Source organism: Streptomyces sp. RB17, from assembly GCF_009604455.1.
Classification (GTDB): Bacteria; Actinomycetota; Actinomycetes; order Streptomycetales; family Streptomycetaceae; genus Streptomyces.
In genome coordinates this window covers 1-57,113 of sequence record NZ_WEGL01000007.1, presented here as the reverse complement: position 1 = coordinate 57,113, position 57,113 = coordinate 1, and the positions used below count along the sequence as shown (strand labels likewise).

Annotated in this window: 49 protein-coding genes; 31 read left to right on the top strand and 18 right to left on the bottom strand. The window is 71.5% G+C overall.

Annotated elements, in window-relative coordinates; genetic code table 11:
* Positions 1-217: 217 nt before the first annotated feature.
* The 6 genes from SRB17_RS28755 to SRB17_RS28730 all read left to right on the top strand — a co-directional run bounded on the left by SRB17_RS28755 (position 218) and on the right by SRB17_RS28730 (position 5,956).
* Positions 218-595, top strand: coding sequence for an STAS domain-containing protein (locus tag SRB17_RS28755; RefSeq protein ID WP_153543094.1), 378 nt, complete (start codon positions 218-220; stop codon positions 593-595).
* Between the two features lie 332 nt (positions 596-927).
* Positions 928-1,497 (top strand): ATP-binding protein, encoded by a 570-nt coding sequence (locus SRB17_RS28750; protein ID WP_153543093.1) that lies wholly within the window; start codon positions 928-930, stop codon positions 1,495-1,497.
* 216 nt (positions 1,498-1,713) lie between these two features.
* Positions 1,714-2,391: an LPXTG cell wall anchor domain-containing protein gene (locus SRB17_RS28745; RefSeq protein WP_323376371.1), complete on the top strand. Its 678-nt coding sequence runs from the start codon at positions 1,714-1,716 to the stop codon at positions 2,389-2,391.
* A gap of 177 nt (positions 2,392-2,568) precedes the next feature.
* Positions 2,569-3,570, top strand: a complete 1,002-nt coding sequence (locus SRB17_RS28740) for a hypothetical protein (RefSeq protein WP_228396348.1) — start codon at positions 2,569-2,571, stop codon at positions 3,568-3,570.
* Positions 3,567-4,670 carry a hypothetical protein gene (locus tag SRB17_RS28735; RefSeq protein WP_323376370.1) on the top strand — a complete coding sequence of 368 codons (1,104 nt, stop codon included), beginning with the start codon at positions 3,567-3,569 and terminating at the stop codon, positions 4,668-4,670. Before SRB17_RS28740 ends, SRB17_RS28735 begins: the two co-directional genes overlap by 4 nt.
* Positions 4,667-5,956 (top strand): hypothetical protein, encoded by a 1,290-nt coding sequence (locus SRB17_RS28730; protein ID WP_323376369.1) that lies wholly within the window; start codon positions 4,667-4,669, stop codon positions 5,954-5,956. The genes SRB17_RS28735 and SRB17_RS28730 overlap by 4 nt, the downstream gene beginning before the upstream one ends.
* A gap of 84 nt (positions 5,957-6,040) precedes the next feature.
* Here SRB17_RS28730 and SRB17_RS28725 read toward each other — a convergent pair whose 3' ends face one another.
* Entirely contained in the window at positions 6,041-7,546 is a 1,506-nt protein-coding gene (locus SRB17_RS28725; protein ID WP_153543092.1) for an oligopeptide:H+ symporter, read from the bottom strand.
* Between the two features lie 509 nt (positions 7,547-8,055).
* Here SRB17_RS28725 and SRB17_RS28720 point away from each other — a divergent pair.
* A complete protein-coding gene (locus SRB17_RS28720; RefSeq protein ID WP_020940464.1) occupies positions 8,056-8,733 on the top strand; it encodes a response regulator transcription factor in 678 nt (225 codons plus the stop codon).
* A gap of 53 nt (positions 8,734-8,786) precedes the next feature.
* Complete coding sequence (locus tag SRB17_RS28715; protein WP_153543091.1) at positions 8,787-10,058, top strand: ATP-binding protein; 1,272 nt, start codon at positions 8,787-8,789, stop codon at positions 10,056-10,058.
* 42 nt (positions 10,059-10,100) lie between these two features.
* Here the strand turns inward: SRB17_RS28715 and SRB17_RS28710 are convergent, their stop codons facing one another.
* Entirely contained in the window at positions 10,101-10,601 is a 501-nt protein-coding gene (locus SRB17_RS28710) for a GtrA family protein (RefSeq protein WP_153543090.1), read from the bottom strand.
* 182 nt (positions 10,602-10,783) lie between these two features.
* Between SRB17_RS28710 and SRB17_RS28705 the strand changes: the two genes are divergently transcribed.
* The 4 genes from SRB17_RS28705 (at position 10,784) to SRB17_RS28690 (ending at position 14,932) form a co-directional block, all read left to right on the top strand.
* Positions 10,784-11,923 carry a 5-(carboxyamino)imidazole ribonucleotide synthase gene (locus SRB17_RS28705; protein ID WP_323376368.1) on the top strand — a complete coding sequence of 380 codons (1,140 nt, stop codon included), beginning with the start codon at positions 10,784-10,786 and terminating at the stop codon, positions 11,921-11,923.
* Positions 11,920-12,441 carry a 5-(carboxyamino)imidazole ribonucleotide mutase gene (gene purE, locus SRB17_RS28700; RefSeq protein ID WP_153543088.1) on the top strand — a complete coding sequence of 174 codons (522 nt, stop codon included), beginning with the start codon at positions 11,920-11,922 and terminating at the stop codon, positions 12,439-12,441. Before SRB17_RS28705 ends, purE begins: the two co-directional genes overlap by 4 nt.
* A 6-nt stretch (positions 12,442-12,447) precedes the next feature.
* Entirely contained in the window at positions 12,448-13,635 is a 1,188-nt protein-coding gene (locus SRB17_RS28695) for a dipeptidase (protein ID WP_153543087.1), read from the top strand.
* A 202-nt stretch (positions 13,636-13,837) separates the two neighbouring features.
* The gene (locus tag SRB17_RS28690; RefSeq protein WP_153543086.1) at positions 13,838-14,932 is read left to right on the top strand and encodes a dipeptidase; all 1,095 of its coding nucleotides are present in this window, start codon (positions 13,838-13,840) and stop codon (positions 14,930-14,932) included.
* 10 nt (positions 14,933-14,942) lie between these two features.
* Here the strand turns inward: SRB17_RS28690 and SRB17_RS28685 are convergent, their stop codons facing one another.
* A complete protein-coding gene (locus SRB17_RS28685) occupies positions 14,943-15,335 on the bottom strand; it encodes a VOC family protein (RefSeq protein ID WP_153543085.1) in 393 nt (130 codons plus the stop codon).
* Between the two features lie 20 nt (positions 15,336-15,355).
* Entirely contained in the window at positions 15,356-15,727 is a 372-nt protein-coding gene (locus SRB17_RS28680; protein ID WP_153543084.1) for a VOC family protein, read from the bottom strand.
* Positions 15,728-15,822: 95 nt separating this feature from the next.
* On the opposite strand from SRB17_RS28680, the gene SRB17_RS28675 reads away from it, so the two are divergent.
* A complete protein-coding gene (locus SRB17_RS28675; RefSeq protein WP_153543083.1) occupies positions 15,823-16,329 on the top strand; it encodes a CGNR zinc finger domain-containing protein in 507 nt (168 codons plus the stop codon).
* Positions 16,330-16,435: 106 nt separating this feature from the next.
* Here SRB17_RS28675 and SRB17_RS28670 read toward each other — a convergent pair whose 3' ends face one another.
* On the bottom strand, positions 16,436-17,779 hold the full coding sequence (locus SRB17_RS28670) for a UDP-glucose dehydrogenase family protein (protein ID WP_153543082.1): 1,344 nt from the start codon (positions 17,777-17,779) through the stop codon (positions 16,436-16,438).
* A 181-nt stretch (positions 17,780-17,960) separates the two neighbouring features.
* Between SRB17_RS28670 and SRB17_RS28665 the strand changes: the two genes are divergently transcribed.
* The gene (locus SRB17_RS28665; RefSeq protein ID WP_323376367.1) at positions 17,961-19,118 is read left to right on the top strand and encodes an acyl-CoA dehydrogenase family protein; all 1,158 of its coding nucleotides are present in this window, start codon (positions 17,961-17,963) and stop codon (positions 19,116-19,118) included.
* A 159-nt stretch (positions 19,119-19,277) separates the two neighbouring features.
* Positions 19,278-19,640, top strand: a complete 363-nt coding sequence (locus tag SRB17_RS28660) for a four-helix bundle copper-binding protein (protein ID WP_153543081.1) — start codon at positions 19,278-19,280, stop codon at positions 19,638-19,640.
* Between the two features lie 62 nt (positions 19,641-19,702).
* Here SRB17_RS28660 and SRB17_RS28655 read toward each other — a convergent pair whose 3' ends face one another.
* A complete protein-coding gene (locus SRB17_RS28655; RefSeq protein WP_153543080.1) occupies positions 19,703-21,025 on the bottom strand; it encodes an LCP family protein in 1,323 nt (440 codons plus the stop codon).
* 119 nt (positions 21,026-21,144) lie between these two features.
* On the opposite strand from SRB17_RS28655, the gene SRB17_RS28650 reads away from it, so the two are divergent.
* Positions 21,145-21,705 (top strand): acyl-CoA thioesterase, encoded by a 561-nt coding sequence (locus SRB17_RS28650; RefSeq protein ID WP_153543079.1) that lies wholly within the window; start codon positions 21,145-21,147, stop codon positions 21,703-21,705.
* Positions 21,706-21,709: 4 nt separating this feature from the next.
* Here SRB17_RS28650 and SRB17_RS28645 read toward each other — a convergent pair whose 3' ends face one another.
* Entirely contained in the window at positions 21,710-23,092 is a 1,383-nt protein-coding gene (locus SRB17_RS28645; RefSeq protein ID WP_153543078.1) for an LCP family protein, read from the bottom strand.
* Between the two features lie 251 nt (positions 23,093-23,343).
* On the opposite strand from SRB17_RS28645, the gene SRB17_RS28640 reads away from it, so the two are divergent.
* Entirely contained in the window at positions 23,344-24,378 is a 1,035-nt protein-coding gene (locus SRB17_RS28640) for a glycosyltransferase family 2 protein (protein ID WP_153543077.1), read from the top strand.
* A gap of 57 nt (positions 24,379-24,435) precedes the next feature.
* Here the strand turns inward: SRB17_RS28640 and SRB17_RS28635 are convergent, their stop codons facing one another.
* From SRB17_RS28635 to SRB17_RS28620, 4 genes are all read right to left on the bottom strand, one after another.
* The gene (locus SRB17_RS28635) at positions 24,436-26,031 is read right to left on the bottom strand and encodes an LCP family protein (protein ID WP_153543488.1); all 1,596 of its coding nucleotides are present in this window, start codon (positions 26,029-26,031) and stop codon (positions 24,436-24,438) included.
* A 132-nt stretch (positions 26,032-26,163) separates the two neighbouring features.
* A complete protein-coding gene (locus SRB17_RS28630) occupies positions 26,164-27,924 on the bottom strand; it encodes an LCP family protein (RefSeq protein ID WP_323376366.1) in 1,761 nt (586 codons plus the stop codon).
* 230 nt (positions 27,925-28,154) lie between these two features.
* On the bottom strand, positions 28,155-29,336 hold the full coding sequence (locus SRB17_RS28625) for an LCP family protein (protein ID WP_323376365.1): 1,182 nt from the start codon (positions 29,334-29,336) through the stop codon (positions 28,155-28,157).
* 115 nt (positions 29,337-29,451) lie between these two features.
* A complete protein-coding gene (locus SRB17_RS28620) occupies positions 29,452-30,207 on the bottom strand; it encodes a TIGR03089 family protein (protein WP_323376364.1) in 756 nt (251 codons plus the stop codon).
* A gap of 140 nt (positions 30,208-30,347) precedes the next feature.
* Here SRB17_RS28620 and SRB17_RS28615 point away from each other — a divergent pair, with 140 nt between their 5' ends.
* Positions 30,348-31,886, top strand: coding sequence for a peptidoglycan recognition protein (locus SRB17_RS28615; RefSeq protein ID WP_416237102.1), 1,539 nt, complete (start codon positions 30,348-30,350; stop codon positions 31,884-31,886).
* Between the two features lie 185 nt (positions 31,887-32,071).
* A complete protein-coding gene (locus tag SRB17_RS28610; RefSeq protein WP_323376363.1) occupies positions 32,072-33,154 on the top strand; it encodes an NDP-sugar synthase in 1,083 nt (360 codons plus the stop codon).
* 358 nt (positions 33,155-33,512) lie between these two features.
* On the opposite strand, the gene SRB17_RS28605 is transcribed toward SRB17_RS28610, so the two are convergent.
* The 4 genes from SRB17_RS28605 to SRB17_RS28590 all read right to left on the bottom strand — a co-directional run bounded on the left by SRB17_RS28605 (position 33,513) and on the right by SRB17_RS28590 (position 37,424).
* Positions 33,513-34,535 carry a DNA-3-methyladenine glycosylase 2 family protein gene (locus tag SRB17_RS28605; RefSeq protein WP_323376362.1) on the bottom strand — a complete coding sequence of 341 codons (1,023 nt, stop codon included), beginning with the start codon at positions 34,533-34,535 and terminating at the stop codon, positions 33,513-33,515.
* Between the two features lie 87 nt (positions 34,536-34,622).
* Positions 34,623-35,939: a coenzyme F420-0:L-glutamate ligase gene (locus SRB17_RS28600; RefSeq protein WP_323376361.1), complete on the bottom strand. Its 1,317-nt coding sequence runs from the start codon at positions 35,937-35,939 to the stop codon at positions 34,623-34,625.
* On the bottom strand, positions 35,936-36,895 hold the full coding sequence (gene cofD, locus SRB17_RS28595; protein ID WP_153543074.1) for a 2-phospho-L-lactate transferase: 960 nt from the start codon (positions 36,893-36,895) through the stop codon (positions 35,936-35,938). Before cofD ends, SRB17_RS28600 begins: the two co-directional genes overlap by 4 nt.
* A gap of 34 nt (positions 36,896-36,929) precedes the next feature.
* Complete coding sequence (locus SRB17_RS28590) at positions 36,930-37,424, bottom strand: cysteine dioxygenase (RefSeq protein ID WP_153543073.1); 495 nt, start codon at positions 37,422-37,424, stop codon at positions 36,930-36,932.
* 632 nt (positions 37,425-38,056) lie between these two features.
* Between SRB17_RS28590 and SRB17_RS28580 the strand changes: the two genes are divergently transcribed.
* From SRB17_RS28580 to SRB17_RS28570, 3 genes are all read left to right on the top strand, one after another.
* Positions 38,057-38,320, top strand: a complete 264-nt coding sequence (locus SRB17_RS28580; RefSeq protein ID WP_003975777.1) for a WhiB family transcriptional regulator — start codon at positions 38,057-38,059, stop codon at positions 38,318-38,320.
* A gap of 191 nt (positions 38,321-38,511) precedes the next feature.
* Complete coding sequence (locus SRB17_RS28575; RefSeq protein WP_153543072.1) at positions 38,512-42,204, top strand: glycosyltransferase family 2 protein; 3,693 nt, start codon at positions 38,512-38,514, stop codon at positions 42,202-42,204.
* Complete coding sequence (locus tag SRB17_RS28570; RefSeq protein ID WP_323376360.1) at positions 42,201-43,745, top strand: DUF5719 family protein; 1,545 nt, start codon at positions 42,201-42,203, stop codon at positions 43,743-43,745. The genes SRB17_RS28575 and SRB17_RS28570 overlap by 4 nt, the downstream gene beginning before the upstream one ends.
* A 179-nt stretch (positions 43,746-43,924) precedes the next feature.
* Here the strand turns inward: SRB17_RS28570 and SRB17_RS28565 are convergent, their stop codons facing one another.
* Complete coding sequence (locus tag SRB17_RS28565; RefSeq protein WP_153543071.1) at positions 43,925-44,377, bottom strand: metallopeptidase family protein; 453 nt, start codon at positions 44,375-44,377, stop codon at positions 43,925-43,927.
* Positions 44,378-44,977: 600 nt separating this feature from the next.
* On the opposite strand from SRB17_RS28565, the gene SRB17_RS28560 reads away from it, so the two are divergent.
* The 6 genes from SRB17_RS28560 to SRB17_RS28535 all read left to right on the top strand — a co-directional run bounded on the left by SRB17_RS28560 (position 44,978) and on the right by SRB17_RS28535 (position 50,857).
* Positions 44,978-45,403, top strand: coding sequence for a DUF3499 domain-containing protein (locus SRB17_RS28560; protein ID WP_323376359.1), 426 nt, complete (start codon positions 44,978-44,980; stop codon positions 45,401-45,403).
* Positions 45,404-45,544: 141 nt separating this feature from the next.
* Positions 45,545-46,909, top strand: coding sequence for a phosphomannomutase/phosphoglucomutase (locus SRB17_RS28555; RefSeq protein WP_323376358.1), 1,365 nt, complete (start codon positions 45,545-45,547; stop codon positions 46,907-46,909).
* Between the two features lie 141 nt (positions 46,910-47,050).
* On the top strand, positions 47,051-47,221 hold the full coding sequence (locus SRB17_RS28550; protein ID WP_014673093.1) for a Trm112 family protein: 171 nt from the start codon (positions 47,051-47,053) through the stop codon (positions 47,219-47,221).
* Positions 47,222-47,281: 60 nt separating this feature from the next.
* Complete coding sequence (locus SRB17_RS28545; protein ID WP_153543069.1) at positions 47,282-48,409, top strand: SIS domain-containing protein; 1,128 nt, start codon at positions 47,282-47,284, stop codon at positions 48,407-48,409.
* Between the two features lie 122 nt (positions 48,410-48,531).
* A complete protein-coding gene (gene manA / locus SRB17_RS28540) occupies positions 48,532-49,683 on the top strand; it encodes a mannose-6-phosphate isomerase, class I (RefSeq protein ID WP_153543068.1) in 1,152 nt (383 codons plus the stop codon).
* A 193-nt stretch (positions 49,684-49,876) separates the two neighbouring features.
* A complete protein-coding gene (locus SRB17_RS28535) occupies positions 49,877-50,857 on the top strand; it encodes a cation diffusion facilitator family transporter (protein WP_153543067.1) in 981 nt (326 codons plus the stop codon).
* Positions 50,858-51,020: 163 nt separating this feature from the next.
* On the opposite strand, the gene lepB is transcribed toward SRB17_RS28535, so the two are convergent.
* The gene (lepB, locus tag SRB17_RS28530; RefSeq protein WP_153543066.1) at positions 51,021-51,713 is read right to left on the bottom strand and encodes a signal peptidase I; all 693 of its coding nucleotides are present in this window, start codon (positions 51,711-51,713) and stop codon (positions 51,021-51,023) included.
* Between the two features lie 488 nt (positions 51,714-52,201).
* Here lepB and ahcY point away from each other — a divergent pair, with 488 nt between their 5' ends.
* Together ahcY and SRB17_RS28520 are read left to right on the top strand one after the other, a co-directional pair.
* The gene (gene ahcY / locus SRB17_RS28525) at positions 52,202-53,659 is read left to right on the top strand and encodes an adenosylhomocysteinase (protein WP_153543065.1); all 1,458 of its coding nucleotides are present in this window, start codon (positions 52,202-52,204) and stop codon (positions 53,657-53,659) included.
* Positions 53,660-53,880: 221 nt separating this feature from the next.
* Positions 53,881-54,495 (top strand): hypothetical protein, encoded by a 615-nt coding sequence (locus tag SRB17_RS28520; RefSeq protein WP_153543064.1) that lies wholly within the window; start codon positions 53,881-53,883, stop codon positions 54,493-54,495.
* A 110-nt stretch (positions 54,496-54,605) separates the two neighbouring features.
* On the opposite strand, the gene SRB17_RS28515 is transcribed toward SRB17_RS28520, so the two are convergent.
* The gene (locus SRB17_RS28515) at positions 54,606-55,514 is read right to left on the bottom strand and encodes an RDD family protein (RefSeq protein ID WP_323376357.1); all 909 of its coding nucleotides are present in this window, start codon (positions 55,512-55,514) and stop codon (positions 54,606-54,608) included.
* A gap of 144 nt (positions 55,515-55,658) precedes the next feature.
* On the opposite strand from SRB17_RS28515, the gene SRB17_RS28510 reads away from it, so the two are divergent.
* Positions 55,659-56,666: a stage II sporulation protein M gene (locus SRB17_RS28510; protein WP_153543063.1), complete on the top strand. Its 1,008-nt coding sequence runs from the start codon at positions 55,659-55,661 to the stop codon at positions 56,664-56,666.
* Positions 56,667-57,113: the final 447 nt, after the last annotated feature.

Below are 57,113 nucleotides of genomic sequence, written 5' to 3'. Positions count from 1 at the left end.
ATGGCTGCCGAAGCCGGTACGTGCACTACGGTGTGCGGCGCCTCCAAAGCCACGTGGGTAGGTGTCCTTACTAGCCCTACCCGCTCGACCGAGCCGACCGCAAGTGCGTTCTGTTCGGGTATGTCCGTTTCTGTGAGGTTCTTCGGGTGCCGGAGTGTGCGAGGAGGGCGTAATGTTCGAGGGCAGTCAGCGTCCGCGACCTCGGGAGAGAGACGGCATGGACCACGGGACGGTCGGCAGCGCACAGTCGGGCCGGCTTCTGGTGGAGGTGCGTGAAGAGGGCTCCACCGCCGTTGTGACACCGGCGGGTGAGCTCGATCACCACACCGCCGATCTTCTGCGTGAGCCCCTCGACGACCTCCTGGCCAAGGGCTTCTCGCGCCTGGTCGTGGATTGCACACGTCTGGAATTCTGCGACTCCACGGGGCTGAACGTCCTGCTCGGCGCCCGGCTGAAGGCCGAGGCCGCCGGCGGCGGGGTCCATCTGGCGGGTATGCAGCCGGTGGTCGCCCGAGTGTTCGAGATCACCGGCGCCGAGGCGGTCTTCACCGTCCACGACTCCGTGGAGGCGGCCCTGGCCGACGGCGCCGACTGAGTCCGCCGTCCCCGCCCTCCCGCGTGCCACCGGTCGCGGGCGGCCGCACCCGTCACGCCGAAAACAGGGGTGTTGTGCCGGATCGGCCGGGCAGGAGAGGGCAGGAGAAGGCGGGGCATCCCCTGACCGACGCCGGCCCGGACCGCCCCGGGACCGGCGTGACGACCGGACGGCACGTAGGTGCGACGGACGGGCGAGCAGGGCACCCCGCGCCGACGGCGGGCGTACGACGTACGGACGAGGTTCGTACGACGTACGGTACGGACCGGCCGGCACGGAGCAGTGCCGGCCCATTGAATCGTGAACTGGTGAATCGGTGAGGTGAAGCGCTGATGAGCACCACCCGGCCTTACTCGCCGGGCGACCGCGGCCCGGAGCCCAGCGGCGCTTCCGGGGCGTCCGAGGGGGGTGCGCCGACGGCAGGCGTGCCCACGGGGGCAGCCGCGCCGTCCGTGCCGCCCGGGCCCGCCGGCGGCACTCAGGACACCGGCGGGCCGCAGGTCCGCAGGATCGGTCTGCAGGGCGAGAGCGGGGTCGTCCCGCTCGCCCGCGACTTCACCCGCCAGGCGCTGTACGCGTGGGGCTGGCTGCCCGCCGCCGGCGCCGACCAGCGGGCCGCGGCAGAGGATGTGCTGCTCGTCGTCTCCGAACTGGTCACCAACGCCTGCCTGCACGCCGAGGGCCCCGAGGAACTCCTCCTGGCCTGCGACAACAAGGTGATCCGGATCGAGGTCTCCGACCGCGGCACCGGCCAGCCGGCCCCCCGCACCCCGCACCGCGCCGGCCGCCCCGGCGGCCACGGCATGTTCATCGTGCAGCGGCTCTGCCTGGACTGGGGCGTCGTCCGCACCGCGGGCCGCCCGGGCAAGACGGTGTGGGCGGAACTGGGCGCACCGGCGTAGCCGGCGGCCGCGCGCGGCCGTCAGTTCGACAGGACCGAACGGTTCCGGGCCCACCCTCCACTCCAGCCACGCGTCACACGCGCCGGATCGCCACAAGTCCGGCGTGTGATGCGTCTTCCCTCCTCGCGGCGCCCGGCGTACCTTGACGGCCGAATCTGATGCGTCGTCAGGAAATGCTCGTCGCAGCGAATCCGGAATGAATGGGGTGGACCGACCGTGTCGTACCCGAAACGAACCGCCGCGCTCGCGTCCGCCGCGGCCCTGGCAGGCTCGGTGGTGCTGCTGTCCGCGCCGGCCGCCCACGCCGACGTCGTCGATGTCAACTACCGCTGTCAGACCCCGATCGGCGTCAAGAGCGCCGTGTCGCCCATCGACATCAAGGGCGTCAAGAGCGGCAGCGGCTACAAGATCACCATGTCCTGGCAGAAGGGCGTCTCCTCCAGTCCCGTCGAACTGGGCAAGGGCGCGATGACCCCGAGCGCGAGCATCAGGCTGGGCGGCGCCGACAGCGGCACGCTGCCGGTCAGCGGGCCCGCCAACGCGGCCGCGATCCCCGCCAACACCCCGATCAAAATCAGTGACTTGACCGGCACGTACACGCCGAAGAAGACCGGCAAGGTCACCTTCACGCCGGGCACGCTGATCATCAAGGCGCTCGGCACGACGACGACCTGCACGCCGACCAACAGCCCCAAGCCGGGGCTCACCCTGGACGTGACGGCGGCGGGCGGCTCGTCGTCCTCGACCTCGGGCGGCTCCTCCGGCGGACAGCTCCCCCAGACCGGCCCCGAGGACAACGCGATCGCCCTCGCCACGCTCGGCGGCACGGTCCTCCTCACCGGCGCGGCGGGCACGCTGTGGCTGACCCGCCGCGTCCGGCCCGCCCGCCGCTGATCCCGTCCGACGACTGCCGACACCGGGGCCGACCGCCGAAACCGGGTCACCTGGTGAAGCCCCGGTGGCTGCTGAGGCCCGGACCGCCGCCGCCGAGCCCCGGGCAAGCCCCTCAAGCCCTTGCAGCCGCTGAAGCCGAGGTCGTCGCCGAGCCCAGGCCAACCGCTGGAGCCGCCCATGCCGTCCGCCGCCCGCGCCCTCACCCGCGCGCTGAGCTGTGCGTCGCCACGCCGCCGACGCCCGCCAGGGTCCCGCCCCCCGATCGGTCACCGGCGTGCACCCCGGACCGAGGCGCCGCTCTCTGCCCGCGCCGCCCTGCCCGCCGCCCTCTGCCTGTGCGCCGCGCTGGGTACGGCAGCCGGCGCCTCCGCCGCGCCCGCGGCGTGGTCCGTCGCGCCCGCGGGCGGCGGCCGTCCGTCCTTCTACGCCGAGGGCCCGCCGGGGACGGTCCTGCAGGACACGGTGGCCGTCACCAATCCCGGGCGGGCGCCGGTCGTCGTACGGCTGTCCGGAACCGGCCTGCGCGCGGTCTTCGCCGAGAAGGCCGAGACCGGGATACGCGTCCCGGCCCGCACCCGCGCCGAGGTGCCCTTCACGGTGACCGTGCCTGCCGGGGCCGCACCCGGCGACCGCTCCGGGGCCGTCGTCGCGCGGGACACGCGGGGGCGTACGGCGACCGTCCCGGTCCGGCTGCGCGTCGGTGGCCCGGCGCTCGCGGCGCTGACCGTCGAGCACCTCGCCGTGCACGCCGACCGCATCACGTACGAGCTGGTCAACCGCGGTACGACCGTCCTCGTGCCGAGACTCGCGGTGCGCGCGGACGGCGTGCTCGGCCGGGTCCTGGACCGTGCGCCGCGCGCCCTCCCCGTCCACCTGCGCCCCGGTGCCCGTCTGAAGCTCACCGAGCCCTGGCCCGACCGGCCCGCGCTGGACGCGGTCGACGTGCGGCTGACGGTCACGGCCCCGGGCGGAGCCCACGACACGGCGACCACGTCGGCCCGGTTCGTGCCGTGGCCGGCGGTGGCGGGGGCGGGCGGCGCGCTGCTGTGCTTCGGGACGGGCGCCTGGATCGCCGTACGCGGGCGGCGGGGCCGTACGCCGGCCGGAAGAGGACCGGGTCCCGTCGTCGACGAGGTCCCGTGTCCCGGTGAGCAGTTGACGGAAGGCGCGGTGAAGTGAGCGGGAAGGTGAGGGTCCTGCGGGTGCCTGCCGTGGTGGTGGCGCTGATCGCGCTGTTTCTGCCGGCCCTCGGCGGTCCGGCGCACGCGGCGGACGGGCCCGTCGTGAAGCTGTCGGTGACACAGGCCGGTGCCGGTGGCTCGGTCACCGTCACCGGCAGCGGCTGGCGGTCCCACACGCTGCTGATGCTGCTGGTGTGCGGGCGGGCCACACCGGAACGGGGTGTCATCGGCGGCACCAACTCCTGCGCCAACGGCGACGGCCGGGCCGTGACCACCGACGCGCAGGGCGCCTTCAGCCGGAAACTCCCCGTCGCCGAGCCGCCCGTGCCCTGCCCCTGTGTGGTGCACGTGGCCACCGTCACCGGCGCCAGGGCCGAGGCGGACGCCGTGCTGCAGGTCGCCGGGCATCCCGTCGCCCCGCTGCCCGCCGAGCAGTCCGGGGGGCGGCTGGCGATCCTGTCCGACACCCGGCTGACCGGATCCAGCGGCCTGCTCACCTGGTTCGGGGCGCCGCCGAGCCGCACCCTCGTCTTCACCGTCGGCAACACCGGCGCCGGCGCGATCAAGGACCCGGTGTTCCAGGTCGGCTCCGCGCACGGCGTCTTCGCCCCGCAGTGGGACGACCGGCAGTGGCACGGCACCCTGGCCCCCGGCAGGAAGGCCGAGGTCAGGCTGCCGGTCGAGCTGTCCGCCGGGGCGCACGGCGACTACATCGTCTCCCTGAAGTACGACGGCAGGGTCCTCGCCGAACAGCCGTGGGGTGTGGGCCGCCCCTGGGGCGTGACGCTGTTCTGGATCCTGCTCTGCCTGGTCGTCCCGGCCGCGTTGTTCCGCGTCGGCATGGCCGTGGTGGACCGGGTGCGGCCGCGCCGGCCGGGCGCCGCCCGCCTCACCCGCACCCTGCGCCTGCCCCAGTTGCCCCGGCTGCCCCTGCTGTCCCGCACCGGCGGCCGCGGCACCGAACCGCCCCCCACGAACCCGACCCTGCCGTGGTTCGCCCCGGACTCCGTCCCGGGCGACCCGGCCGGCCGGCTCTCCGCACCGCACAACGACAGTCCGACGAGTCCGACGACTCCCACCACGAAAGGACCGACGTGAGCATCCGAAGGAGAGGTACGGCCGCGGGCGCCGCGCTGGCGCTGAGCGGTGCGGGCGTCCTGCTGGGCCTCGCCGCGAGCCCCGCGCAGGCGGCCGAGGTGTCGTACGCCACCCACTGCGTGCCGCCCGCGGGCATCAGCCCGATCGACGGCACCACGAAGGTCGAGATCACCGCGCCGGCCACGGCGAAGGTCGGTGACACGGTGGACGTGGTGTGGAAGTTCGTCCAGGCCGCGTCCAAGAATCCCGACATCATCGACCTGCCCGCGAACTCCGTCCAGCCGTCCGGGGTGCTGAAGGCGGCCGGCGCGCAGGTCGCCGACATCGCGCTGCAGGGGACGCGCACGAACCCCGCGATCCCCAAGGGCGCCGCGATGGTGCTGTCCGACATGAAGGGCAGCATCAAGCTGACGACGGCCGGCGAGGTGACGCTGACGCCGGACGCCTACACCGTCAACGCGATGTCGACGGACACCAAGTGCACGCCCAAGGAGACCGTGCAGAAGGCGGCGACCATCCAGGTGACGGGAGACGGGGGCGGCACCTCCAGTTCGACACCGACCCAGTCCACGACACCGACCCGGTCGAGCACCCCCACCCAGTCGGCCACCCCCACGAGTACGGCCTCCCCCACGGCGACCGGCGGCAGTGGCGGCCAGACCGACTTCACCGGCAAGGAGGTGCAGGTCCCCTACGCCTGCAAGACCCCGATCGGCGACAAGAACGCGACCTCGCCGGTGCAGATCAACGCCAGGAAGAACGGCGGGAACTTCGACCTCACCGTGCAGTTCAAGAAGTCGGTGATGAACAGCCCCGCCGACATCCCCAAGGGCTCCGTGAAGCCGTCGATGGAGGTGGTGCTGGGCGGCGCCGACAAGGGCACGGTGCATGTGGAGGGTCCGACGAACGCGAAGGACATCAAGTCCGGCGACCCGATCGAGATCCCCGACCTCACCGGCACCTACAAGCCCGGCGCGAGCGGCACCTCGACGCTGTCCCCGGGCGTCCTGACGGTCAAGGCGCTCGGTACGACCACGACGTGCACGCCGACGAAGACCGCGGTCTCGCTCACCCTGGACACCAGCGGGCAGCCGGGCGGCGCCTCGGGCGGCACCTCCACCTCCGGCGGCTCGACGGGCGGCAGCGGCACCTCCGGCTCCGGTGGCCTCGCCGAGACCGGCGCGAGCGACCACGGCGCCCTGAAGGCCCTCGGCCTGGTGGCGGGCACGGCCATCCTGCTGGGCGGCGCGGTGTTCACGTTCATGCCGAAGCGCCGGACGCGTTAGTCTCCGGCGCACGAAAGAGGGCCACCGCATCCGGAGATGCGGTGGCCCTCTTCAGGAAGCCGCGTCAGGCGACGTCAGCCGACGTCAGTGGACGTCTCCCATGAGCGTGTTGACCTTCTTGCGGTACATCCACACCGCCGCACCGGCGATGACGGCGAGCACCGCCTCCAGGGCGACGAAGCCCATCTTGTCGAGGTTGATCCCGCCGACGGCCGGGTTCGAGATCAGGGCGGTGACGGAGTCACCCGCGGTGACCGCGAGGAACCAGACGCCCATCATCTGCGAGGCGTACTTCTGCGGCGCCATCTTCGTCGTCACCGACAGGCCCACCGGCGACAGCGTCAGCTCGCCGACGGTCTGCACGAAGTAGATCGCGACCAGCCACATCGCCGCGGCCTTGTGACCGCCCTCGGCGATCGACAGCGGGGCGAGGAAGAGGAAGAAGGACGCACCGATCAGCACCAGGCCGGAGGCGAACTTCACGATCGTGCTCGGCTCCTTGCCGCGCCGGTTCAGCCACAGCCACGCCCAGGCGAAGACCGGCGCCAGGGCCATGATCATGACCGGGTTGACCGACTGGTACCAGGAGACCGGGAACGTCCAGCCGGCGATCGAGTTCTTGGCCGAGCTGTCCGCGAACAGCGACAGGGTCGAACCACCCTGGTCGTAGATCATCCAGAACACGGCGGCGGCGACGAAGAACCAGATGTACGCGCGCACCTTCGACTTCTCGCCCGAGTCCAGGTCCTTGTCGCGCAGCATCCGCGCGATGACCAGGATCGGCACGATCAGACCGACGAGGGTGAGCGGGATCAGCGCCCAGTTCAGGGTGAAGTGGCCGGTGCCGCCGACGAGGCCGTAGAAGACCGCGGCGATGGCGAGCCAGATCAGGCCCTTGCGCAGGGTGGCGGACTTCTGCTCGGCGGTCAGCGGGGTCGGGACCTCGCTGCTCTTCGGGCTCAGGTGGCGGCCGCCGAGCAGGTACTGGGCCAGACCCAGCGCCATGCCGAGCGCGGCCAGCGCGAAGCCCAGGTGCCAGTTGACGTTCTCACCGACGGTGCCGATGACCAGCGGCGCGGCGAAGGCGCCCAGGTTGATGCCGATGTAGAAGAGGGTGAAGCCACCGTCGCGGCGGGCGTCGTCCGGACCCTTGTAGAGGTGGCCGACCATCGTGGAGATGTTGGCCTTCAGCAGACCCGAACCGATGGCGACGAGACCCAGGCCGACGAAGAAGCTGGCGGACACGGGGAGCGCCAGGCACAGGTGGCCGAGCATGATGATCACACCGGAGACGGCGACCGTCTTGCGGGGGCCGAGCACACGGTCGGCGAACCAGCCGCCGGGGAGGGCGAGCAGGTACACGAGGGACACGTACACCGAGTAGATCGCGGTCGCTGTGCCCGCGCTCAGGTGCAGGCCGCCCGGGGCCACCAGGTACAGCGGGAGCAGAGCCCTCATGCCGTAGTAGGAGAAACGCTCCCACATCTCGGTCATGAAGAGAGTGGCCAGGCCGCGGGGGTGGCCGAAGAAGGTCTTCTCGGACCCGGGGGTGCCCGGGCGGACCGAGTCCTTCGTCAGGCTGGACGCCATGGTCGTTCCTTGCTGGTCGGGACGCGCTTTTGGAGCGTTGCGCGCCCGGTGGGGGTGCGGCCGGCACCGGCACGGTCGGTCGTCCACCCCCAACGCCCGAGGGGAGCCCGCATCCGGGTCTCGGAAGCGGTGGACGGCGACCACCGGGATCCACGCCCCGTCGCGCGTCGATGCGCTGCGGAGCCCGGCCAGAGGTCATTCCTTTCAAGGCTGATCTTGATCAGCCCGCACACAAAAGAGACCTTCAGCGTCGTCTGCCCGCCAAAGGTCCCCGGGTGTACTACAGGCGTTCAGGTCACTGTAAGGCAGGACACTGCCGGATATGGAAGGACTTGAGACGCGGATCACAGGTGTCGGCGCAACCGCAGGAATGGAATCGAAGGTCTCTCCTACGATCGCATCCCCAGAGCCATGGTTCGTACCAGCGACGCGCCGACGGCGTTCGAAGGTAAGAGTTCGTGGAGGCGATCACACCCCAGCACCGTGCGCGGGCGGTCTACCATCACCTCATGACCCGTGTACTGCTCGCCGAGGACGACGCGTCCATCTCGGAGCCGCTGGCCCGCGCCCTGCGCCGGGAAGGTTACGAGGTCGAGGTGCGCGAGGACGGACCCACCGCGCTCGACGCCGGAATGCAGGGCGGCGTCGACCTGGTCGTACTGGACCTGGGCCTGCCGGGCATGGACGGCCTGGAGGTCGCCCGCCGGCTGCGGGCCGACGGCCACACCGTGCCGATCCTCATCCTGACCGCGCGGGCCGACGAGGTGGACACCGTCGTCGGTCTGGACGCGGGCGCCGACGACTACGTCACCAAGCCCTTCCGGCTCGCCGAACTGCTCGCCCGGGTACGGGCCCTGCTCCGGCGCGGTGCCGCCGAGCCGCAGCAGCCGCCGGCCACGCACGGGGTGCGGATCGACGTCGAGTCGCACCGGGCGTGGATGGGCGACGAGGAACTCCAGCTCACCGCCAAGGAGTTCGACCTGCTGCGGGTGCTGGTGCGGGACGCCGGCCGGGTCGTCACGCGCGACCAGCTGATGCGCGAGGTCTGGGACACCACGTGGTGGTCCTCCACCAAGACCCTCGACATGCACATCTCCTGGCTGCGCAAGAAGCTCGGCGACGACGCGGCGAACCCCCGCTACATCGCCACGGTGCGTGGAGTGGGCTTCCGCTTCGAGAAGAGCTGAGCTCCTCCCCGGGGGCCCTTCCCAGGGCCGGTGATCACCTCAGGTAACGGAACATGCGCCGACGTCTCATCCAGTCCACCCTCGCCGTCGTCCTCGTGGTGATCGCCGTCTTCGGCATCTCCCTGGTGATCGTCGAGACGCGGACGATCAGCAACAGCGCCCAGGAGCGGGTGGACTCCGAGGCGATCCGGCTGGCCAGCATCGTGGACAGCCGGATCCTCGCCGCGGAGAACGTCAACGCGGACGCGCTGCGCAACCCGGTCAGCAAGGACCAGTACGCGGTCATCCGCATGCCGGGCAAGGCACCGATCGAGATCGGCACCCGGCCGCACGGCGATGTGATCCACGCCACACAGAAGGGCGAGGAGGGCGAGAGCGTCACCGTGCAGGAGCCGCGCTCGGCGGTCACCCGCGAGGTCGGCCGGACCCTGCTGATCATCGGCCTGGTCGCGCTGCTCGCCGTCATCGCGGCCGTGCTGCTCGCCGTACGGCAGGCCAACCGGCTCGCCTCCCCGCTGACCGACCTCGCCGAGACCGCCGAACGGCTCGGCTCCGGTGACCCGCGCCCGCGGCACAAGCGGTACGGCGTTCCCGAGCTGGACCGGGTCGCCGATGTGCTGGACTCCTCCGCCGAGCGGATCGGCCGCATGCTGACGGCCGAGCGGCGCCTGGCCGCAGACGCCTCCCACCAGCTGCGCACCCCGCTCACGGCTCTCTCGATGCGCCTGGAGGAGATCACCCTCACGGACGACCCGGACATCGTGAAGGAAGAGGCGAACGTCGCGCTCACCCAGGTCGAGCGGCTCACGGACGTCGTCGAGCGGCTGCTGACGAACTCCCGCGACCCACGCACCGGCTCCGCCGTCACCTTCGACCTGGACGAGGTCATCCAGCAGCAGCTCGCCGAGTGGCGGCCCGCCTACCGCAGCGCCGGCCGCGCCATCGTCAGCTCCGGCAAGCGGCATCTGCAGGCCGTCGGCACACCGGGGGCGGTCGCCCAGGTGCTCGCGGCGCTGATCGAGAACTCCCTCATGCACGGGGGCGGCACGGTCGCGCTGCGCACCCGGGTCACCGGCAACCAGGCCGTGGTCGAGGTGACGGACGAGGGCCCCGGGGTCCCCGCCGACCTCGGCGCGCGCATCTTCGAGCGGACGATCAGCGGCCGCAACTCCACGGGGATCGGCCTGGCCGTGGCCCGCGACCTGGCGGAGGCCGACGGGGGGCGCCTGGAACTGCTCCAGGCCCAGCCGCCGGTGTTCGGGCTGTTCCTGTCGCGTACGCCGCCGGCCCGCAAGTCGGACGAGGACCTGCCGACGGTGCGCTGAACCGGGTCGGTGCGTTGAAGCGGGTCGGTGCGTTGACCCGGGTTACGGAACCCGCTGCGACTTCGGCTCGGAGTGTGGCCGCTTCGACTCCGCCACCAGGATCGACTCCGCTTCCTGCGACGGCTGCACGCGGAACACCCAGGTGCGGTACGACCAGAAGCGGAACAGGGTCGCGACGCCGATGCCGACGAACTTGAAGACGTTGCTCTGCAGCGGGCTGTCCCAGCCGAACCCGTAGGTCGCCGCGTACAGCACGCCGTTCTCGATCACCAGGCCGATCGCGCTGAAGAAGAGGAAGAGCGTGAGCTCCTTGGTACGGCCGCCCTTGTCGCGGTCCCGGTACGTCCAGTAACGGAAGCCCACGTAGTTGAAGGCGATGGCGACCACGGTCGCGATGATGCTGGCGCGCACCACCGGCAGGTCGGAGACGTGCCGGACGAGGTTGAAGACGCCGAGGTTCACGAAGATGCCCGCGACGCCGACGGTGCCGAACTTGGCCACCTCGCGTACGAGCCGTTGCAGCCCCGAGGAACGAGGTTCCATGGCTGTGCAGCTCCCGTCGGTAGGTTTCGTCAGCCCAGCCATGCTATCCAGGTGAACCTGCCGCCGCCTGTGCACAAGGCCAAGACCAGGAAACAGATCGGAAAGAGGGCGGAAAGCGGCTGGTAAGAGTTCGTGAGAGGGATGCGATCCGGTCGCCCGGGCGTGGCCGATACGCTAGGGGTGTGACGTTCCCGGTAGTCGGCATGGTCGGCGGGGGGCAGCTCGCGCGTATGACGCACGAGGCGGGCATCCCGTTGGGCATCAGGTTCAAGCTTCTCAGTGACACCCCTCAGGACTCGGCGGCCCAGGTCGTGAGCGATGTCGTCATCGGCGACTATCGCGACCTGGACACGCTGCGTGAGTTCGCGCGCGGTTGCGATGTGATCACCTTCGATCACGAACATGTACCCACCGAGCACCTCAGGGCCCTGGAGGCGGACGGCATCCCCGTCCGCCCGGGGCCCGACGCGCTGGTGCACGCCCAGGACAAGGGCGTGATGCGCGCGAGGCTCGACGCGATCGGCATCCCGTGCCCCAGGCACCGGATCGTCGCCGACCCGGAGGACGTCGTCCGGTTCGCCGCGGAGGGGGACGGCTTCCCGGTCGTCCTCAAGACCGTGCGCGGCGGCTACGACGGCAAGGGCGTGTGGGTCGTGGAGACCGCCGAGGAGGCCAGCGACCCGTTCCGGGCCGGCGTCCCGGTCCTCGCCGAGGAGAAGGTCGACTACGTCCGCGAGCTCGCCGCCAACGTCGTACGCTCCCCGCACGGCCAGGCCGTCGCCTACCCCGTGGTGGAGTCCCAGCAGGTCAAGGGCGTCTGCGACACGGTCATAGCCCCGGCCCCGGGCCTGGACGAAACCCTCGCGCTGCAGGCCGAGCGGATGGCCCTGACCATCGCCAAGGAGCTGGGCGTCGTCGGGCACCTCGCCGTCGAACTGTTCCAGACCCGCGACGGCCGCGTCCTCGTCAACGAGCTGGCGATGCGCCCGCACAACTCCGGCCACTGGACCCAGGACGGCGCGATCACCTCCCAGTTCGCCAACCACGTCCGCGCGGTCCTCGACCTGCCGCTCGGCGACCCCCGCCCGCGCGCACCGTGGACGGTCATGGTCAACGTCCTGGGCGGCGACTACCCGGACATGTACTCCGCCTACTTGCACTGCATGGCCCGCGACCCCAAGCTCAAGATCCACATGTACGGCAAGGACGTGAAGCCCGGCCGCAAGGTCGGACACGTCAACACCTACGGCGACGACCTGGACGACGTGCTGGAGCGCGCCCGTCACGCTGCCGGATACCTGAGAGGCACGATCACCGAATGAGCCCTGTTGTTGGCATCGTCATGGGGTCGGACTCCGACTGGACCGTCATGGAGGCCGCCGCCAAGGCCCTGGACGAGTTCGAGATCGCCTACGAGGTCGACGTCGTCTCCGCGCACCGCATGCCCCGCGAGATGATCACCTACGGCGAGCAGGCCGCCGACCGCGGACTGAAGGTGATCATCGCCGGTGCGGGCGGTGCCGCCCACCTGCCGGGCATGCTCGCCTCCGTCACCCCGCTGCCGGTCATCGGCGTGCCGGTGCCGCTGAAGTACCTCGACGGCATGGACTCGCTGATGTCCATCGTGCAGATGCCGGCCGGTGTCCCGGTCGCCACCGTCTCGGTCGCAGGTGCCCGCAACGCCGGTCTCCTCGCGGCCCGCATCCTCGCCGCGCACGACGAGGACCTGCTGCACAAGATGCGCGACTTCCAGCACGACCTCAACGACCAGGCAACCGAGAAGGGCAAGCGGCTGCGCGCCAAGGTCGAGGGGTCGAGCGGCTTCGGCTTCGGGAAGTAACAGGCAATGACCCCAACTGACGAAGCACGCTCCCTGCTGCGCGAGTTCCCGGTCGTCGACGGCCACAACGACCTGCCGTGGGCGCTGCGCGAACAGGTCCGCTACGACCTCGCCGCCCGCGACATCGCCGTACGGCAGGACGCCCATCTGCACACCGACATCCCGCGGCTGCGCGCGGGCGGGGTCGGGGCGCAGTACTGGTCGGTGTATGTGCGCTCGGACCTGCCCGGGGCGGTGCCGGCGACCCTCGAACAGATCGACTGCGTACGGCAGCTCATCGCCCGGCACCCCGCCGATCTGCGGGCCGCGCTGACCGCTGCCGACATGGAGGCGGCGCGCGCGGAGGGCCGTATCGCCTCCCTCATGGGCGCCGAGGGCGGTCACTCGATCGACAACTCCCTGGGCACCCTGCGCGGCCTGTACGAACTGGGCGTGCGCTACATGACGCTCACGCACAACGACAACAACGACTGGGCGGACTCCGCCACCGACGAGCCGAAGGTGGGCGGCCTGTCGGCCTTCGGCCGCGAGGTGGTGCGGGAGATGAACCGCCTCGGCATGCTCGTCGACCTCTCCCACGTGGCCGCCACGACCATGCGGGCCGCGCTGGACACCACGTCCGCGCCGGTGATCTTCTCGCACTCCTCCGCGCGGGCCGTGTGCGACCATCCGCGCAACATCCCCGACGACGTCCTGGAGCGGATGCCCGCCAACGGCGGCATGGCCATGGTGACCTTCGTGCCGAAGTTCGTGCTCCAGGCCGCCGTCGACTGGACGGCCGCGGCCGACGAGAACATGCGCGCCCACGGTCTGCACCACCTCGACACCAGCCCCGAGGCAATGAAGATCCACGCGGCCTTCGAGGAGCGCACCCCGCGCCCGGTCGCCACGGTGTCCACGGTCGCGGACCACCTGGACCACATGCGCGAGGTCGCCGGCATCGACCACCTGGGCATCGGTGGCGACTACGACGGCACCGCCTTCACCCCGGACGGCCTGAGCGATGTCTCCGGCTACCCGAACCTGCTCGCCGAACTATTGAGGCGCGGCTGGTCCAGGGCCGACCTGGCCAAGCTGACCTGGCAGAACGCGGTACGGGTGCTGGGCGCGGCGGAGGACGTTGCCCGCGACCTCCAGGCGACGCGCGCTCCCTCCAACGCCACCATCGAGTCGCTGGACGGCAGCCCCGCCTGATCCGCCGGGGCGGGGTCGTCGTCGCAGCCGGCGGCCCCCGCCCGCGAACAGCGCACGATCACCGTTCCGGGGCTTCTCGGCCGTACCCCCGAACGCCCCACTCACCAGGAAGCCGTCCTCCCCTCCGTGCGACCGTGGCGATACGCCCCAGCCCGACGCAGCTCACGACCGACGTAAGCAACGACGACGTACGGAGCCCGCCATGGCCGACCTCCAGGACGACATCCCCTCCCCGACCGAGGTCGGGGAGGACGACGGCCTGCCGGACGACCCCTTTTTCACGGAGCCCACGTCCCTGCAGCGGGCCCACACCCTGCTGGCCGCCCACCCGGTCGCCGACGGCTACAGCGGACTGCCGTGGGCCCTGCGCCACCTGTCCTGGTACGACCTGGAGCTGGGCGAGGCGGCCATCGACACCGACATGCCCCGGATGCGCGAGGGCCATGTGGGCGCGCTGTTCTGGTCCCTGCACCTGCCCGAGGGCCCCGGCGGCGACCGAGCGGCGTCCGCGACCCTGGAACAGCTGGACCAGGCACGCGCGGTGATCGAGGCCCATCCGGAGGGACTGCGTCTGGTGCGCACCGCCGGGCAGATCATCGACGCCCGCAACTGCGGACGCGTCGCCGTGGTGCTGGGCCCCGCCCACGCCACCGCGCTCGACGACTCCCTCGGCATCCTGCGCGTCCTGCACACCCTCGGCCTGCGCGTGCTCACCCTCGCGGGCACCGCCTGGGCGGGGGAGCAGGGGCTGACCCGGTTCGGCGAGGAGGTGGTGCGCGAGATGAACCGGCTCGGGGTGCTCGCCGATGTCTCCGGCACCTCCCGGGCCACCGCCCACCGTGTCCTCGCGCTGTCCAAGACCCCGGTGCTGTGCACCCGCTCCGCCGCCCAGGCCCTGCGCCCGCACCCGGCCAACCTGCCCGACCAACTGCTCGCGGCGCTGGGCGCGGCGAAGGGCCTGTGCATGGTGCCGCTGACCGCCGAGCAGACCGGGCCGGCCGTCCATGACGTCGCCGACCACCTCGACCACGTCCGCGACGTGGCCGGCCCGGAGTGCGTGGGCCTGTCCGGCACCTACGACTCCGGTGCCGCGCACCCTCGCGACCTCGCCGACGCCTCCCGCTACCCCCACCTGATCGCCGAACTGCTCCGGCGCGGCTGGTCCGAGACCGAGCTGGCCCTGCTGACCTGGGGCAACGTCCAACGGGTGCTGCGCAGCGCGGACTTCACGGCCCGGGCCGCACAGCACCGCCGGGAGGCGTCGACCGCGAAGATCGGGGAGCTGGACGCCCGCTAGGTCACACGGGTCACGGGTGATCGATCCGGCACAGGCAGAACGGATGCCCTGCCGGGTCGGCGTACACCTGGAAGTCCTTCTTCTCCCGGTCCTGAAGGTCCAGCGGCCGGGCGCCCAGCGCCAGCACCCGCTCATGGGCCACATCGACCTCGGCCCAGGTCCGGCCGGCGTCGAAGTCGAGGTGGAACTGCTGGCCGTTGCGGTCCGCGCGCGGCCACTCCGGCGCGGTGTACTCCTCGGCCCGCTGGAAGGCCAGCCGCGGCCCGTCCGGCACCTGCAGGACGACCCAGTCGTCGTCCTCGGCCTGCGGGGTGCCCCCGGCCACCGCCGCGTAGAAGGCGGCCAGCGCGTGCGGATCGGGGCAGTCGAGCACGACGCTGCGAAAACGGGCGACGGATGCCATGGAGTCCTCCTTCAGGGCGCTCAGCAGGCGCACAGACAGAATGGGTGCCCCGCCGGGTCGGCGTACACACGGAAGGTCCGCTCGCGGTCCTCGGTGTCCAGCGGCCGTGCCCCCAGCTCCAGCACCCCCTTCTCCGCCGCGTCCAGGTCCTCCACCACCAGGTCCAGATGGAACTGCTGCGAGGCGTCCGGCGCGGGCCACTTCGGCGGCACGAACCCGGGCGCCTGCTGGAAGGCCAGCGCCGGCCCGCCTGGCACCTTCAGGTCCACCCACTCGCCGCTGTCGTCGGAGTTCGCCTCCACGGTGCCGCCCAGCACTCCGGCGTAGAAGCCGGCCAGCGCATGGGGGTCGGGACAGTCCACCACCACGACGCCGAGCTTGGCGAGAGCCATGACTACCTCCTTGTGTCACGAACGGCGTTACCCATAGATGCGGGCAACAGGTAACGGTTACTGCATGCTCCCGCATTGGGGGTAACGTCGCAAGCATGAATGAGAGATCGGCCGCCCCCGGAGCCCTGGCGCTGGTCGAGTCCCTGGTCAACACGCTGGACCTCGAGACCGGCGCCGACACGCTGGACACCGAGGAGGGCCGGGGGCGCTTCGGGATCGCCGAGGACGGGCTGGAGGAGGCGCGGGAACTGCGGGAGTCGCTGCGGGCCGCGCTGCTCGCGCACGCCGGCCACCCGCCGCACCGCGAGGTCACCCCGCTCGGCACGCTGCTCTCCCGCGCGCCCCTGTACATCGCCGTCGACGAACGGGACGGCTCCGCTGCCCTCGCCCCCGCGCCGGACGCCCCACTGCTCTCCCGTGTCGCCACCGCGGTCGCCGAGGGCCTGACACACGGCACCTGGATGCGGCTGAAGGCCTGCGAGGCCGCGACCTGCCACTGGGCCTACTACGACCGCAGCCCGGCCGGACGCGGCCGCTGGTGCTCGATGCAGGTGTGCGGGGCACGGGCGAAGATGCGCCGGTACCGGGCCAAGGAGGGGTAAGACACAGGCAGTTCACCGGCCACGTATGTGTGCGGTGGTGCAGAATGCGGAAAGACGCCGGTTCGGCCGACTGAGCCTCGGCCGAACCGGCGTCGCCGTACGCCTGTTACGCGGTGGGGCGGCCCATCGCCCGGTACGTCCAGCCCACCCGGCGCCACAGCTCCGGGTCGAGCGTGTTGCGGCCGTCCAGGATCAGCCGGGCCGCCGCGACCTCGCCGAGCGCCGCCGGGTCCAGCTCGCGGAACTCCCGCCACTCGGTCAGGTGCAGGACGACGTCGGCGCTCCGCACCGCCTCCAGAGCGGAACCGGCGTACCCCAGGGTGGGGAAGACCTTGCGGGCGTTCTCCATGCCCTTCGGGTCGTACACGGTGACCTGGCCGCCCTGCAGGTGGATCTGGCCGGCCACGTTCAGCGCGGGCGAGTCCCGCACGTCGTCCGAGTCGGGCTTGAACGTGGCGCCGAGCACCGCGACCCGCTTGCCGAGGAAGGAGCCGCCGCCGAGCGCCTCCCGGGTCATCTCCACCATCTGGCCGCGCCGGCGCATGTTGATGGAGTCGATCTCGCGCAGGAACGTCAGCGCCTGGTCCGCGCCCAGCTCACCGGCCCGCGCCATGAACGCCCGGATGTCCTTGGGCAGACAGCCGCCGCCGAAGCCGATCCCGGCGCGCAGGAACTTCTTCCCGATCCGGTCGTCGTGCCCGATGGCCTCCGCCAGCTTGGCCACGTCACCGCCCGCGGCCTCGCACACCTCCGCCATCGCGTTGATGAACGAGATCTTCGTCGCGAGGAAGGAGTTCGCGGCCGTCTTCACCAGCTCGGCCGTCGGGAAGTCGGTCACCACGAACGGGGTGCCCTCGCCTATCGGCGTCGCGTACACCTCCCGCAGCAGCTTCTCGGCGCGCTCGCTGCGCACGCCCACCACGATCCGGTCCGGGTGCAGGGTGTCCTGGACGGCGAAGCCCTCGCGCAGGAACTCCGGGTTCCAGGCCAGCTCGGCGTCCGCGCCCGCCGGGGCGTGCTCGGCGAGATAGCCGGCCAGCCGCTCGGCCGAGCCCACCGGCACGGTCGACTTGCCGACGACCAGGGCCGGGCCGCGCAGATGCGGGGCGAGGGAGGAGACCGCGGAGTCGACGTACGACATGTCGGCCGCGTACTCCCCGTGCCGCTGTGGGGTGTTCACGCACACGAAGTGGACGTCACCGAAGGCGCCGACCTCGGCCCAGTCCGTGGTGAACCGCAGCCGCCCGGTGGAGCCCTCGATACCGGCGACGTGCCGGCGCAGCAGGTCTTCCAGGCCCGGCTCGTACATCGGGGTCTCGCCGCGCTCCAGCATGGCGATCTTCTCGGGTACGACGTCGAGTCCCAGCACCTCGTAGCCGAGCTCGGCCATGGCCGCGGCATGCGTGGCGCCGAGGTAGCCGGTGCCGATCACGGTGATCTTCAGGCTCATGGATGTGCTCCAGCTCGGGTACGTCGGTGATGCGGCCCCTGAGCATAGTCGGGCCGCTTGCCGGGCAATTTCCCCGCTGTCGCGTAGCTCACGTAGGCGTGCCGCGGGCCGCCCTCTAAAATTTGAGTTACTTAACGGTAATTAGCGTCAGTATCACTGCGTCTTTGGAGCGTGAGAGACCGTGGCCGGATCGGCTGACTTCGACCTGTACCGCCCGTCCGAGGAGCACGACATGCTCCGGGACGTCGTCCGCTCCCTGGTCGAGGCGAAGATCGCGCCGTACGCCGCGGCGGTGGACGAGGAGGCCCGCTTCCCGCAGGAGGCCCTCGACGCCCTCGTCGCGGGCGACCTGCACGCGGTGCATGTCCCCGAGGAGTACGGCGGCGCCGGCGCCGACGCGCTCGCCACGGTCATCGTGATCGAGGAGGTGGCCCGCGCCTGCGTGTCCTCCTCCCTCATCCCCGCCGTGAACAAGCTCGGCTCCCTTCCGGTGATCCTCTCCGGCGGCGAGGAGATCAAGAAGAAGTACCTGACCCCGCTCGCCAAGGGCGACGGGATGTTCTCGTACTGCCTCTCCGAGCCGGAGGCGGGCTCGGACGCGGCCGGCATGAAGACCAAGGCGGTCCGCGACGGCGACCACTGGGTCCTCAACGGCGTGAAGCGCTGGATCACCAACGCGGGCGTGAGCGAGTACTACACGGTGATGGCGGTCACCGACCCGTCCAAGCGCTCCAAGGGCATCTCCGCCTTCGTCGTCGAGAAGTCGGACGAGGGCGTCTCCTTCGGCGCCCCGGAGAAGAAGCTCGGCATCAAGGGCTCCCCGACCCGCGAGGTCTACTTCGACAACGTCCGCATCCCCGCCGACCGCATGATCGGCGAGGAGGGCACCGGCTTCATGACGGCCATGAAGACCCTGGACCACACCCGCATCACCATCGCCGCCCAGGCCCTCGGTGTGGCGCAGGGCGCCTTCGACTACGCCAAGGGCTATGTCCAGGAGCGCAAGCAGTTCGGCAAGCCGATCGCCGACTTCCAGGGCATCCAGTTCATGCTCGCCGACATGTCCATGAAGATCTCGGCGGCCCGCGCCCTCACCTACCAGGCCGCCGCCGCCTCCGAGCGCGGCGACGCCGACCTCACCTACCTGGGCGCCGCCGCCAAGTGCTTCGCCTCGGACGTGGCCATGGAGGTCACCACGGACGCCGTCCAGCTCCTCGGCGGCTACGGCTACACCCGCGACTACCCGGTGGAGCGCATGATGCGCGACGCCAAGATCACGCAGATATACGAGGGCACCAACCAGGTCCAGCGGATCGTCATGGCCCGCAACCTGCCGTAACGGCAGGGACTTCGGATCCTGGGGAAGGCGCCCTCCGGGGCGCCTTTCTGCTGCTCGGCCGCACCTTACGACCGGTCGGTCACATGCGGGCGGGGCCCGTCCGACGTAGTACGGAAGCACACGGGGTCCGCCCCGGGCCCCCGCCTCCTAGGAGGAGCCATGACCCAGCCGGGAACGATGACGCCCATGACCCAGCAGATGCAGGACTGCGTCAATGCCTGCATGGCCGCGCACACCATGTGCGAGGAGACCATGAGCTCCTGCATGCAGATGGGTGGCCCGGCCCAGATGCAGATCATGCGCGCGCTCATGGACTGCTCCGAGACGACCCGTATGTGCGCCGACATGATGATGCGTCGCTCGCCCATGGCGGGCGATATGTGCGCGATGTGCGCCAAGGCGTGCGAGATGTGCGCCGAGGCGTGTATGACGATGCCGGACGATCCGCAGATGATGCGCTGCGCGGAGGCGTGTCGCCGCGCGGCGGAGATGTGCCGCGCCATGGCGGGCGCCAAGATGTGAGGCCCGCCTGAACGCAGAGCGAGGGCACCCGGACGGGTGCCCTCGCTCTGGTGTGTGGCCGCTCAGTTGCCGGAGACGGTGACCTTCTGGTCGTTGTTCAGCTCGTTCACCAGCGTCTTGACCTTCGTCTTGTCCCAGACGAGGTTGCCGCCGACGGAGCCCGAGATCGGCATGTTCATCGACGTGCCGTCACCGCCCTGGACGCCCTTCATCGCCCAGAACATCGAGGCCAGGTCCCACAGGGACATGTCCTTGTCGACGATCAGGGAGTCCAGGCCGGCGCCCATGGTCGGGTAGAACCTGAAGGGGTTGAGGAGCGTCGACGGGGTGGCCACCTGGTGGGCCAGCGCCGACAGGAACTTCTGCTGGTTCTTGGTGCGCTGCAGGTCGGAGGCCGCGAACGCGTGCCGGGTGCGGACGAAGGCGAGGGCCTGCGCGCCGTTCAGCGTCTGCTTGCCCGCCTTGAAGTCGGCGCCCGAGTACGAGTCCTTGAAGCCCTTGTCTATGTCGATGGTGACACCGCCGACCGCGTCCACGATCTTGGCGAAGCCCTCGAAGCCGATCTCCACGTAGTGGTCGATGTGCAGACCGGTGTTGTACTCGATCGTGCGGACCAGCAGCGTCGGGCCGTCGTAGGCGTACGCCGCGTTCAGCTTGTTCTGGCCCATCGCGGGACGGATCTTGCCGGACGTGGAGCCCCGGAACGACGGGATCGTTACGTTCGAGTCGCGCGGCAGCGAGATCAGCGTGTCGCCGTTGTCGCCGACGTGCAGGATCATCATCGAGTCCGTGCGCTTGCCCTGGGCGGAGCCGGTGTGCAGCTTCTTCTCGTCCGCCTTGGTCATGCCCTCACGGCTGTCCGAGCCGACGATCAGGTAGTTCGTGCCGGCTCCCGACGCCGGCCGGTCGATGACCTTGGACAGGTCGACCTCGCGGCGCAGCTTGGAGTCGGCCCAGAAGTAGGTCGCGACGGATGTGACGACCAGCACGGTCGCCAGGGTGAGCGCGGTCCACTTCAGCCGGCGCCGCCAGTTCGGGCGCGGCCGGTAGCGGTCGAGCTCCGGGTCGGGGTCGTTGTCGTTGGGCACGAAGCCGCCGCCGCCGCGGCCGCCGCCGTACACCTGCCCGGTGTTGTAGCCGCTGTCGTAGCCGGCGCCGTCGTCGTATCCCTGGCCGTCGACGTACGACGGCTGCTGCGGGATCCCGGCCCCGTACGGCGGCGCCGCCGGGCCGGGGTCGCCGTAGGGGCGCTGCCCGGGCGGTACCGCCGGGCCGCGCCGCACCTGACGCATCACGCGAGCGTTCTCCGGCTGTGCGCCGGCACTGCCGCGTCCGTAGCGCGGGCCGCGGTTGTCGTCGGACCATCCCTCGGGCCAGTCATTCATGCGCCCCAGTGTGCAGGGCGTCGGTGTGCGGCTTACAAGGGCTGTCGGAAAATCACAGCGGCGCTGTTGCGAACCCGACACAAATTCCGCGATTGTCGCTTCGGCATAAGGTGGAGGGCATGACAGACCAGGCCACGGACGTGGAACCGGACATGGAAGCGGACATACCCGGTAAGCCGACGTCCGCCTCGCGCACCACCCTCAGCCACATCATGACCCACAGCGACACCAACCTGCTGGGGACGGTGCACGGCGGGGTGATCATGAAGCTGGTCGACGACGCGGCCGGCGCCGTGGCGGGCCGGCACTCCGGCGGTCCCGCCGTCACCGCGTCCATGGACGAGATGGCCTTCCTGGAGCCCGTCCGCGTCGGTGACCTGGTCCATGTGAAGGCGCAGGTGAACTGGACCGGCCGGACCTCCATGGAGGTCGGGGTCCGGGTCCTCGCCGAACGCTGGAACGAGTCGACCCCGCCCACCCAGGTCGGCTCCGCCTATCTGGTCTTCGCGGCCGTCGACGCCGACGGCAAGCCGCGCCGGGTGCCGCCGGTGGTCCCGGAGACCGACCGCGACCGCCGCCGCTACCAGGAGGCCCAGATCCGCCGCACCCACCGGCTGGCGCGCCGCCGGGAGATCCGGGAGCTGCGGGAGAAGCGCGCGGCCGAGGGTTTCGAGGACTGAGCGCTCAGCCGGTCCCCGAGCACACCACGTCGCTGCCGCGGACCGGGACCTGCTGGGGCTGGGCCGGATCCTCGTAGTGGACCTTGTGCACGTCCTTGAAGTCCGCCCCGGCGATCACCTTCAGCAGCGGGCCCTGGCCCGGCACGGCGCGCAGTTCGGCGCCCGGCAGGGCGGCGGCCAGGGCACGGGCCGAGCGGTCCCAGCGGGGGTCGTAGGAGATGACGGTGCGCGGCACGTGCGCGGCCGAGACCGGCAGGTGCGTCGTGGCGAAGCCGGCCGCCGCGAGAGCGGAGTCGACGCGTTTGGCGAGGCCGACCGTGCCGGTGCCGTTCTCCACCTGGACCCGGATCTGCCGGGGATCGACGTCGACGGGCGCCGGAGGCTGCCCATGCGCCGGTGCCTGGTGCGGGTGGTCCGCGGTGAGCGGCTTGTCGTCGCGCAGGGCCGTGAACAGCTGGTCCGCCTTGGCCTGGTCCCACTTCAGGGTCGAGCCGATGCCCTTGACCGCGTAGTTGATCTGCGCGATGGGCACGGTGGTGAACTCGGAGGAGGAGGGGGAGAAGTTCCGCATGGCCCGGCCGAGGTCGAGCAGCTCGTCGGTGCCGAAGCCCTCGTCGGCGCGGACCGAGCCGAGCACCGCGCGGGTCACGTCCCGGAACCGCATCGGGTTCAGCAGCACCCCGGAGGAGGTGGCCCGCTCGATCAGCGCGGCCAGGAACCGCTGCTGCCGCTTCATCCGGCCGAGGTCGCTGGCCCCGTCGACGTGCCGGGCGCGGACGTACTGCAGGGCCTGACCGCCGTTGAGGGTGTGCGTGCCGGGGGCGAGGTCGAGGCCGGTGTAGGAGTCCTTCAGCGGGGTCGTCGTGCACACGGTCACACCGCCGAGGACGTCGACGGTCTTCATGAAGCTGGTGAAGTCGACCTCCAGATAGTGGTCGATCTTCACGTGGGTCATGTTCTCGACGGTGCGGATGGTCAGCTGGGGGCCGCCCTCGGCGTAGGCCGCGTTGAGCTTGATCGGGTGCGGCGGGCGCTCCCGCCCGGAGGGGGCGTCGGTGTGTGCGGGCACCTCGGCGTAGGAGTCGCGCGGCAGGCTCACCACGGTGGCCCGCTCCCGGTTCTCCGAGACGTGCACGATCATCATCGTGTCGGTGCAGTGGCAGGGCGCCCCGCCCAGCCGGTACTCCCGCCGCTCCTGTGCGCTGATCTTCTCGCGGCCGTCGGTGCCGACCAGCAGGATGTTCGTGCCGTGCCCCGCGAGCGGCCGGTTCTTCATGTCCTTGAAGGCGTCGACCCGGGCGATCCCCGCGTCCAGGCTGCTGATCACCGCGTGGCCGATCCCGGCGGAGGCGAGCACGACGACGGACAGTGTGCTCACCGCCCGCATGGCCCAGCGGGGCCGCCGGGGCGGCCGTACGGACCGCACGGGCCGCTCGGGCGGGCGCGGCACACGGCGGGGTGGCTGCGGTCGGCGCTGCGGACGCGCGGGGGACCGGGGCGGGCTGGCCAACGGGGACACCTCCGGGCGAGGCCGTACGTGGGATCCGTGAGCACCGTAGGCCGATACGATCTCCAGCCCGGCCCCACGCCCCGGCGGCGCGCACCGGTGTCCCCCGTTCGCGGTAACGTGAGCCCCCTATGAACGCCAAGCCCGACGTGCGACACCCCGCCGTTTCTGTGATCATGCCCGTCCTCAACGAGGAGCGGCATCTGCGCGGGGCCGTCCAAGCGATCCTCGCGCAGGAGTACGCCGGCGAGATGGAGGTCGTGATCGCCCTCGGTCCGTCCACGGACCGCACGGACGAGATCGCCGCCGAGCTGGTCGCCGAAGACCCCCGCGTGCATACCGTCCCGAACCCCACCGGCCGTACCCCCGCCGCGCTGAACGCGGCGATCAAGGCCTCCAGGCACCCGATCGTGGTCCGCGTCGACGGCCACGGCATGCTCTCGCCGAACTACATGGCCACCGCCGTCCGGCTCCTGGCGGAGACCGGCGCGATGAACGTCGGCGGCATCATGCACGCCGAAGGTGAGAACGACTGGGAGCACGCGGTCGCCGCCGCGATGACCTCGAGGATCGGGGTCGGCAACGCCGCCTTCCACACGGGCGGTGAGGCCGGGCCCGCCGAGACCGTCTACCTCGGCGTCTTCCGCCGCGAGGCCCTGGAGCAGCAGGGCGGCTACAACGAGGAGTTCATCCGCGCCCAGGACTGGGAGCTGAACTTCCGGATCCGTGAGGCGGGCGGCCTGATCTGGTTCTCGCCGGAACTCAGGGTCTCGTACCGCCCTCGGCCCTCCGTGCGGGCCCTCGCCAAGCAGTACAAGGACTACGGCCGCTGGCGGCACGTCGTGGCCCGCTACCACTCCGGCTCCATCAACCTGCGCTACCTCGCCCCGCCGACGGCGGTGTGCGCGATAGCGGCCGGAATCGTGGTCGGCGTGGCGCTCACCCCGTGGGCCCTCGTCGTCCCCGGCGGCTATCTGGCGGCGATCGCCCTGGGCTCGCTCCCTGCGGGCAGGGGGCTGCCCCTGAAGGCCCGGCTGCAGATCCCGCTGGCCCTGGCCACCATGCACATGTCGTGGGGCTGGGGCTTCCTGACCAGCCCGAAGTCGCTGGCGCGCAAGGTCATCGCGTCCCGGCGGCCGGCGGTCCTCAGCCCCGATCACGCCTGATCAGGGCTGATCACGTGTGATCATCCGGCGGGGCCCCGTTTCCGGGGCCCGCACCGTTCACCACTGGTAGGGCTTGTACACGTCCATGCACTTGCTGGTGTCGGCACCGTTGATCGAGTCGGTGTTGCCCGGCATGTCCCCTGCCTTCGGCATGGCCTGCTTGGGGTAGCCGCTGCCGGTGCGCCAGTCCGAGCCGACGACGACCGTGACCCCGGAGACGTCGGTCGACTGCTTCACCGCGCTCATCGGGATGCCGAGCGCCTTCGCCACGGCCTGCGCGTCACCCTGCAGGTCCGCGCTCGGATACTGCACGACCGTGCTGTCCTCGGACAGCGTTTCCGAGGTGTCGGCAGCGGCCCGGGTGTAGCCCTTCTGCGCCAGCACCTGGCTGATGTCACTCGCCCGGTGGCCGACCGCCGCCTCCGTGGAGGTCTGGGTGGCGTTGCGCACCAGCACCCCCAGCCGACTCGGGTCCGTGGAGGGGGACTTGGTCGCCGGGGCCTTGCTCGCGATCTGCTTGGTGGCCGACGGCTTGCCGTTCTTGTCGAACGGCACGTCGTCGCGGAGCATCTCCCACACCTTGTCGGCGTTGGCCTTGTCCGGCACGACGTGCTGGGTGTTCTGCGAGTCCTCGACGTTGGGCATCGTCATCGACGTGATGCGGTTCGTCGGCACCGACTTCAGCTCCATGGCCAGGTCGTACAGCTTCTTGACCGAGCCGATCTCCTCCGAGACCTGGAGCGACTTGGTGGCCGCCTCGGCCAGGTCCATCAGCCGCCCGCCGTCCGTGAAGACGTTCTGGTGTTTCAGGGTGCGGACCATCGAGTTCAGGTACATGTGCTGGGCGCGGGCCCGCATCAGATCACTGCCCCAGGCGTGCCGCGTGCGCAGCCACTGCAGGGCCTGCTCGTGGTAGATCTTCTGTGTCCCGGCCTTCAGCTTCAGCCCCGAGCCGCCGGGCTGGTCCGGTGTCGGGTGGTCCCAGACGTTCTGCTTCACACAGACCTGGACGCCCCCGATGGCGTCCGCCATGTTCACCACGCCCGCGAAGTCGATCATCATCCAGTGGTCGATGTAGACCCCGGTGAGGTCCTCCCAGGTGGCCAGCGTGCAGCCGGCTCCGCCCCGGGCCAGGGTGGTGTTGATGATGTCGTCGGTCTCCGGGTACTTCTTGCCGGTCTTGGGGTCCTTGCACCTGGGGATGTGCACGCGGGTGTCCCGGGGGATGCTCACCATGGCGGCGCTCTTGCGGTCCGCGGACAGGTGGATGAGCATCTGTACGTCGGCCAGCGGAGGCGCGCCGACGCTCTGCCGGTGCCCGCCGAGCTTCAGGTCCTGCGGCGTGTTACGGCTGTCGGAGCCGATCAGGAGGATGTTCATCGGCGTCTGCCCGGCCGCGTTCGCCGGCGTCTTGTGCACCTTCGAGTCGTCGGCGCTGCTGCGCTGGCCCTTGCGGATGTTCGCGTTCAGGTGCTCGTAGTACAGGTAACCGGCGCCGGCCGTACCGAGTATGACCACTGCCAGAACGGTCGCCGACCAGCGCAGTGCGCGCCGTCTGCGCCGTGGCCGCTCGGTCCCGGAACCGCCTCTGCGCCCCCCGCCGTGCCTGCCGGACCCCTCCGGCGACCTCCGGTCCCGCGATGCGAGCGACATCATGTCGTCGACCGCAGGATCCTGCCCCCGCACATCACTCTGCGCCAATTCGTCCAGCCCCTCCCCACCCTTGCGCCATACAACGGGCCCCTCCCGCGTCCGGTTAGACGCACGAGGGGCCCGTTGGGTTACCTACGAGGCGCACTTCACCTTGTCCGCCGTGGACTTGTCGACCGTCGGCGCCTTCGACGGAGCGGTCAGCGAGACCCCCGCGCCCTTGAAGTCCTTGCCCAGGGTCAGCGTCATCGCCGGCAGCCCCTGGGAGTTGGTCACGCTCTTGCCGGGCTTCAGCGCCGACCCGGACAGTCCCATGAGATGGGCCAGCTCCCGGGCCTGGGCCGCCTGGTCGGGCGCGTACTCGAGCGTGGTCCTGCTCAGCTCCGCGGGCGCGTTGCCCGCGTTCTCCGACTTCAGCACGCCCTCCTTGTTCTGCAGCCAGTCGAGGGTCACCTGCGCGCTGCCGGACTGCGCACCGCCGTTGAGGATCCGCACCCGCACGTCGGACGGCGCGGACCTGGTGCCCTTCAGACGGGCGGCCTCCGCGTCCTTCTCCGCCTTCTGCTTCTTCTTCACCTCGGTGAAGGAGACGTCGTTGTTGATCGCGTCGAACACCGGAGGGGCGGCACTCTGGTTGACGATGACCGTCTTGTGGACCACGCCGTCGGCCGGGTTGTCGAGCACGGGAACCGTCACGAACGAGATGTTCTTCGGCGGCACCTTCTTCAGCTCCAGCGCGATGTCCTTGAGCGTGCTCACGGAGCCGATGCCCTTGTCGACCGTCAGTGCCTTCGTGGCCGCCTCGGCCAGACTGATCAGCTTGGTCGGGCTGGTGAGTGTGTTGCTGGAGGACATCTTCCGCATCAGCGAACCCATGAACTGCTGCTGGACCTTGATGCGGTCCAGGTCGCCCGCGTTGCCCCAGCTGTGCCGGGTCCGTACGAAGGCCAGGGCCTGCTCGCCCTGGATGTTGTGCTTGCCCGCGGACAGCTTCAGATGCGAGTCCGAGTCGTTCACGGCGTGCGCCAGGCAGACGTCGACGCCGCCGACCGCCGTCGTCAGCGTCTTGACCGCGTTGAAGTCGACCATCATGAAGTGGTCGGGCGTGATGCCGGTGACCTCCTTCACCGTGCGCATCGTGCAGCCCGGGTCGCGGCCCTCCTGGCCGAGACTCTCGTTGAAGCGGACGTTGTCGGAGCCGGCGATGACCTTCTTGCTGCCGTCCGGCTCGATGGTCTCGCAGTCCGGCACGTTGACGATCAGGTCGCGCGGGATGCTCAGCGCGGTCGCGTTCGTCCTGTCCTTCGAGACGTGCAGCAGGATGTTGGTGTCGGCGTGCCCGACGCTGCCCTTGTCGCCGTAGCCCTCGTTGCCCTTGCCGGTGCGCCTGTCGGTGCCGATGATCAGGATGTTGAAGGCGTCGTCCTTGCTGAAGCCGTTCTTGGCCGCGCTGCCGACGTCCGTCGTGGTGACGTTGCCCTCCAGGTGCTTGAGGTAGAGGTAGCCGGCCGTGCCGACGGCGACCAGGACGAACGCCGTACCGCCGGCCGTCCACGCCAGCACCTTCTTCACCCGCGACTTCTTCTTCACCGGCCGCCGGGCGGCCCTGCGCCCCTGCGGAGGCTCCGGCTCGCTGCCCCGGCGCCGTCCCGGCCGCGGCGGCGGTACGTCGCCCCCGCGCACCGGGCGCGTCTCGCGGGTCCCGCCGGACGCCGGGTCGTTACGGCGGCGCGGCGCACCGGCGCCCGCCCGGGGGGCGGGTCTGCGGGGGCCGGGAACCGATGACTGCGGTGTGGAAGGGCCCAGTCGCAGTTCGTATTCACCGGTGTTCGGATTGAGCACCCACTGGTCTGCGGGATCGATGTTGTCCGCCCGCCCACGGCCTTGCGCGTCCACGGTTGTCCGAATCCTCCGTCGGGGCCACGCGGCGCCTTCCCCCTCAAAGGCGCTCGGGTCTCGGTGAAAGGTGCTCGACCCCAGGACAGACCTCGTGGCCGGGTGCACCGGATCGCTCACACTATCCGCCCAGTTCAGCGTCAAGCGACGCCGGTGACAAATTCCCTGTGCCTACAACTGGGCAATCCGGCTCATTTCCTGGACGGAAGTTCGGCGTCTTGATGTGCGCATTACTCACAGCGGTGTTCGGCTGCGGTGTTCCCGCGGAACGTCGGCTCGGGGGAGGGGCCGCCCCCGCCGCGGGTGTCCCCGCCCGTCTCCGCGGCCTCCTGCGGCGTCTCCCCGGCCACCGCCACGGGCTGATCGGCCCGCAGCCGTGCGAACAGCTTCTCTGCTTCCGGCTCCACGAGTTGGTCACGGTTGGCGTCGTAGACGTACGACTCCCTCGGCACCGTCAGGAACTGCACCTGTTCGGTGGGGATGTCACGCAGCCCGCGCACCAACTGGTACAAGCCACGCAGACTGGCCAGTCCGGGATCCGTGGTCAGCGCGGAGGTCGCCGCGTCCAGCACCGGATACAGCTTCACCGGGTTCAGCAGGACGTCGCTGCTCTGCATCGTGCTGACCAGCGCGCCCAGAAACCGCTGCTGGCGCTCCATCCGTTCGGTGTCGCTGCCGTCGCCGAGCGACTTGCGGGCCCGCACGAACCCGAGCGCCTGCTCCCCGTTCAGCATCACCTTCCCCGCGGGCAGCTTCAGCTTGGCGGCCTTGTCGTCGACGGGCTCCTTCAGACAGACCTGCACCCCGTCGACGGCATCCACCATCTTCTTGAACCCGCGGAAGTCCACGACGACGTGATGGTCGATCCGAATGCCCGTCAGCTTCTCGACGGTCCGGATCGTGCACGCCGAACCACCCAGTTGAAAGGCGTGGTTGAACATCGCGAACACCGGCTCGCTGCGGCTGCCGCCCGGCTGCCGGCAGCCCGGGATGTCCACCATCAGATCCCTCGGCAGCGACACGGCGGTGGCGCTGCGCCGGTCGGCGGCCAGATGCAGCAGGATCGTGGTGTCCGACCGCTCGCTGCCCAGATCCCGCCCGTACGCGGAGTTCCCGTCCCCGGCCCGGGTGTCCGACCCGATCAGCAGGATGTTCTGCGCGCCCCGCACCAGTTCGGTGGGCCGCTCCCGCTCGTACCGGGCCAGTTCGCGGGAGGCGGCGTCATCGGCGGTGATGTTGTTGCTGAGCTTGGCGTAGACGGCCCACCCGCCCCCGGCGCCCGCCACGACGAGCACGGCGACACCCAGCGCCGTGGCCTGCACCCACCGCCGCCGAGACCGCCGTACGAGCCCTGCGCCGGTGGCGGAGGCCCCGGGACCGGGACCGAGGGGCTTGCCTGCGGTGTCGGTCACGGATGGGGCACCCCCTCATGGCGTACGAGCGTCACGTCCTGCTCTTACGACGATGGGGTCGGAGGGGCCGCCGAAGCTCCCTTTGCTACTCCGATCGGGGGAACCGCACTCCCGCTCAGCGGCGCACCGCGGTCACCCGCTCGCTCTCGATCCGCTGGGCGAGAGCCTCCTCTCCCAGCCGGTCGAGATGCCGGCACAGCACCACGGACCCGCCGACGGCCAAGGGCGAGTACAGCCCAGCGCAGACCCCTTCCCAGGTGTCGTACGGCAACCCCGACAGCAGCCTGGAACCCGGTCCCGTCAGACCCAGCGAGGGCGCCTCGGCCAAGGCCCGCTGAACCACCTCCGCCCCGCTGAACTCCGCCCCCGCGACGATCAGCGCAGGCTCCTCGGCGACCGGCGGAGCGAACGGCACGAACCGGTCCCCTTGCCCCGGCACTTCCACGGCGTAGTCGACGAACCCGGCCGGGGTCTGTGGAAACCGCCCGCCCAGCGGCCGCAGCGCGAGCGCCACGCGCTCCCCGCCGCACGTCCGCGCCGCGTCCAGCGCATCCGGCCCGCTGACGACGACGTCCGCCGCGGCCGGATCCCCGCCGAGGTCCGCCACCGCGCCCACCGAGGAACAGGCCAGCAGCCACACCGCCGTCTGCCAGTGCGCGGGCAGCAGCAGCGCGACCCGGTCGCCGGGCCCGGCGGACAGATCGCCCTGGAGGAGATTCGCGGTCTTGGCCACCCAATTGGCGAAGGTGGCCACGGACAGTTCGACGCGTTCGCCCGTGGCGTCGTCGTAGAAGGTCACCAGCGGGCGGCCGGGGTCCGCGGCGAGCGCGGAAGCCAGCAGGTCGGCGGGGGTGCGATCGGTGGCGTTCACCCGGGAAAGGGTACGCGCGGGCGGGCGCGCGCAGCGTGCGGCGGGGGCACCGGTTCGGCGGAACGGTTTCCGACGGGCCGTCAGTTCACCGCCGCTTCACGGTTGGACAGATTTGTACGACTATGTCCAAGATCATGAGCATGCGTGGATTCCTGACTTCGTCCCTCGGCGCCCCGTCGACCACTGCCTCCTCGATCGGCGTCTCCGCGACCGCCGTCTCCGCGATCGGTGTCGCCTGCGCCGCGGTCCTCGCGCTTCCGCTGCTGTCCCTGCCCGCGGTCGCCGCACCCGCCGCACACGCCGCGCCCGCACGGCCGTCCGAGGCCGGTGTCCCGGGCAGCACCCGCTCGCTGCCCCTGGTCCCGCTCTCCCGCGAGCGGGTCCTCGGCGCCGCCCCGGTGCAGGGCCTGTACCGGCCCTCCGGCGAGCACTTCTCGCTGGTCGGGGTCGTCTGGAACGACCCGGGCACCGAACTGCACGGCCGGGTTCAGGTGCGGACGCGGTCGGCGCGGACGGGGGAGTGGTCCGGCTGGCAGGACGTCGAGACGCACAACGCCGACCACGGCGCCGACCCGGGCACGGCGGAACGCCGCGCGCGGCGGCTGCGCGGGGCGACCGCACCGCTGTGGGTGGGCGGCTCCGAGGGCGTGGACGTCCGGGTTCGCGGGGTCGACGGGGGTGCGCGGGGCGGCCGTAGCGGCGGCAGGGGCGCGCGGGGCAGCCGTACCGACGGCGGGCGTGCGCGGGACAGCGGTATTGGCGACGGAGGTGCGCGGGACAGCCGTACGGTCGGCGGGGGCGAGCACGGTGGCCGTACGGTCGAAGCGGGGCGGCCGCACCCCCCGCTGCCCTCCGGTCTGCGCCTGGAACTCGTGGACCCCGGTGACGAGGCGCCGCCCGAGGGCGCTTCGGCCGGCGCGCCCCGCACCTGGCCGCTCACGGGCGCGGCACGGGCGGCCTCGGCCGCCAACACGGACCTCGCCGGCTTCGGCGCCCTGGAGATCCCGGCGCTGGACAAGCGGGCCACCGAGCGGGAACTCGCCCGCCTGGCAGGCCCGGTGCGGTCCAAGCCGTACATCGGGCCGCGCCCGCGGATCGTCACCCGCCGCGGCTGGGACGCGGACGAGTCGCTGCGCGAAGGCGGGTTCGTCTACGCGAAGAAGGTCAAGGTGGCCTTCGTGCACCACACGGCCTCGGGCAACACGTACACCTGCGCCCAGGCCCCCTCCGTCGTCCGCAGTATCTACCGGTACCACGTCGCGAGCATGGGCTGGGGGGACATCGGCTACAACTTCCTCGTCGACAAGTGCGGAACCATCTACGAGGGCCGGGCCGGTGGCGTGGCGAAGGCGGTCCTCGGCGCGCACACCCTCGGCTTCAACAACAACAGCATGGGCATCGCCGTGATCGGCTCGTACGGTGCGACCAAGCCGCCCGCCGCCGCGGTGACGGCCGTCGCCAGGCTCACCGCGTGGAAGCTCGGGCTCTTCGGGGCCGACCCGCGGGGCAAGACATATCTCACGTCGGGGGGTGGCAACCTCTACCCCAAAGGTAAGAACGTACGACTGAACGTGATCTCCGGCCATCGGGACGGATTCGCCACCGAGTGCCCCGGCAAGCGGCTTTACGCCAGACTCGGTACGGCCCGTTCCGGCGCGGCGCGCTATCAGGGGCGCTGAGCCGGCCCGGGGATGCGCTCGGTGCCGTCGTCGGGGGACTCGCCGTCTCACACCGTTCTCTCACCGATCTCGCGGGAAACGGAGTGGTTGTCAAGGGTGCCGCCGCTACGGTCTGCATACACTGACCGGCCGAAACGAGTGAAACGAGTAGTTCGGCCGGTCCCGGCAGGAAGCAGAGACGACAGGTGACAGAAGCGATCCTCCTGGTCGGCGGCAAAGGCACCCGCCTGCGTCCGCTCACGGTGCACACGCCCAAGCCCATGGTCCCGGCCGCCGGGGTGCCGTTCCTCACGCACCAGCTGGCGCGCGCCAAGGCGGCGGGCGTGGACCACATCGTGCTCGCCACGAGTTATCTGGCCGAGGTCTTCGAGCCGTACTTCGGCGACGGCTCCTCCCTGGGCCTGCACATCGAGTACGTGACGGAGGAGGAGCCGCTCGGCACGGGCGGTGCCATCCGCAACGTCGCCTCGCGTCTGCACTCGGGCCCCGAGGACCCGGTGCTGATCTTCAACGGCGACATCCTGACGGGCCTGGACATCAGGGCGCTGGTCGACACGCACCAGGCCACGTCCGCCGACGTCTCCCTGCACCTGACGAAGGTGACGGACCCGAGGGCCTACGGCCTGGTCCCCACGGACGAGACGGGGCGCGTCCTCGCCTTCCTGGAGAAGCCGCAGACGCCGGAGGAGATCGTCACCGACCAGATCAACGCGGGGGCGTACGTCTTCCGCCGTTCGGTCATCGACACGATCCCGCTGGGCAGGCCGGTCTCGGTGGAGCGCGAGACCTTCCCCGACCTCCTCTCGGCCGGCGCCCATCTCCAGGGCATGGTCGACTCCACGTACTGGCTGGATCTCGGCACCCCGGCGGCGTTCGTCCGCGGCTCGGCCGACCTGGTCCTGGGCCGCGCCCCGTCCCCGGCGGTCCCCGGCCGCTGCGGCGACCGACTGATCCTTCCTACGGCGACGGTGGCGCCGGACGCCAAGCTGACCGGCGGCACGGTGGTCGGCGAGGGCGCGTTCGTGGCCGAGGGCGCGCGGGTCTTCGGCTCCACGATCCTCCCCGGGGCCGTCATCGAGCCCGGCGCCGTCATCACCGACTCCCTCATCGGCTCGCGGGCCCGCGTGGGCGAACGCACGGTCCTCACCGGCACGGTCATCGGCGACGGCGCGATCATCGGCGCCGACAACGAGCTCCGCGAGGGAGTACGCGTGTGGTGCGACGCCCGCATCCCGGCGGGCGCGGTGCGCTTCTCTTCCGATCAGTAGCCGGGGCCGGGGGCGCCGCCCAGGGCGGCTGCGCCCCCAGACCCCCTTGTGCCCGGGGGCGTCTCGGCCGGTGCTCTGCCTGCGGGCGCGTCGTGGCTGCTCGCGCAGTTCCCCGCGCCCCTTCGGGCGCCTCGCCGTACCGCCCGTAGCTGCGGGCAGTCGTGCCGCTGGGGCGGGCGGTGGGGCGGCACGGGTAGGCGGTGGGGGTCCCCCCGCCGAGCGAAGCCGAGAGTGGGGGAGGCGCCCCGCGAGCGCGGGCAAGTGAAGCGCCCCGTTGCCCGGCGGCAGCACCCCGCACCCCGCCGGCGCGGACAAGCGAAAACCCACCCCCGCCCAGCCCCGGCACAGGGCACGCACGTCACAGCAACCCGATGTCCACCCGAGGCATCTTCGGAGCCCTACGCGCCGGCGTGTTCCCGCTCAGCAGGATCAGCCGCACCGCCCGATGCCGCTGCCCGGCATAGGGCTCCAGCAAGCGCAGCATCACCGCGTCGTCGGCATGCCGGTCCCCCGCCAGCGCCCATCCCACGATCCCCGGCAGATGCAGGTCCCCGACCGTCACCGCGTCCGCCGCCCCATGACTGCGCTGCACCACCTCGGCCGACGTCCACGGCCCCACCCCCGGCACGACCTGCAACCGCGCCTGAGCCTCGACCGCCGGCATCGAAACCGCCTGCTCCAGCCGCGCAGCGACCCGCACGGCACGCAGAATCGTCGACGCCCGCTTGTCGTCGACCCCGGCCCGATGCCACTCCCAGGACGGAATCAACGCCCAGGTCCGCGGCGCCGGCATCACGAACATCGGCCGTTCCCCAGCCCCCGCCGGTCCGGGTGCGCGCTCCCCGAACCTCCGCACGAGCAACCGCCACGCCCGGTACGCCTCATCCGTCGTGACCTTCTGCTCCAGCACCGACGGGATCAAGGACTCCAGCACCAGCCCGGTCCGCGTCAGCCGCAGCCCCGGCCGCCGATGCCGCGCCAGCGCCACCACCCGGTGCCGCGGCACGAACGCCTCCGGCTCGTCGGCCGCGCCGAGCCACTCGGGCAGCCGGTCCAGCAGCCACTGCGCCCCCGGCCCCCACGCCTCGCCGAGCACCTCACCGCCGTACGCCCGCACCCGCAGCGTGCCCGGCCCGGCGGGCGTACGGGTCGCCCGCCACACGGATCCGTCGGCGGTGGCCCGGAAGGTGGGGTCGGCCGGTCCGCGCCGCAGCGGTCCGAGCACCAGCCCGAGATCGAGGGGCCCGTCCGGTACCCACCGCCGTACCCGCGCCGGAGCCGAAGCCTGCTGCGGTATCCCGGCAGCGGCACCCGCGGGCACGCCGACATGGCCGCCGCGCAAGGTCGTACGCGTGGGGCGTTGAGCGAAGCGTCCTGCCACGAATGAGGTCCTGTGAAGTCCTGGGGAGCCTGTGCCGTCTTCGAGACTAGGCGGTCGTGGGCGGGCTAGGGCCGCGTACGCCCGAACTCAGCGCACCTCTGTGAACGCCGCCGCGTCCCGCTCCGGCCGCGGTCTCGGCTCCTCGGCCGGATGCCCGACCGCCACCGCGCCCATCGGCTCCCAGCCGGCGGGCAGGTCGAGCACCTCGCGCACCACGTCACGGCAGAACATCGTCGACGACACCCACGCCGAGCCCAGCCGCTCCCCGGCCAGCGCGACCAGCAGGTTCTGCACGCCGGCGCCCATCGCGACGACGAACATCTCCCGCTCGGCGCCGTCCCGCCGCGCGTCCCCGTAGTGGTGTGAGCCGTCCATGACGAGGCACGGCACCACCAGGTAGGGGGCGTTGCGCAGGACGTCCCCGCGGCGCACCCGCTTCGCGATCGACTCCTCGCTCTTGCCGTCCCGGCGCAGGTCGGCGATCCAGGCGTCCCGCATCGCGTCCAGCAGCCGGGCCCGGGCGTCCGGCGACTCCAGCAGGACGAACCGCCAGGGTGTGGTGTGGTGCGGGGCCGGTGCGGTCACCGCCGCCGCCACCGCGCGCCGTACCGCGCCGGGGTCCACGGGCTCGTCCGTGAACGCCCGGACCGTGCGCCGCTGGGTCACCGCCTCCCGGACCGCCTCGGAGGTGCCGAGCCGGAACATGTCGTCCCGCGCGGTCCGCACCAGCGCCCGCGCGCCCTCGCCGTCCTCGCCGTCATCGGGCGCCAGCACGTACGGCAGCCCGCGCACCACGGCGACGGGCCGTCCGGCCGCCTTGCCCTTGACCAGGTCGCCGGCGGCGGCCAGTTCGTCCGCCGTGGCGACGATCGTCGCGCTCAGCGGATTGCCGTACGCGTCCGTGCCACCGCGCAGATCGTCCAGTACGCGCACCCCGGCGGCGCCGATCGCCACATCCGTGAGCCCTGTGCGCCAGGGCCGCCCGAAGGTGTCGGTGACGACCACACCGACGTCCACGCCGAGGGCCTCGCGCAGGCCCGCGCGGATGGCACGGGCGGACGCGTCGGGGTCCTCGGGCAGCAACAGCACGGTGCCGGCGGGGGTGTTGGAGGCGTCGACCCCGGCGGCGGCCATCACCAGGCCCTGCCGGTTCTCCACGATCCTGAGCGCGCCGCGCCGGGCCACGACCCGGACCGTCTCGGCGTCGATGGCCGCCTCCCGGTCGGCCGCCTCGACGATGCGGCCCTCCGCCTTGGAGACGATCTTGGAGGTGACGAGCAGCACATCCCCTTCGGCCAGGTCCGGCCCGGCCGAGGCGATCAGCTTGGCGAGGTCGTCGCCCGGCTGCACCTCGGGGATGCCCGACAGGGCCCGGACCGTGTACTCCGGGCGCTCCTCGATCACGCTCCCCGCACCTCCTCGGCCAGTGCCAGCGCCTCCCGCGCCATCTGCGCGGCCGCGTCCACGTCGGTCATCATCAGCGGTACGGCCCGGCAGCGGATGCCGTCCGCCTCGACCCGCTCGGCCGCGCCCGCGTCCACGGTGTCGACCAGCCAGCCGTCCAGCAGCCCGGAGCCGTAGTGCTCGGCGACCGCGGCGGCCGTGGACTCCACGCCGACCGCGGCGAGCACCTTGTCGGCCATGCCGCGCACCGGTGCGTCCCCGACGATCGGGGAGAGGCCGACCACGGGCACGCCCGCGTCCGCGATCGCCTCCCGGATGCCGGGCACGGCGAGGATGGTGCCGATGGACACGACCGGGTTGGACGGCGGGAAGAGGATGACGTCCGCCTCGGAGATGGCCTCCAGTACACCGGGCGCCGGCTTGGCCTGCTCGGCGCCGACCGGGACCACGGCCTCGGCGGGGACGGAGGCCCGCAGCCGTACCCAGTACTCCTGGAAATGGACCGCCTTGCGCTCGCCGTCGACCTCGACCGCGACATGGGTCTCCACGCGGTCGTCGGTCATCGGGATCAGCTTCACGCCCGGCTTCCAGCGGTCGCACAGCGCCTCGGTGACGGCGCTGAGCGGATAGCCGGCGCCGAGCATCTGCGTCCGCACGATGTGCGTGGCGAAGTCCCGGTCGCCGAGGCCGAACCAGTCCGGCCCGACCCCGTAGGCCGCCAGCTCCTCCTTGAGGTGGAAGGTCTCGTCGGCCCGCCCCCAGCCCTGCTCCTCGTTGATGCCGCCGCCCAGCGTGTACATCACCGTGTCCAGGTCCGGGCAGACCTTCAGCCCGAAGAGGTGGATGTCGTCGCCGGTATTGCCGATGACGGTGACGTCCGCGTCCGGTACGGCCCGCTTCAGACCGCGCAGGAACCGGGCACCACCGATGCCGCCTGCCAGAACCACAATGCGCATGGGCCCAAGTGTTGCAGGCGGGTACGACAACGCGTCAGGCAGTCACCGGACGAGCTTCGCAGTGCGGGGACGTGTGCATCGGCATCGCGGTCAGGCCCGGGTGGTACACGTGCAGGCTGACCGCCGGCTCCAGGGTGTCGTTGACGACCTCGTGCACGTACCCCGGCGCGAACACCCGCTGGGCTCCCGCCGTCAACGCGCGCGTGGCGCGTTCGGTGCGCTCGGTGAGGGTGCCCTCCAGGACGGTGAGGACTCCGGAGGAGCGGCCGTGGTCGTGCAGCCCGCTGCCCTGCCCCGGCACCCAGGACAGCAGCCAGACCTCGTAGCCGGGGCCGGTGCGCAGGCGGTGGTACCAGCGGGTCGTCGCGTCGTAGCGCACGAGGTGCTCCCACTGGGAGCGGTCGGCGGCGATCCGGCGGGCGAGGCCCGCGAACTCGGCGACGGTGGCCGGGTGCTCGCGCGGCGGCTGGAGCAGATGCGGGACTTCGAGGATGTCGCCGGCGATCTGGAGGTCGTTGTCGCTGTTCATGGATGCGGTGGTTCCTCGGTGGGAGAAGGCCGGAGGTGAGGCGGGGCCAGAGGGAACGGAGAACGGGATCCGGGTCGCGAGGGGACACCGGCCCGCAGCTGGAGCGAGGTGTGGCTCAACAGCTGGAACAGCGACAACAGCTACAGCGGGCCCGGGCAGCACCGTGGGACCCGGCGGTGCGGGTCGAGGTGAGTGCCGAGTTCGCGAGCATGCCCAATAGGACATCGGGTCACACCCGCAGTGTCAACTCGGGGCCCGGTATGTGGGACAGGTTTCACCTCATCCGGTGCATCTCGGAGGCGAAAGGTTTGTTCACCGGGATGGCGGGACACATGGGGCACAACCGGGCGCTCAAGCCCTCGCGGAACGCGATCGAACGCCAGGGCGTCCTTCTCCGTATAGATGTCCGTACGGGTTCCGGCGCCCCTCCGGGCCTCGTTTGTGTGTCATGGTTTATGGCGATTTGAACACTTTCCGCACGGGCTTGGTTCCGCAGAGTGAATAACGGGCCCAATAGCAGATCTCGGCTTGACTCGCCCGGAGCAGCACACTTGTAATTTCACTCGTGTCGTTCAGCCGAAATCGGTAACGGCAACGCACACGGGGACGCGAAAGACAGACGAGGGGCGCACATGACCGAGCTGGTGCAGCAACTGCTGGTCGACGACGCGGACGAGGAACTCGGCTGGCAGGAGCGCGCGCTGTGCGCCCAGACCGACCCCGAGTCCTTCTTCCCCGAAAAGGGCGGCTCCACCAGAGAGGCGAAGAAGGTCTGCCTCGCCTGCGAGGTCCGCTCCGAGTGCCTCGAGTACGCCCTCGCCAACGACGAGCGTTTCGGCATCTGGGGCGGCCTGTCCGAGCGGGAACGCCGTCGCCTCAAGAAGGCCGCCGTCTGACCGCACGCGCAGGCCCAATCACACCAAAACGTCACGAACGGCCCGTCGCCGGTGGGTTATCCACAGGCGGCGGGCCGTCGTCATGGCCAGCCGATAGTGTGGTCGCTCGTCCGAGACGCCCCGCTGTCCCCTCGGCCCCCGAGAGGGCGCGGGCGTCCACCGCAGTCCATCGAACCGGGGCCCGTACCTCGATGTCCGTGCACAGCCACACGGCAGCCCAAGACCGAGCTGCCACACCTGAGTTCCCGCGCCACGTGGTGACCGCGGTCCTCGTCTCCCATGACGGCGCCCGCTGGCTGCCCGACGCGCTCGCCGGGCTGTTCGGCCAGGAGCGCCCCGTGCAGTACGCGGTGGCCGCCGACACCGGCAGCGCGGACGACTCCGCCCGGCTGCTCACCGACGCCCTCGGCGACGCATGCGTGCTGCACCTCGCCCGCCGCACCGGCTTCGGCCAGGCCGTCGAGGAGGCGAGCCGCACCGCCCCGGTCCTCACCCCGGACGAGCTGCCGTACCTCAAGCGCCCCAGCGGCTGGGACCCCGTCACGCGCACCTGGCGCGACGACGCCTACGACCTGCCCGAACTGCCGTACGGCGAGCCCGTCCAGTGGCTCTGGCTGCTGCACGACGACTGCGCCCCCGACCCCGACGCCCTCGCCGAACTGCTGCGCGTCGTGGAGAACGAACTGGAGCTGGGCCGCGACGACGTGGCGGTCGTCGGACCCAAGCTCCGCGGCTGGTACGACCGCCGGCAACTGCTGGAGGTCGGCGTCTCCATCGCCAACTCCGGCCGCCGCTGGACCGGCCTGGACCGCCGCGAACAGGATCAGGGCCAGCACGACCACGTGCGCACCGTGCTGTCCGTCTCCAGCGCCGGCATGCTCATCCGCCGCGACGTCTTCGAACAGCTCGGCGGCTTCGACCGCCGGCTGCCCCTGATGCGCGACGACGTCGACCTGTGCTGGCGCGCGCACACCGCCGGCCACCGCGTGCTGATCGCCCCCGGCGCCGTCGTACGGCACGCCGAGGCCGCCTCCCGCGAGCGCCGCACCGTCGACTGCGTCGGCCGCACCGCCGCCTCCCCGCACAAGGTCGACAAGGCCGGCGCCGTCTACACCCTGCTCGTCAACACCCGCGGCGCCGCACTGCCCTGGGCGCTGCTGCGGCTCGTTCTCGGCACCGTCCTGAGGACCCTTGCCTATCTCGTCGGCAAGGTGCCCGGCCAGGCCCTCGACGAGATCCGCGGCCTGCTGGGCGTCCTGCTGCGGCCCGAGCGGATCTTCGCCGCCCGGCGCCGCCGCGGACCCTCACAGATCGACAAGGACGAACTGCGCCAGCTTTTCCCGCCGCGCGGCGCCACCGTCCGGGCCACCGTGGAACAGCTCGCCGCCAACTTCACCAGCGGCGGCTCCGACGACACCGCGCGGGCCGGGCGGCACGGCGGTGCCGTGGAGTCCGGGCCCGGCGGCGACGACGCCGACTTCCTGGAGATCGAGCAGTTCGCCCGGCTCAAGCGGATCGCCCGCAAGCCCGGCCCGGTGCTCTTCCTCGTCCTGCTGCTGATCTCCCTGGTCGCCTGCCGTGCCCTGCTGGGCGGCGGCGCGCTCGCGGGCGGCGCCCTGCTGCCCGCCCCGGCCGGCGCCGGCGAGCTGTGGTCCCGCTTCACCGACAGCTGGCACCCGGTCGGCGCGGGCGGCACCCCGGCCGCCCCGCCCTACCTGGCGATCGTCGCGACCCTCGCCACGCTCCTGTTCGGTTCCACCGGACTCGCGATGACGGTCCTGCTGGTCGCCTCGGTACCGCTCGCCGGATTCACCGCCTACTTCGCCTCCCGGCCGCTGATCACCTCCCGGCTGCTGCGCGCCTGGGCGGCCATCGCCTACGCCTTCCTGCCCGCCACCACCGGCGCCCTGGCCGGCGGCCGCATCGGCACCGCCGTCCTCGCCGTGCTGCTGCCGCTCATCGCGCGCGCCGGCGTCGCCGCGAGCGGCCTCGCGAACCGCTCCGGCGCACGCGGCAGTTGGCGCGCCACCTGGGCGTACGCGCTGCTGCTGACCATCACCACCGCCTTCACGCCGATCGTCTGGCCCATCGCGCTGCTCCTCGGCGTCGGCGTGCTCGTGCTGCGCCGCGGTGATCTCGTCGCCCACGTCCTGCGCTTCCTCGCCCAGCTCGGCACTCCGCTGCTGGTCCTCGCCCCCTGGTCGCTGACCCTGCTGCCGACCGGCTTCTTCAAGGAAGCCGGCCTGGCCTACGGCACCTCGGCCGCCTCCGCGCTCGACCTGCTCGGCGCCAGCCCCGGCGGATCCGGCACGGTGCACGGCCTGATGCTCATCGGCATCGTTCTCGCCGCCCTCGCCGCACTGCTGCGCTCCGAACGGCAGCTCGGCATCCGCATCGCCTGGGCCGTCGCCCTGGCCGGCCTCGTCTTCGCCGCCCTGTCCAACCGGTCCGCCTGGGCCGGCCCGGCCACCCTCGTCTACGGCATCGCCCTGCTGGCCGCCGCAGCCCTCGGCGCCGACGGCGCGCGCGCCCGTGTGGCCGAGCAGAGCTTCGGCTGGCGCCAGCCCGTCGCCGCCCTGATCGCCTTCGCCTGCGCCGCGGGCCCGCTGCTCGTCGCGGCCGGCTGGATGATCCGCGGCGCCGCCGGCCCCCTGGAGCGCCGCGACCCGACCCAGGTGCCCGCGTTCGTCGCCGAGGACTCCACCACCGGCGACCGGGCCCGCACCCTCATCCTGGACAGCGACTCCACCGCCAGCGTCCGCTACACCCTGGTCCGCGGCTCCGGCGCCCGCATGGGCGACGCCGAGGCCGGTGCCGCCGACGGCCAGAACACCCGGCTGGACAAGGTCGTCGCCAACCTCGTCGCCGGCTCCGGCGCCGACCAGGCCGACGAACTCGGCGGCTTCGCCGTGCGCTACGTCCTCGTCCACAAGGGCGCGCCCCGCGACATCACCCGCGTCCTCGACACCACCCCCGGCCTGACCCGGCTCAGCCAGCAGAACGGCAGCGCCCTGTACCGCGTCGACCAGGAGGTCTCCCGCGCCGGCATCGTCCCCGCCGACGGCACGGGCACCACCCAGCCGGTCAGCGCCGGACCGGTCGAGATCCACACCACCGTGCCGGCCGGCCCGGCGGGCCGCGTCCTGCGCCTCGCCGACACCGCCTCCGCCGGCTGGACCGCCACCCTGGACGGCAGGCCGCTGACCCGCACCACGGTCGACGGCTGGGCCCAGGGCTTCCAACTGCCCGCCGCCGGCGGCAGGCTGGACGTCACCTACAGCGACCCGGTGACCCACACCGCGTGGCTGTGGGCCCAGGGCGCGCTCGCCGTCGTCCTGGTCGTCCTCGCCCTGCCCGGCCGCCGCCGCGACGTCGACGACGACCTGCCCGAGGAGGAGCCGCTGCCCGCCCAGGCCACCGCGGGCGAGGGCCGCCGCGCCCGCCGCCTGCGCGCCCAGGCCGAGGAGCAGGCCGGCGAGGAGCAGGGCGGCGAGGAGCAGCCGGCAGCACCGCCGCTGCCGGAGGAGCCCCCGGCCGCCGTACCCCACCAGCAGTCCTATGAGGAGTGGGACCAGGGTTCGTACGTGGACGCCGGCTACGCCGGCTATGGAACCGACCAGTACCAGAACGGCGGCCAGTACCCGCCCTCCGGCTACGACCAGCAGGGTTACCCGGCCGCCGACCCGTACCAGACGGGCCAGGGCCAGGGCCAGGGCCAGTACGACCCGTACGCCTATGGCGGTACGGCCGACCAGATGCCGTACGACCCGACGGCCTACCAGCAGGGCTACCACCCGACGTACGACCCCGCCCAGCAGGGCTACGACCCGGCCCAGCACCCCCACGGCACCGGCAGCGAGAGCCCCGACGGGAGCCAGCAGTGAACCGCACCACCCTGTCCCTGATCGCCGCGACCGGCGCACTGGCCGCCGTCACCGCGTTCGCCGCGTTCGACGGGCCGTCCGCGTCCGGTGCCTCCGCCCCCGAGGCGGCCGCGAACCTGCCGGTCCAGCGCACGAGCCTGTTGTGCCCGGCGCCGAGCATCTCGGACATCGCCGACACGTCGTACACGTCGTTCACGCCCGTCACCCAGGGAGCGGCGAGCAGCGGCAAGGCCCAACTCCAGGCAGCCGGCGGGGGCTCGGCGGACGGCACGGGCAACTCCGGGACGAACAAGGATTCCAAGGGCTCCAAGGGCGCGAAGGGATCCAAGGGCGGGAAGAAGACGGCGGGCCGGCCGGTGCTCACCCCGAAGGCGCCGGGCACCCCGATCACCGGCGACACCTCCGGCGCCGACGCGCCCGCGCTCATCGGCACCGCCGACGGGAAGTTCGCGCCCGGCTGGACCGTCCAGGAGACCACCGAGGTCGCCGCCGGCATCGGCCGCGGCCTGCAGGGCGTCAACTGCACCGCCGCGGACACCGACTTCTGGTTCCCGGGCGCCAGCACCGCCGCCGACCGCACCGACTACGTCCACCTGACCAACCCCGACGACTCCGCCGCGGTCGTCGACATCGAGCTGTACGACAAGAACGGCGCGATCAAGTCCCCGCTCGGCGAGAACCAGACCGTCCCGCCGCACGCGAGCAAGCCGATCCTGCTGTCCACGCTCACCGACGAACAGCAGGCCGATCTCACCGTGCACGTCAGCGTGCGCAGCGGCCGGGTCGGTGCCGCGGTGCAGGCCCTGGACGACAGGTCGGGCGGCGACTGGCTGGCCGCGGCCGCCGACCCCGCCGGCAGCCTGGTCCTGCCCGGCATCCCGAAGGACGCCACCGACGTCCGCCTGATCGCCTTCACCCCCGGAGGCGACGACGCCGACCTGAAGGTCCGCCTGGCCTCACCGGACGGTCTGATCACCCCGGCGGGCAACGAGACCCTGCACCTGAAGTCGGGCATGACGACCACGGCCGACCTGGGCGACGTGACGAGAGGCGAGGCAGGCTCCCTCGTGCTGACCCCCACCGACCAGTCGGTCCCGGTAGTGGCGGCCCTCAAGGTCGTCCGCGGCAAGGGCGACAAACAGGAGACGGCCTTCATCCCGGCCACCGCCCCCGTCGGCACGCGCGCGACCTCGGCCGACAACAGCGCCAAGGGCACGACCCTCGCCCTGGCCGCGCCCACCGCCACCGCCACGGTCAAGGTCACCGCGTCGGCGGGCAGCGAGGGCGGTACGCCGACGACGAAGACCTACACGATCAAGTCCGGCACCACGCAGGACGTCACCGTCCCCGTCCCCTCCGGCCTGAAGGGCAGCTACGCCCTCACCGTCGAGACCGTCTCCGGTGGCCCCGTCTACGCCTCCCGCGCCCTCTCCGCCACGGAGTCCGGGATCCCCGGCTTCACCATCCAGACCCTCCCGAACGACCGGGGCATGGTGGCGGTGCCGAGGACGACGGAGGACTTGTCGGTCCTGCAGAAGTGACGGTGGCGTTTGTGCCGTAGCGCCGAGGGTGTGTGGGCGGCAGCGGGTCCGTCGTGGTCGCTCGCGCAGTTCCCCGCGCCCCTGGGAGCTGCAGCCGCCGCCCGCCGAAACACCCCGTCGTCCAGCCCCAGCACAGGGCACCAAGCAGCACAGGTCATACCGCCGTAGCCCCGCAGGGCCTAGTCCTCGCCGTACCGCGGATCCACCGTCTCCGGCGTCAGTCCGAGCAGCTCGGCCACCTGCTCCACGACCACCTCATGCACCAGCGCGGCCCGCTCGTCCCGCCCCTTGGTGCGGATCTCCACCGGCCGCCGGTACACGATCACCCGCGCCCGCCGGCCGTCCCGCGCGGGAACGACCCCGCCCAGCGGCACGGCCTCGTCGCTCCACAGCTGCTCACCCCGCCCGTCCAGCCGGGGCACCTCCAGCACGAGGAAATCGATGTCGGCAAGCTGCGGCCACCGCCGCTCGAGACGCTCCACGGAGTCCTGCACCAGGTCCGCGAACGCATCGGCACGGCTGGCCGCCAGCGGCACCTGCGGCGGCGCGATCGGCCCCCGCATGCCCCTCCCGTGACGATCACGGCGACGGGGCCCGGGGCCGGCGGCACGAGGGGGTACACGGTTGTCCATCACTGGGGAAGCGTAGTCCCCGCACGCTCCCCCCGCCCGACCCCACACGGCAACCCGTCCCGCCCTCCCACCTCGACCAGCAGCACTCGGCCGGCCACGTCCGACCAGTCACGCCGGCCGACCACATCCGCGGCCGATCCAGGCGTCCACCTCGGCCGATCCCGAGCCTCGTCCCCGGACGATCACGACCCCCCGTCCCCGCTCGATCAGACTCCCTGTCCGCAGCCGATCAAAACCCCCTATGCCCGACCGAACAGGACTCCCTCCACCGCCGATCAAGACCCCCTCCACAGCCGATCAAGATCCCCTCCTCGGCCGATCACCGCCCCCGCCGATCAGCCCGCCCCCGATCGGCCCCGTTCGGCTCCGATCGGCCGTCTCCGCTCTCATGTCGCAGGTTGACCATTCCGGCCAAGGTCTGGCTCGTTTCCGGAACCCTCCAAGACCGCCGAACTCAAGGCAATTGACGGTGTTTGTGCCGACTCATGACCGAATCGAGCCGCGCCCAAAACTCGCCGAGAACCCGTCCACGCAGGTCAACGGGGCCTCCCCGAAGGGGTGTGTGGGGCGTTTCACAGCACGACACGGTGGAGTGACCTGGTGGAGAGTCGTCGCGGCCCGCTCAAGAGTGCGGTACCGTCCAACGTCGTGAGCCCTGTACGTCGCTGTTCGCGCACCGCCTGCGGCCGACCCGCCGTCGCGACGCTGACGTACGTCTACGCCGACTCGACCGCGGTCCTCGGCCCTCTCGCCACCTACGCCGAGCCGCACTGCTACGACCTCTGCGCCGAGCACTCCGAACGCCTCACCGCCCCCCGCGGCTGGGAGGTCGTCCGCCTCCTCGACGGCTCCGCCCCCGCGCGGCCCAGCGGAGACGACCTGGAAGCGCTTGCGAACGCCGTGCGCGAGGCAGCCCGCCCCCAGGAGCGCGCGGCCGGGGCGGGCGGCGGCGGAGCGCGTACGGCGGACCCCATGGAGGTCGCCCGCCGCGGCCACCTGCGTGTCCTGCGCTCCCCGGACAACTGAGCCCGCCCCCACGGTCGTCGAACCGGCACGCCCCCGCCCCACCCCGGTTACGACTGGGCGTCCACATGGTGTCCGCACACCTCCCCCTTACCCCCAACGGGTAGTTTGTGGGCACCCATAGGACTTTCAGGAGGGTTGGCCGTGGCTGCTGATCTGTCGCAGATCGTGAAGGCGTACGACGTACGCGGAGTGGTTCCGGACCAGTGGGACGAGTCACTGGCCGGGCTCTTCGGCGCCGCCTTCGCGGAGGTGACGGGTGCGGCGGCCATCGTCGTCGGCCACGACATGCGGCCCTCGTCCCCGGGCCTGTCCCGGGCCTTCGCACGCGGCGCCGCGGACCGTGGTGTGGACGTCACCGAGATCGGCCTGTGCTCCACCGACCAGCTGTACTACGCCTCGGGCGCCCTGAACCTGCCCGGTGCCATGTTCACCGCCTCCCACAACCCGGCCCAGTACAACGGCATCAAGCTGTGCCGCGCGGGCGCCGCCCCGGTCGGCCAGGACACCGGTCTCGCGCAGATCCGCGAACTGGCCGAGCGGTGGCTGGAGTCGGGCGCGCCCGAGCCGGTCGACCGGCCGGGAACCCTGTCCTCGCGCGAGACGTTGGAGGACTACGCGGCACACCTCCGCTCCCTGGTCGACCTGGCCTCCATCCGCCCGCTGAAGGTCGTGGTCGACGCCGGCAACGGCATGGGTGGTCACACGGTCCCCTCGGTCTTCGCCGGCCTGCCCCTGACCCTCGTGCCGATGTACTTCGAACTGGACGGCACCTTCCCGAACCACGAGGCCAACCCGCTCGACCCGGCCAACCTCGTGGACCTGCAGAAGCGCGTCCCGGCGGAGGGTGCCGACCTCGGCATCGCCTTCGACGGCGACGCCGATCGCTGCTTCGTCGTGGACGAGCACGGCGACCCGGTCTCCCCGTCCGCGATCACCGCACTGGTCGCCGCCCGCGAACTCGCCCGCAACGGCGGCAGGGGCACGATCATCCACAACCTGATCACGTCTCGTACGGTCCCCGAGGTCGTGAAGGAGAACGGCGGCACCCCGGTCCGCACCCGCGTCGGCCACTCCTTCATCAAGGCCGAGATGGCCCGCAGTGGCGCGATCTTCGGCGGCGAGCACTCCGCGCACTACTACTTCAAGGACTTCTGGAACGCCGACACGGGCATGCTGGCCGCCCTGCACGTCCTGGCAGCCCTCGGCGGCCAGGACGGCCCGCTGTCCGGCCTCGTCGCCCAGTACGACCGCTACACCGGCTCCGGTGAGATCAACTCCACCGTCGCCGACCAGTCCGCCCGCCTCGCCGCGATCCGCTCCGCGTACGAGAACCGCGCCGACGTCACCCTGGACGACCTCGACGGCCTCACCGTCGCCGCGGCGGACTGGTGGTTCAACGTCCGCCCCTCCAACACCGAGCCCCTCCTCCGCCTGAACGCCGAGGCGAAGGACGAGGCCACGATGACCAAGATCAGGGACGAGGCCCTGGCGATCATCAGGGGCTGAAGCGCCCGGCCGGCCGGGCGAACGGGGATCCAGGGGGCACCGCCCCCTGGACGGTACCGACAGCCCGGCTCAGCCCGTCCACCAGCGGTACGCTGACCAGGCACATCCACAGACAGACATCCGCCCTCGAAGGGACACCCCATGCCGCTCGAAGCCGGCCTCCTGGAGATCCTCGCCTGCCCGGCCTGCCACGCCCCCCTCAAGGAGCAGGACACCGAGCTGATCTGCACAGGCCAGGACTGCGGCCTCGCCTACCCCGTCCGCGACGGCATCCCGGTCCTCCTCGTGGACGAGGCCCGCCGCCCCGAGTGACGACGCCCTTCACGTCGTAGACCACCCGCACAGGACCCCGGCGATCGGAGCCAACCGCCCATGCTGGACGAATCGCTGCTCGACACCCCGGAGGGCCTCGCCGAGGCCGACCGCCGAGGCCTCCTGCGCGGTGCCGCCGAGGCCGGCGCCCGCGTCCGCACCGCCGCCCGGCACGCCGCCGAGGCCGGCGTCGGCGACCTCAAGCCCGACGGCCGCCCCCGCGCCGTCCTCATCGCCGGCCCCGGCGCCGCCGCCACCCACACCGCCGACCTCCTCGGCACCCTGGCCGGCGTCGGCAGCCCCGTGGTGCGACTCGCCCCGACCGGCGTGGCCCCGGCCGCGGGTGCCCTGCGCTGGGAGCTCCCCGGCTGGGCCGGCTCCGTGGACCTGCTGCTGATCGCGACCCCGGACGGCACCGAACCGAGCCTGTCGCTCCTCACCGACCAGGCCTACCGCCGCGGTGTCTCGGTCGTGGCCGTGGCACCGCCCAGCACCCCGCTCGCGGAGGCGGTCGCCGGCGCCCACGGCCTGTTCGTACCGATGGCGACGGCGCCGTACGACCAGGAGGAACCGCTCGCCGCGTCCTCCCCGGGTGTCTTCTGGGCGCTGCTCACCCCGCTGCTGGCAGTGCTGGACCGGATCGGGCTGATCAGCGCCCCGCCGGACGCCCTGGAGAAGGTCGCCGACCGCCTGGACCACATCGCCGAGCGCTGCGGCCCCGCCATCGCGACGTACAGCAACCCGGCCAAGACCCTCGCCGCCGAACTCGCCGACGCACTGCCCGTGGTGTGGACGGAAGGGCGCTCGGCGGGCCCCGCGGGCCACCGGTTCGCCGCCGCCCTCGCCGAACTCGCCGGCCGCCCCGCGCTCGTCGCCGAACTCCCCGAGGCGCTCTCCGCGCACAGCGCCCTGCTGGCCGGCCCGCTGGCCGCCAGCGCCGACCCGGACGACTTCTTCCGCGACCGCGTCGAGGAGCCGCCCGCCCTCCACGCGCGCGTGGTGCTGCTCCGCGACCGCCCGCTCGGTGGCCTGACCGCCGCCCCCACCGCCCGTGACCTGGCCCTCAGCCACGACACACCGATCAGCGAACTCGAACCGGAAGAAGGCGGCGAACTGGAGTCGCTCGCTGAACTGATCGCCGTCACGGATTTCGCCGCCGTTTACCTGGCGCTCGCTTCGAGGGCCTGATCTGGCTACGGGCCGGAAACACCCGCGCCCACCATCAGCAAGGCAACCAGGACCGGTACCAGCACCAGCACCAGCACCGTGGTCGGCTGGGGCAGCCGTACGTTCGGAGACAGAGAAGACACATGGACCGCCTCGACAACACCATCCGCCCCTACGCCTGGGGTTCCGCCACCGCCATCCCGCAGCTCCTCGGCGTGGAGCCGACCGGTGAGCCGCAGGCGGAGATGTGGATGGGCGCGCACCCGGGAGCCCCCTCGCGCACCGCGCGCGGAAGCCTCGTCGAGGTCATCGACGCGAACCCGGAGGCCGAGCTGGGCAAGGCGGCCGTGGCGAAGTTCGGCCCGCGCCTGCCCTTCCTCCTCAAGATCCTCGCCGCCGGCGCGCCCCTCTCCCTCCAGGTGCACCCCGACCTGGAACAGGCCAGGGAGGGTTACGCCGACGAGGAGTGCCGCGGCATCCCGGTCGACGCCCCGCACCGCAACTACAAGGACGCCAACCACAAGCCCGAACTGATCTGCGCGCTCACCGAGTTCGACGGCCTGTGCGGCTTCCGCGACCCGGTCCGGGCCGCCGACCTGCTCGACGGGCTCGGCGTCGCCTCCCTCAAGCCGTACGTCGACCTGCTGCACGCCCAGCCCGAGGACGCGGCCCTGCGCGAGGTGCTCACCGCGATCCTCACCGCCGACCCGCAGGAGATGGCGCACACGGTCGCCGAGGCCGCTGCCGCCTGCGCCCGCCTCGGCGGCGACTACGCCCCCTACGCCGGCCTCGCCCAGCACTACCCGGGCGACCCCGGCGTCATCGCGGCGATGCTGCTCAACCACGTCCGCCTGCAGCCCGGCGAGGCCCTGTTCCTCGGCGCCGGGATCCCGCACGCGTACCTGAACGGCCTCGGCGTCGAGATCATGGCGAACTCCGACAACGTCCTGCGCTGCGGCCTGACCCCCAAGCACGTCGACGTCCCCGAACTCCTGCGCATCGTCCGCTTCGAGGCCGGCGACCCGGGAGTACTGCGCCCGGAGGCCTCTCCGGCCGGCGAGGAGGTCTACGAGACGCCGATCGACGAGTTCCGCCTCTCCCGGTACGTCCTCCCCGAGGCCGGCGCCGCCCGCGACCTCACCCTCGACACCCCGCAGATCCTGCTCTGCACGGCCGGCTCGGTCCGCGCCGGCGAGCACGAGCTGGCCCCGGGGCAGTCGGTCTTCGTCCCGGCCGGCGAGACGGCGGAGATCTCGGGCCCGGGCACGATCTTCCGCGCCACTGTGATCGTATGACCTGTGATCGTATGGCCGGGGTTGTGGACACCTGACGCGGCGGCGCCCGGCCGGGCTGCAAGAATGGCCCACCGGCAAAGGCCGGGCAAAGCCGGGCCACGCGTGACGGCGTGGCCGTACGAAGGTGCCGTACGTGGCGTACGAAGGCCGCCGCACCAGGGCGACGACAAGGGCGAAGGGACTACGCGGACACATGAGCGCGTCAGGCGGTACGAAGGCGATCGTGGCGGCACTCGGCGCCAACCTCGCGATCGCGGCATCCAAGTTCGTGGCGTTCGCCTTCAGCGGCTCTTCCTCGATGCTCGCCGAGGGCGTCCACTCGCTCGCCGACTCCGGCAACCAGTTCCTGTTGCTCATCGGCGGCAAGAAGGCCCAGCGCGAGGCGACCCCGCAGCACCCCTTCGGCTACGGCCGCGAGCGCTTCATCTACGCCTTCCTGGTCTCGATCATCCTGTTCTCCGTCGGCGGCATGTTCGCCATCTACGAGGGCTACGAGAAGATCAGCCACCCGCACGAACTGGAGAACTGGTACTGGCCGGTGGGTGTCCTGGTCTTCGCGGTCGTCGCCGAGGGCTTCTCCTTCCGCACGGCCATCAAGGAGTCCAGCGAGCTGCGCGGCAGCCTGTCCTGGGCCCAGTTCATCCGCCGCGCCAAGGCCCCCGAGCTGCCGGTGGTCCTGCTGGAGGACTTCGGCGCGCTCATCGGCCTGGTCCTCGCCCTGTTCGGCGTCGGTCTCGCGGTCCTCACCGGCGACGGCGTCTGGGACGGCATCGGCACGATCTGCATCGGTGTCCTGCTCGTCTGCATCGCCCTGGTCCTGGCCGCCGAGACCAAGTCGCTGCTGCTCGGCGAGGCCGCGGGCCTGGACGTGATCAAGAAGATCGAGGAGGCGACGGTCGACGGCCGGACGGTCACCGGCGTCATCCACATGCGCACGCTCCACCTCGGCCCCGAGGAGCTGCTGGTCGCCGCCAAGATCGCCGTCCAGCACGACGACACGGCCGCCGAGGTCGCGAACGCCATCGACGCCGCCGAGGCCCGCATCCGCGCCGCCGTCCCCATCGCCCGCGTCATCTACCTCGAACCTGACATCTACAGCGAGGCCGAGGCCGCCAAGGGCCCCGACCCGGAGGCCACCCCCGGCGGCCCGAACCCACACGCCACCGGCCACTGAGGCGGCCCGCCGCTTGTCACTGAGGCGGGGCCTCGGGGGTCTGAAGCGGCGTGCGGTCGGTCACCGAGGCGGAGCTCGGCGGCGGGAGCCGGCATCCCGTCGGTCACCGGGGCGGGACCTCAGCGGCCGGAACTGGCACGCAGTCGGTCACCGGGGCGGGACCTCAGCTCCCGCCCGGCTGCACCGGCCAGGGCATCTGCGGCATCTCCGGTGCCCTCCGCCGCCGTACGGCGAGGAAACCGATGCCCAGGCCGACGCCGGTGAGCAGCAGCACGCCGCCGAGCAGCAGGGCCGCCACGAGCAGGGCAGGGACCGCGCGGTCATCCGTCACCCGGCCCAGCACCGCGTCCGCGGACACCGTCCCGCCCTGCTCGTCCAGGTGGAAACGCGAGTCCAAGGAGTTCGCGCGATGGTCGCCGAGAAGAAACAGCCGCCCCGCCGGGACCTTCACGTCGTACGGCTGGTGCACTCCGTCGGGGTCGCCGCCGTACACATACGGCTCCTCGATCGGCTCCCCGTTCACGGTCACCCGCTCCCGCGACCCCACGAGCGTGCAGCACCGCACCCGGTCCCCACCCACGCCGACGACCCGCTTCATCAGGGGCGCGTCGAACCCGTAGGACTCCGGCGGGGTGAACACCACGACGTCACCGCGCCGCACCTGACTCCCATCGACACGCTCCCAGACGACCCGGTCCCCCTTCCCGTACGTCGGCCTCATACTGTCGCCGCCCACGGTGGAAACCCCGTACGAACTCCGCAGCCAGCCAAAGGCCCCGACGGCCAGCACCAGCCCCAGCACCCCCACCACAACCGCGGACATCCCCAGCCCGCGCCCCCGCCTTCTGCCCACCATGTCCCGTCCTCCCCAAGCGGCCCATCCAAGGGCGCGGAGAATAGCGGCACCTGGTGAACGAGCTGTGCGGCGGGGGCCGCTCTGTTGCTGATCCGGGCGGGCGACGGGGACTGGGATCCGAACCGAAGACAACCGAACCCAAGGCTGCTGCTCCCCGAACCTCAGGCCAGGCCAGAGCAGGGACCCCGGCCCCCATCCCCGCTCCCCGCCCCCTCAGCTCCCTCCGCTCACCCGACCTCACCGGTTCGAGCCATGCGGAGGCGGACTGGGGCCGACCGGGCCGTCCGGTGTAGCTTGGGACGGAGCCAGACGTCGCTGCTGATGGCGGTCGGGCGGTCCCCGCGGACCGACCGAGGGAGAGAGGGCCTCCGACGGACTGCGCTGCGCGTACGTGGGCATGCCAGTGTCCTCATCTCGGGCACCCGTGTGTCCGCCGCCGCGCAGACCAGCCGTACCCACCTCGCCCCGACACCGAGGAGCAGCTCGCAATGACGACTGTCGACAACCGACAGGACTTCAAGGTCGCCGACCTCTCACTGGCCGAGTTCGGCCGCAAGGAGATCACCCTCGCCGAGCACGAGATGCCCGGCCTGATGGCGATCCGCAGGGAGTACGCCGAGGCCCAGCCCCTCGCCGGCGCCCGCGTCACCGGCTCCCTGCACATGACCGTGCAGACCGCCGTGCTCATCGAGACCCTGGTCGCCCTCGGCGCCCGCGTCCGCTGGGCCTCCTGCAACATCTTCTCCACCCAGGACCACGCGGCCGCCGCCATCGCCGTCGGCCCGAACGGCACGCCCGACAACCCGCAGGGCATCCCGGTCTTCGCCTGGAAGGGCGAGAGCCTGGAGGAGTACTGGTGGTGCACCGAGCAGGCGCTGACCTGGCCGGACAGCCCCACCGGCGGCCCGAACATGATCCTGGACGACGGCGGCGACGCCACCCTCCTCGTCCACAAGGGCGTCGAGTACGAGAAGGCCGGCGAAGTCCCCGCCCTGGACACCGCCGAGTCCGATGAGCACCACGTCATCCTCCAGCTGCTGCACCGCACCCTCGGCGAGAACGCCCAGAAGTGGACCCAGCTGGCCTCGGAGATCCGCGGCGTCACCGAGGAGACCACCACCGGTGTCCACCGCCTGTACGAGATGCAGCGCGAGGGCTCCCTTCTCTTCCCGGCGATCAACGTCAACGACTCCGTCACCAAGTCGAAGTTCGACAACAAGTACGGCTGCCGCCACTCCCTGGTCGACGGGATCAACCGCGCCACCGACGTCCTGATCGGCGGCAAGACCGCCGTCGTCTGCGGCTACGGCGACGTGGGCAAGGGCTGCGCCGAGTCCCTGCGCGGCCAGGGCGCCCGCGTGATCATCACCGAGATCGACCCGATCTGCGCCCTGCAGGCGGCGATGGACGGCTACCAGGTCACCACCCTGGACGAGGTCGTGGAGACCGCCGACATCTTCATCACCACCACCGGCAACAAGGACATCATCCTTGCCTCGGACATGGCGAAGATGAAGCACCAGGCGATCGTCGGCAACATCGGTCACTTCGACAACGAGATCGACATGGCCGGCCTCGCCAAGATCCCCGGCATCGTCAAGGACGAGGTCAAGCCGCAGGTCCACACCTGGAAGTTCCCCGACGGCAAGGTGATCATCGTCCTCTCCGAGGGCCGCCTCCTGAACCTCGGCAACGCCACAGGCCACCCGTCGTTCGTGATGTCCAACTCCTTCGCGGACCAGACCCTGGCCCAGATCGAGCTGTTCACCAAGCCCGACGAGTACCCGACCGGCGTCTACGTGCTGCCCAAGCACCTCGACGAGAAGGTCGCCCGCCTCCACCTGGACGCGCTCGGCGTCAAGCTCACCAAGCTGCGCCCGGAGCAGGCCGCGTACATCGGCGTCGAGGTCGACGGCCCGTTCAAGTCGGACCACTACCGCTACTGAGTCGGCGATGCCGGCCATTCCGTAGTCCCGCCCGTCGGGGAACGCACCGGTGCACCACCGCGCTCCCCGACAGCAGGTCCCCCGAGGCAGGCCCCCGCACCCCCGTGCCGGGGGCCTGCCCCTTTGACCGGTCGCGCCCGGACAGCACCGGAGGACCGGACAGCACCGGAGGAACCGACAGCCCGGCCGGACCGTCAGCCCGTCGAAGACCCAGGACCCCCATGCCCCGCGGCCGTTATTCGCTCCACGATCCGCACGATCACACCCCCCTCGGCGAAGAACACTTCCAGTGCGCCCCCGGCCCCTCCGGCTGGCGCTATGTCTCCCGGCTGACCAGCCCCGCCGGCGACCACCGCGGCTCGGTCGACCTCGCCCTGGACGACCTCGGCCGCCCCATCCGCCTCGAACTCCACGCGGGGGAGTGGCAGGTGCGCGGCGCCGCCCTCGACGGCGTGACCTGGGTCCGCACCGACCCCACCGGAAGCCATGCCACCGAAGGCAATGTGCGCGCTCACGCCTTCACTGGCACGTCCCCCGCGTTCCTCGTCGCCACCGCCCGTCTCCTGCGCCTCACCCCCTCGTCCGACACGACCCGCGTACGCCTGGTCGCCTTCACGGACCCGGTCCTCGCCCCCCGCACCGTGGACCAGTCCTGGGCTCTGGTGAACAGCGAAACACACGCCACTGACAACGGCCCCCTGACCGTGGACGAATACCAGGTCACAACCCTGGACACCGGTGAGCGGCACACCGTTCACATCGCCGGGGACGTCGTCCTGGCCGCACCCGGAATCGAGCTGGAGGACCTCCAGTCACCGCCGTCGAGGTTCGACTGACCGCCGACCGGAGAAGTTGCCGGGACCGTCGGAAGGCGTCGAAAGTGGTTCGGAAGAGGGGCGGCAGGATCCCAGATAGGGGCGGGAAGGGGGGACCGAGCGGACCCGTTCTACGCCGGCGGTGCGAAACCGGTGGCCGGGCGGTCCGCAGGGGACTCGTCCCGCGGAGGCACGGCCGACGGGGGCGGCGGATCCTGCGGCGGCCGAGCGTGAGCGGGTGGCTGATGAGCGGCTGGTGCGGGAGGCACGGCCACCTGCGGGGCGATTCCAGCGGCTCCGAACGCCTGCCGGGCCTCCCGCGACTGCCGCTCGTGCACCACAGCCGCCAGGAAGGCGCCCGCCGGCAGATCCTGCGGCACGGAAGCCCCCGTCCGCGCCGCGAGGTCGGCCGCGAGCCGCTGGGCCATCGCCGCCGAGACCTGCGGATCGAGCTGCCCGATCCGGGTCAGGTACTGCCGAACCGCGAGCCACAGCCCGTCCGGCACCGCCGACAGGTCCAGTTCGGCGAACCGCCCCGCAAGCCACGGAGGCGGCGGCGGAACAAGGCCGGCCCGGCCGACCGGTATCCGCTCACGTACGACCAGGGTGCCCGCGAACACGTCACCGAGCCGTCGGCCCCGCGCCGACACCAGCGAGGCGATGCAGGCGATCACGCCGAACGTCAGCAGGATCTCGACCACACCGATCGCGCCCCGCACGAGCGCGTGCCGGAACCGGATCGGCCCGCCGTCGTCCCGCACGACGCGGAGCCCGAAGGCCAGCTTGCCCAGCGAACGCCCGTGGCTGAGCGTCTCCACCGCGATCGGCCCGCCGACCAGCACCAGCAGAAACGTCGCGATCGACAACGCCACCTGCGCGGCCTCGTCCAGCGAGGCGGTCGACACCACCACCGCGATGGTGACGACGACATACGCGACCACGGCCACCACGAGATCGAGCAACACGGCCAGCGCCCTGCTCGGCAGCCTTGCCGGCCGCAGTTCGAGCGCCACCGCCTCGCCCGTCACCAGCTCACTCACGCCCGCCGTCCTTCCCCTGATCTGCCCCCGGAAGCGCAAGTCTGCCAAGCTGTGGGCACATCGCGCTCCAGTGCGACTATCTGACCGCGATCGAGAGCACCCACGACGAGCAGTCGACGACCAGCCGAGGAGCAGGCAGACCCGATGGACCTGGACGTCTTCGTCTCCGTACACCGAGCCGAATGGGACCGCCTCGACGCCCTGCTCCGCCGTCGACGCCGCCTCACCGGCGCCGAGGCCGACGAACTCGTCGCCCTATATCAGCGCACCGCCACCCACCTGTCCCTCATCCAGTCCAGCGCCCCAGATCCCCAGCTGACAGGACGGCTCAGCCAACTGGTGGCACGCGCGCGTAGCGCCGTCACCGGCACCCGCCGTGCCTCATGGCGTGACGTCACGCGCTTCCTCGGCCAGGGCTTCCCGGCCGCTGTCTACCGCGCACGCCACTGGTGGGTTCCCACGGCACTGGTCTCCACGGCCATCGCGATCCTCCTGGGCTGGTGGATCGGCACCCACCCGGACGTACAGGCGTCGATCGCGGCGCCCAGCCAGCTGCGCGAGCTGACCCGCCCCGGCGGCGAGTACGAGACCTACTACTCCAGCCATCCCGCGGCTGCCTTCGCCGCCCAGGTGTGGACGAACAACGCCCAGGCGGCCGCGATGTGCCTGGTCCTGGGCGTCTTCCTGGGCCTGCCGGTCCTCTGGATCCTCTTCGAGAACATGCTCAACCTGGGTGTCGGCTTCGGCCTGATGTCCTCCGCCGGTCGACTCGACACATTCCTGGGACTGGTTCTCCCGCACGGCCTCCTCGAACTGACCGCCGTCTTCGTCGCCGCCGGTACGGGACTGCGCCTGGGCTGGACACTCATAGACCCCGGTCCCCGCAGCCGGCGCACGGCTCTCGCCGAGGAAGGACGCGCAGCGGTCGGCATGGCGATCGGACTCGCCGTGGTCCTTTTCGTCTCCGGCGCCATCGAAGGCTTCGTCACGCCGTCCGGCCTGCCCACTTGGGCCCGCATCGCAATCGGTGTCCTGGCCGAGGTGGCATTCCTGATGTACGTCTACGTCCTGGGCGGCCGTGCGGTACGCGCAGGTGAGACCGGCGATCTCGAAGCGACGGACCGCAGCGCCTCGGTGCCCACCGCCGCGTGATGTGCGTTCCACCCCTGTGAGCTGCTACTCTCCTCTTCGCCCCACAGACCCGTTGACACGGGTGGCGTGGGGAGGTAGATTCAAACAGTTGCCTGGAACTGGACAAGTTCATCGGCGAAGGTTAGACTCTACGAGCTTCCAGAGAAGTCGGAAACGGCATCTTCGCAGAAGCATCTCCCGATTACTCAGAAATGAGCGGCCGGTCAGACCGGCCAAGAACTTCTGATAAAGTCGGAACCGCCGGAAAGGAAACCGCGAGAAACACGCGGAAACCTGGAAAGCACCGAGGAAATCGGATCGAGAAAAGATCTGATAGAGTCGGAAACACCGAAGGGAAGCGCCCGGAGGAAAGCCCGAGAGGGTGAGTACGAAGGAAGCGACCGTTCCTTGAGAACTCAACAGCGTGCCAAAAGTCAACGCCAGATATATTGATACCCCGTCTTCGGT

What these genes read in the sequence shown, in the direction of transcription:
- SRB17_RS28755 (WP_153543094.1), top strand. Translation starts at nt 218, where the DNA reads ATGGACCACGGGACGGTCGGCAGCGCACAGTCGGGCCGGCTTCTGGTG.
- SRB17_RS28750 (WP_153543093.1), top strand. Translation starts at nt 928, where the DNA reads ATGAGCACCACCCGGCCTTACTCGCCGGGCGACCGCGGCCCGGAGCCC.
- SRB17_RS28740 (WP_228396348.1), top strand. Translation starts at nt 2,569, where the DNA reads ATGCCGTCCGCCGCCCGCGCCCTCACCCGCGCGCTGAGCTGTGCGTCG.
- SRB17_RS28725 (WP_153543092.1), bottom strand. Translation starts at nt 7,546, where the DNA reads ATGGCGTCCAGCCTGACGAAGGACTCGGTCCGCCCGGGCACCCCCGGG.
- SRB17_RS28720 (WP_020940464.1), top strand. Translation starts at nt 8,056, where the DNA reads ATGACCCGTGTACTGCTCGCCGAGGACGACGCGTCCATCTCGGAGCCG.
- SRB17_RS28715 (WP_153543091.1), top strand. Translation starts at nt 8,787, where the DNA reads ATGCGCCGACGTCTCATCCAGTCCACCCTCGCCGTCGTCCTCGTGGTG.
- SRB17_RS28710 (WP_153543090.1), bottom strand. Translation starts at nt 10,601, where the DNA reads ATGGAACCTCGTTCCTCGGGGCTGCAACGGCTCGTACGCGAGGTGGCC.
- purE (WP_153543088.1), top strand. Translation starts at nt 11,920, where the DNA reads ATGAGCCCTGTTGTTGGCATCGTCATGGGGTCGGACTCCGACTGGACC.
- SRB17_RS28695 (WP_153543087.1), top strand. Translation starts at nt 12,448, where the DNA reads ATGACCCCAACTGACGAAGCACGCTCCCTGCTGCGCGAGTTCCCGGTC.
- SRB17_RS28690 (WP_153543086.1), top strand. Translation starts at nt 13,838, where the DNA reads ATGGCCGACCTCCAGGACGACATCCCCTCCCCGACCGAGGTCGGGGAG.
- SRB17_RS28685 (WP_153543085.1), bottom strand. Translation starts at nt 15,335, where the DNA reads ATGGCATCCGTCGCCCGTTTTCGCAGCGTCGTGCTCGACTGCCCCGAT.
- SRB17_RS28680 (WP_153543084.1), bottom strand. Translation starts at nt 15,727, where the DNA reads ATGGCTCTCGCCAAGCTCGGCGTCGTGGTGGTGGACTGTCCCGACCCC.
- SRB17_RS28675 (WP_153543083.1), top strand. Translation starts at nt 15,823, where the DNA reads ATGAATGAGAGATCGGCCGCCCCCGGAGCCCTGGCGCTGGTCGAGTCC.
- SRB17_RS28670 (WP_153543082.1), bottom strand. Translation starts at nt 17,779, where the DNA reads ATGAGCCTGAAGATCACCGTGATCGGCACCGGCTACCTCGGCGCCACG.
- SRB17_RS28660 (WP_153543081.1), top strand. Translation starts at nt 19,278, where the DNA reads ATGACCCAGCCGGGAACGATGACGCCCATGACCCAGCAGATGCAGGAC.
- SRB17_RS28655 (WP_153543080.1), bottom strand. Translation starts at nt 21,025, where the DNA reads ATGAATGACTGGCCCGAGGGATGGTCCGACGACAACCGCGGCCCGCGC.
- SRB17_RS28650 (WP_153543079.1), top strand. Translation starts at nt 21,145, where the DNA reads ATGACAGACCAGGCCACGGACGTGGAACCGGACATGGAAGCGGACATA.
- SRB17_RS28645 (WP_153543078.1), bottom strand. Translation starts at nt 23,092, where the DNA reads ATGCGGGCGGTGAGCACACTGTCCGTCGTCGTGCTCGCCTCCGCCGGG.
- SRB17_RS28640 (WP_153543077.1), top strand. Translation starts at nt 23,344, where the DNA reads ATGAACGCCAAGCCCGACGTGCGACACCCCGCCGTTTCTGTGATCATG.
- SRB17_RS28635 (WP_153543488.1), bottom strand. Translation starts at nt 26,031, where the DNA reads ATGTCGCTCGCATCGCGGGACCGGAGGTCGCCGGAGGGGTCCGGCAGG.
- SRB17_RS28615 (WP_416237102.1), top strand. Translation starts at nt 30,348, where the DNA reads ATGCGTGGATTCCTGACTTCGTCCCTCGGCGCCCCGTCGACCACTGCC.
- cofD (WP_153543074.1), bottom strand. Translation starts at nt 36,895, where the DNA reads ATGCGCATTGTGGTTCTGGCAGGCGGCATCGGTGGTGCCCGGTTCCTG.
- SRB17_RS28590 (WP_153543073.1), bottom strand. Translation starts at nt 37,424, where the DNA reads ATGAACAGCGACAACGACCTCCAGATCGCCGGCGACATCCTCGAAGTC.
- SRB17_RS28580 (WP_003975777.1), top strand. Translation starts at nt 38,057, where the DNA reads ATGACCGAGCTGGTGCAGCAACTGCTGGTCGACGACGCGGACGAGGAA.
- SRB17_RS28575 (WP_153543072.1), top strand. Translation starts at nt 38,512, where the DNA reads ATGTCCGTGCACAGCCACACGGCAGCCCAAGACCGAGCTGCCACACCT.
- SRB17_RS28565 (WP_153543071.1), bottom strand. Translation starts at nt 44,377, where the DNA reads ATGGACAACCGTGTACCCCCTCGTGCCGCCGGCCCCGGGCCCCGTCGC.
- SRB17_RS28550 (WP_014673093.1), top strand. Translation starts at nt 47,051, where the DNA reads ATGCCGCTCGAAGCCGGCCTCCTGGAGATCCTCGCCTGCCCGGCCTGC.
- SRB17_RS28545 (WP_153543069.1), top strand. Translation starts at nt 47,282, where the DNA reads ATGCTGGACGAATCGCTGCTCGACACCCCGGAGGGCCTCGCCGAGGCC.
- manA (WP_153543068.1), top strand. Translation starts at nt 48,532, where the DNA reads ATGGACCGCCTCGACAACACCATCCGCCCCTACGCCTGGGGTTCCGCC.
- SRB17_RS28535 (WP_153543067.1), top strand. Translation starts at nt 49,877, where the DNA reads ATGAGCGCGTCAGGCGGTACGAAGGCGATCGTGGCGGCACTCGGCGCC.
- lepB (WP_153543066.1), bottom strand. Translation starts at nt 51,713, where the DNA reads ATGGTGGGCAGAAGGCGGGGGCGCGGGCTGGGGATGTCCGCGGTTGTG.
- ahcY (WP_153543065.1), top strand. Translation starts at nt 52,202, where the DNA reads ATGACGACTGTCGACAACCGACAGGACTTCAAGGTCGCCGACCTCTCA.
- SRB17_RS28520 (WP_153543064.1), top strand. Translation starts at nt 53,881, where the DNA reads ATGCCCCGCGGCCGTTATTCGCTCCACGATCCGCACGATCACACCCCC.
- SRB17_RS28510 (WP_153543063.1), top strand. Translation starts at nt 55,659, where the DNA reads ATGGACCTGGACGTCTTCGTCTCCGTACACCGAGCCGAATGGGACCGC.